The following is a 57,671-nucleotide window of genomic DNA, read 5'->3' as shown; positions in this document are numbered from 1 at the left end:
TTGAAACCGCTGACATCGCGGCGCTGACCACCGCCGGCGTCGTGGCCCTGACCACCGCCCAGGTCGCTGCACTGACCACGGCGCAGGTCGCGGCACTCAAGTCGACCCAGGTCGCGGCCCTGGAAACCGCCGACGTGGCCGCCTTGACCACGGCTCAAGTGGTGGCCCTGAGCACCGCCCAAGTGGCTGCGCTGACCACCGCGCAAGTGGCGGCCTTGACCACCACGCAAGTAGCGGCTATCGAAACCGCTGACATTGCTGCCTTGCCAGCGGCCAGCGTCGCGGCCCTGACCACCGCGCAGACTGCTGCCCTGACCACCGCCCAGGTAGTGGCCCTGACCACGGCCCAGGTGGCTGCGCTGAAACCGGCGCAAGTGGCTGCCCTGACCACCACGCAAGTGGCGGCCATGCAGACCGTCGATGTCGCCGCGCTGACCACCGCCAGCGTCGTGGCCCTGACCACCGCCCAGGTGGCGGCGCTGACCACGGCCCAAGTCGCCGCGCTGACCACGGCCCAGATCGCGGCCATGGAAACCGCTGACGTGGCGGCCCTCACTACCGCCCAGGTGGTGGCACTGACCACGGCCCAAGTCGCCGCGCTGAAACCGGCCCAAGTGGCAGCATTGACCACCACGCAAGTGGCGGCCATCGAAACTGCCGATATCGGTGCGTTGACCACCGCCAGCGTCGTGGCCCTGACCACCGCACAGGTGGCTGCGTTGACCACCGCCCAGGTGGCTGCCCTGAAGGCGACCCAGATCAGCGCCCTGGAAACCGCTGACGTGGCGGCCCTCACCACCGCTCAGGTGGTGGCGTTGACCACTGCCCAGGTGGCGGCCCTGACCACCGCGCAAGTGGCTGCGCTGACCACCACGCAAGTGGCGGCCATCGAAACCGCTGACATCGCCGCATTGACCACCGCCGGCGTCGCGGCCCTGACTACCGCGCAGGCCGCTGCCCTGACCACTGCCCAGGTAGTGGCCTTGACCACCGCCCAGGTGGCCGCGCTGAAGCCGGCCCAAGTGGCTGCCCTGACCACCACGCAAGTGGCGGCCATGGAAACCGCGGATGTCGCCGCACTGACCACCGCCAGCGTCGTGGCCCTGACCACTGCCCAGGTGGCGGCGTTGACCACGGCCCAGGTCGCCGCGCTGACCACGGTCCAGATCGCGGCCATGGAAACCGCTGACGTGGCGGCACTCACTACCGCTCAGGTAGTGGCTCTGACCACGGCCCAAGTCGCCGCGCTGAAACCGGCCCAAGTGGCAGCATTGACCACCACGCAAGTGGCGGCCATTGAAACTGCCGATATCGGTGCGCTGACCACCGCCAGCGTCGTGGCCCTGACTACCGCTCAAGTGGCGGCGTTGACCACGGCCCAGGTGGCGGCCCTGAAGGCGACCCAGGTCGCAGCTCTGGAAACCGCTGACGTGGCGGCCCTCACCACCGCTCAGGTGGTGGCGTTGACCACGGCACAAGTGGCTGCGCTGACCACCGCCCAAGTGGCTGCGTTGACTACCACGCAAGTGGCGGCCATCGAAACCGCTGACATCGCCGCATTGACCACCGCCGGCGTCGCGGCCCTGACCACTGCGCAGGCCGCTGCCCTGACCACCGCCCAGGTGGTGGCGCTGACCACGGCCCAGGTGGCCGCGCTGAAGCCGGCCCAGGTGGCTGCGCTGACCACCACGCAAGTGGCGGCCATGGAAACCGCGGATGTCGCCGCACTGACCACCGCCAGCGTCGTGGCCCTGACTACCGCCCAGGTGGCGGCGTTGACCACCGCCCAGGTGGCGGCCTTGAAGGCGACCCAGGTCGCGGCCATGGAAACCGCTGACGTGGCGGCCTTGACCACCGCCCAGGTGGTGGCACTGACCACGGCACAAGTCGCCGCGCTGACCACCGCGCAAGTGGCGGCATTGACCACCACGCAAGTGGCGGCCATCGAAACTGCCGATATCGGCGCGCTGACTTCTGCTCAACTGGTAGCGTTGACCACTGCCCAGGTCGCTGCACTGACCACGGCTCAAGTGGCGGCCCTGAAGGCGACCCAGATCAGCGCCCTGGAAACCGCTGATGTGGCGGCACTCACCACCGCCCAGGTGGTGGCATTGACCACGGCCCAAGTGGCTGCGCTGACCACCGCGCAAGTGGCGGCCTTGACCACCACGCAAGTGGCGGCTATCGAAACCGCTGACATCGCTGCTTTGCCGGCGACCAGCATCGCGGCGCTGACCACCGCGCAGACCGCTGCCCTGACCACAGCTCAGGTAGTGGCCCTGACCACCGCCCAGGTGGCCGCGCTGAAACCGGCCCAGGTGGCTGCCCTGACCACCACGCAAGTGGCGGCCATGGAAACCGCTGACATCGCGGCGCTGACCACCGCCAGCGTCGTGGCCCTGACCACTGCCCAGGTGGCGGCGTTGACCACCGCCCAGGTGGCGGCCCTGAAGGCGACCCAGGTCGCGGCCATGGAAACCGCTGACGTGGCGGCCCTGACCACCGCCCAGGTGGTGGCACTGAGCACGGCACAAGTCGCCGCGCTGACCACCGCGCAAGTGGCGGCATTGACCACCACGCAAGTGGCGGCCATCGAAACCGCTGACATCGCCGCATTGACCACCGCCGGCGTCGCGGCCCTGACTACCGCGCAGGCCGCTGCCCTGACCACTGCCCAGGTAGTGGCCTTGACCACCGCCCAGGTGGCCGCGCTGAAACCGGCCCAGGTGGCTGCCCTGACCACCACGCAAGTGGCGGCCATGGAAACCGCGGATGTCGCCGCACTGACCACCGCCAGCGTCGTGGCCCTGACCACCGCCCAGGTCGCTGCAATGACCACGGCCCAGGTTGCCGCGCTGACCACGGCCCAGATCGCGGCCATGGAAACCGCTGACGTGGCGGCCCTCACTACCGCTCAGGTAGTGGCATTGACCACGGCCCAAGTCGCCGCGCTGAAACCGGCCCAAGTGGCTGCGCTGACCACCACGCAAGTGGCGGCCATGGAAACTGCCGATATCGGTGCGCTGACCACCGCCAGTGTCGTGGCCCTGACCACCGCCCAGGTCGCTGCACTGACCACGGCTCAGGTGGCAGCTCTGAAGGCGACCCAGATCAGCGCCCTGGAAACCGCTGACGTGGCGGCCTTGACCACCGCCCAGGTGGTGGCGCTGACCACGGCACAAGTCGCTGCGCTGACTACCGCCCAAGTGGCTGCGCTGACCACCACGCAAGTGGCGGCCATCGAAACCGCTGACATCGCCGCATTGACCACCGCCAGCATCGCGGCCCTGACTACCGCGCAGGCCGCTGCCCTGACCACCGCCCAGGTGGTGGCGCTGACCACGGCACAGGTGGCCGCGCTGAAGCCGGCTCAAGTGGCTGCCCTGACCACCACGCAAGTGGCGGCCATGGAAACCGCGGATATCGGTGCGCTGACCACCGCCGGCGTCGTGGCCCTGACTACCGCCCAGGTGGCGGCGTTGACCACCGCCCAGGTGGCGGCCTTGAAGGCGACCCAGGTCGCGGCCATGGAAACCGCTGATGTGGCGGCCCTCACCACCGCCCAGGTGGTGGCACTGAGCACGGCACAGGTCGCCGCGCTGACCACCGCGCAAGTGGCGGCATTGACCACCACGCAAGTGGCGGCCATCGAAACTGCCGACATCGGTGCGCTGACCTCTGCCCAACTGGTAGCGTTGACCACGGCCCAGGTCGCTGCACTGACCACGGCCGAGGTGGCGGCCCTGAAGGCGACCCAGATCAGTGCTCTGCAGACTGTCGATGTCGCTGCGCTGACCACCGCCCAGGTGGTGGCGTTGACCACGGCCCAGGTGGCGGCCTTGACCACCGCGCAAGCGGCGGCCCTGACCACCACGCAAGTGGCGGCACTTGAAACCGCGGACATTGCCGCGCTGACAGTGAGCGACACTGCAAGCCTGACCACCGCGCAGACGGCTGCCCTGACCACCGCCCAGGTGGTGGCCCTGACCACCGCCCAGGTGGCGGGCCTGACCACTGCCCAGGTCGCAGCCCTGACCACCACGCAAGTGGCGGCCATCGAGACTGCGGATATCGGTGCGCTGACTTCAGCCCAACTGGTAGCGTTGACCACTGCCCAGGTGGCGGCCCTGACCACGGCGCAGATCGCGGCCCTCAAGCCGACCCAGATCAGCGCCCTGGAAACCGCCGATATAGCGGCCCTGACCACCGCGCAGATCGTGGCGATCGAAACCACCGACATGGCGGCGTTGACCACGGCGCAAGTCGCGGCCCTGACCACGGCGCAAGCCATAGTCCTGACCACGGCGCAACTGTCGCACCTGTCGATGGCCCAGGTTGATTCGTTCACCACGGCGCAACTGCAGGCAATGAGCGCCACCCAGATCGACGCGCTGGCCCTGTCCACGCCGCTGGTCCTGGACCTCAACGGCGATGGCGTACAGACCACTCACCTGAGCAATGGCGTCAAGTTCGACCTCAATGCCGACGGCCACAAGGAAACCACCGGCTGGACCGCTGGCGGTGACGGCCTGCTGGCGCTTGACCTCAATGGCGATGGCCAGGTCAACGATGGCTCCGAGCTGTTCGGTTCCTCGTTCCGTCTGCCGGACGGTTCGTTGGCCAAGGACGGCTTCGAGGCCCTCGTCAGCCTGGACAGCAACCATGACGGCGCGGTCAACGGGGCGGACCAGCTGTTCTCGGCGCTGCAAGTCTGGGTCGATGGGAACAACGATGGCGTCAGTGAGAAGGGCGAGATGCACACCCTCAAGGAGCTGGGCATCACCCAGTTCAACCTGGATGTGGCCAAGACCGCCGAGCTCAACCATGGCAACCTGATCGGTCTCGACAGCAGCTTCGAAACCAGCGATGGCCAGAGCCATACGATCGCCGACGTCTGGTTCCGCACCGACGCCAATGGCAATCAGTCCCTGGACCTGACCAAGCTGGATTCGCCGGCAGTCGAAGCTCACTCCCTGGGTGCAATCGATCTGGCGGCCGATGGCGGCAAGGCCAGCGTACTGACCGTCGATGCCGAGGCTGTCGCCAAGCTCGGCCAGGCTGGCCAGGTGGATGTGGCCAGCGGTGCCGCAGCACCGGTGCAGATGATCGTCAACGGTGACCACAACGACACGGTCAACATCACTGGCGACAGTGGCCAGTGGCAGGCGGCGGGGACCACCACGGTCGATGGCGCCAGCTACAACGTGTTCAACGACGGCGACGTCCAGTTGTTGGTCGCAACCGACGTGCAGACTTGGATTCACTGAGTTTCAGTGGTAAACCTTGACTGATCCGATACCGGGCTCGAAAGAGCTCGGTATTTTTTTATTGGAAGAGAACTTCGCGCAAATGCTTAGACAGAATCTTGAGAGCCCGAACCTCGATGTCGTGCTGGCCGCAGCCCTGCAGCTGGCCGAGGGTATCGCTCTGGAACCGATGAAGTTGCTCGAAACCGCAGACCGACTCAATGGCGCACAGCGCGTCAACGATGTCGCGACGCTCTACCAGCGCTGGTTGCAACACTGCCATTCGTCGGTCAATTACATTATCCAGTTCAACCTGGGGGCCACGCTGTCGCAACTGGGGCAGATCGAGGCCGCAGAGGCCGCCTATCGCGCCGCCATTGCCCAGAACCCGGAATTCGCCCAGGCGTGGTTCAACCTGGGGACGCTGCTGGAGCGTCAGAACAAACCGCAGGAGGCCCTGGCCATCTGGCAGTCGATGCTCGATGACCGCATGGTCGACGCCACGCAAAGCCGCGAGCTGTACCTGATGACCTGCAACAACCTGGGCCGCCTTTTCGAGGAAACCCGGCAGTTGCAGAAATCCGAAGCCATCCTGCGCACCAGCCTGGATGCCGACCCGAATCAACCCAAGGTGATTCAGCACTGGGTGCACTTGCGCCAGAAGCAATGCGTGTGGCCGGTCTATGAGCCACCGGCAGGCTTGACCCGTGGCGATCTGCTCAAGGCGTCTTCGCCCCTGGCACTGCTCGCCGGCAGCGATGACCCCGGTCTGCAACTGGCCGCCGCGGTGCACTTCGTCAAGGAACGGGTCAATGTACGGGTACCCGCCCTGGCTTCGGCTCAAGGCTATGGCCACCAGAAGTTGCGCATCGGCTTCCTGTCTTCGGACTTCTGCCTGCACGCGGTGTCGTTGCTGACGGTGGAGCTGTTCGAGCTGATCGATCGGCAGCGCTTCGAGGTGTACGGTTTTTGCTGGAGCCGCGAAGACGGCTCGGCCTTGCGAGAGCGGGTCAGGCAGGCCATGGATCACTTCGTGCGCATCGACGCCATGGATGACGCCGCTGCCGCGCAATGCATCCGCAACCATGAGATCGACATCCTCATCGACCTGCACGGGCTGACGTCCGGGGCCCGGCCGGACATTCCGGCATACCGCCCGGCTGCGGTGCAGATGACCTACCTGGGCTTTCCCGGGTCGACCGGCCTGCCGGGCATCGATTATGTGATCGCCGATCGCTATCTGATCCCCGACAGCGAGAAGGCGTACTACAGTGAAACACCGCTGTACCTGGCGCAGATCTACCAGTGCAGCGACCGCCAGCGCCCCGTTGCGGCGTTGCCGACCCGCGCCGAGTGCGGCTTGCCGCAAGAGCGTTTCGTGTTTTGCTCGTTCAACAACAACTACAAGTTCAACGAAGAAGTGTTCGACTGCTGGATGCGGATCCTGCAGCGCGCCCCCGACAGTGTGTTGTGGCTGCTGGCCGACAACCAGTGGGCCCAGGAAAACCTCTGCGCCAGGGCCGAGGCGCATGGCGTGGATCCGGCACGATTGCTGTTCGCCCCGCGGGTTGCACCGGAGCAATACCTGGCCCGCTACAGTGCCGCGGATCTGTTTCTCGACGCGTATCCGTTCAATGCCGGGACCACGGCCAACGATGCCCTGTGGATGGGGCTGCCGGTACTGACCCGCTCTGGCCGTACTTTTGCCTCGCGCATGGCCGGCAGCCTGCTGACTGCGCTGGACCTGCCGGAGCTGATCACCACCACGCTGGCCGAGTACGAAGAGCGTGCCGTCGAACTGGCGACCCGGGCGGACCTGTTGCCCGGCTTGCGTGAGCGTCTGCACCGGGGCCGCGAACACTCGGCGCTGTTCGACACACCACGCTTCGTCAGGGATTTCGAGGACGCGATCAGCAGTGTGGCGCCTGGCCGGGTCTGATGCTGTCGCTGTCCTCTGTAGGAGCGAGCTCGCGATGGACTTGAGAGCGCCGCGTTCAGTCAGTAAACACGCGTTATCGTTTACGACCATCGCGAGCAAGCTCGCTCCTACAGTTAATCAGTCGATCAGTCGATCAGTAGGTCAGAACAACCCCTGGACCTTTTCCAGCTCATTGCGGGTCATCTGGCCGGTGCGGGTGTGCAGGTTGACGTAGCTTTGCAGCATCGCCAGCTTGGTATCGAGCAGGTCACGCTTGGAGGAGAACAGGCGCTGTTGGGCATCGAGGATGTCGACCGTCGAGCGCACGCCGGCCTCATAGCCTTTTTCCGCGGACTTCAGGGCAGTCTGGCTGGAGCGCACGGCCGTCACCAGGGCCTTGATCTTCTCGAAGCCCGCCACCACCCCCAGGTAGTTGAGCTCGAGGTCCTCGTTCATTTGCTGGAGCTGGACCTCATACCCGGATCGGGCACTCTCCAGGGCAGCGCGGGCCTTTTCCGAAGAAGCGCTGACCCCGCCGCCCTGGTACAGCGGGATATCGATGACGACGCCCACGTAGTATGTCGACTGGCGCTGGGACGTTTCGTTGATGTCGCTCTGGCCAACCTGCGCCAGTCGGCCGCTCAGCGCCACGGTCGGGTAGTGCCCGGCCTTCTGCTGGTTGAGGTTGGCTTCGGCCACTTTGATCGAAGCACGGCTGATGCCCAGTGCCGACGCGGCCTGGTCGGCCTTGATCAGCCAGTAGTCGAGGTCCTGCTCGGGGGTAAGCAAGGCGGCGGCCGGTGCCTGCTCCTGCATCTGCGGGATCTCGCTGACGGTAATCCCGGCGCGGCCCGCCAGCTTGCGCAGGGCCGCACGATGCTGGGCCTGCAACTGGATTTCCTGGGCACGGATGGAATCGAGCCGGGCTTGCGCTTCTTCAAGGTCGGTGATGCTGCCTTCACCGGCTTCGAACAGGCGCCGGGATTGCTTGGCCAGTTCTTCGACCGAGGCTTTCTGCTGGATCGTCAGCTTGAGTTCGTTTTCCACCTGGGCGAGATCGAAATAGGCCTGAACCACGCGATCGAACAGCTGCTGGTCGGCGCCTTCGTGCTGGACTTCGCCCAACTGCCCACGCGCCTTGGCCTGCTCGTAGGAGGCCCAGCGACCTTTGTCGAACAGCGGCTGGATAACCGACAGGGCAACGCTGTCGGAAGTGTATTGATCGTTCTGGTTATTGGCGCGGGACTGCTTTTCGAACTCTCCGCCCTTGCCGTAGCGCGAGTTGATGGCGACCTGCGGCAGCAAGCCGCTGCGGCCGATGGCCTCTTCCTGGCGCGATGCCTCGAAGTCATGGTTGGCAACCTGGTAGGTCGCATCGTTGAGTCGCGATGCGTCGTAAAGGGCGACCAGTGACAACGGCGCTTCAGCCGCCAGCAGCCGGCACGAGCAGAACACGGAGAGTAGCAAGGCGATGCGTACGGACACGGTCATTCTTCCTTGAAAGCCCCGGCCATACGCTCGGTCACCGGCTGCATCAAGTAATTGGCAAGCGTGCGTTCGCCGGTCTTGACCAGTACTTCGGCCTGCATGCCTGGCTTGACATCCAGGCCCAGCTCGCGCAGATGGATGATCGCCTCGGGGCTGACCGAGACCTCCACCGAAAAGTAGGGCGAACCGGTGTGTTCGTCGATCAACTGGTCGGCCGACACCGTGAGCACCTTGCCGACGATCACCGGGGTGTGGACCCGTTGCAACGAACCGAAACGCAGATCGACCGGCAGCTCCGGCTTGAGCCGGTCGGCCATCATCGGCGGGAATTGCGCCTTGACCACCCAGCTGGAGCCTTGCGGGACAATGTCCATCAAGCGCTGGCCCGCGGGTGCGACGCCGCCGACGGTGTGCACGGTCATGCCCATCACCTGGCCGGCGACGGGCGCAACGATGGCGGCACTGTTGACTTCGAATTCCAATGACTTGATCTGGTCGATCAGGCTTGAGGTCTGCGCCACGACCTGGGTCAATTGCGACTCGGCGTCGCTGCGAAAGACCTGCCCCTGTTGCAACGCCTTGAGCTCGCTTTCATTGATCGCCTGGCGCGTGCGGCCGATATCGGAAACGCTCGAAGCCAATTGGGCGCCCAGCTGCGCCGCACTGCTTTCCGCTTCGAACAGCCGGTTGCGTGGCAGATAACCTTCACGGGCCAGTTCCCGCAGCCCCTTGAGCGCCTGCTCCTGGAATTGCAGTTGTACGGCGTGGTTGCGCTTGATCTCTTCGAAGCCCTGGAGCTGTTCTTTGAGCGAGGCTATTTCGTGCCGGCTGATTTGCATGCGGCTGGCCAGTTCGGCACGGCGGGTGGCGAACAGATAGCCTTGCAGCTCCATCGCCGCGACGGCGCGCGGGTCACCGGCACGGGCCAGCAAGGCCTCGGACCACTGTACCGTGTCGCGGTTAAGGCGTTCGGCCGTCAGCCTGTCCTCGACGGCGCGGGCGCCGAGCCACTGGCCCAGGGCGACATCCAGTTGCGACTTGGCCTGGACGGTGTTGAGCTGCATCACCACTTGCCCCTGCTGCACCCGGTCGCCTTCACGTACCAGGATGCTGTCGATCGTGCCGCCATTGCGCGACTGCACGGTCTTGCGCTCGCCGGAAACCACCACGGTGCCGCTACCGACCACGCCGCGGTCAAGCGGTGCCAGGCAGGCCCAGAGCAGGAACCCGCCCAGGCTCAGGAGCAAAAACCACACGCCGATCCTGGCAATGCCCGCAGCATCCGCATCGGGCTTGTTCTCGGGGGTCGAAATGTCGCTCGAACTGGGTTGCATTGACGCCTCAGGCTTCTTGATTGCGGGGTTCGACGGCTTTTGCCGGTGTCGCAGGCACCAGGGTCTTGAGCACCTGGTCACGCGGGCCGAACAGGGTTTGTACGCCGTCCTTGAGGAACAACAGCTTGTCGACCGCGCCGAGAATGCTCGGCCTGTGGGTGACCAGCACCACGGTGCAGCCTTCGGCCTTGAGCTTGCGCACGGCCTGCACCAGCGCCGCTTCACCGGCATCGTCGAGGTTGGAGTTGGGCTCGTCGAGCACCACCAGCGCCGGTTGGCCATACAACGCGCGGGCCAGGCCGATGCGCTGCTTCTGGCCGCCGGACAACCCCAGTCCGCCAGTCCCGAGCAGGGTGTCATAGCCTTTGGGGAAGTGCAGGATCATCTCGTTGATCCCGGCCAGTTGCGCCGCTGCGATGACCTTGCCTGGGTCCACCTCGCCGAAGCGCGCGATGTTTTCGGCGATGCTGCCATCGAACAGCTCAATGTCCTGGGGCAGGTAACCCAGGTGCGGGCCGAGGGCCGCACGCGACCACTGGCCGATCTCGGCACTGTCCAGGCGTACCGAGCCCTGCCTGGCGGTCCAGATGCCGACCATGGCGCGCGCCAGGGAGGACTTGCCTGATGCGCTCGGACCGATGATCGCCAAGACTTCGCCCTTGGCCAGGCTGATGGTCACGCCATTGACTGCGGGCTTGTGCATGCCCGGCGGGGTGATCACCAGGCGGTCGATGCTCAGGGCCCCGGTCGGTGCCGGCAGGGGCATGCCTGGCGCGGCCTTGGGGAATTCGTTGAGCAGGCGGTTCAAGCGTTCGTAGCTGCTCTTGGCGTTCCCCATCTGCTTCCACGAACCGATCAGCGCTTCGGCCGGCGCCATGGCTCGTCCCAGCAATACCGACACGGCGATCATCACCCCGGCGGAAATCTGGTTCTCGATCACCAGGATGGCGCCCAGGCCAAGGGCCAGCGATTGCCAGGTCATGCGCACAAAGCGTGAAAGCGCAGCGATCCGCGAGCTGCGGTCACTGGCCTCGCCCTGCTCGGTAATGACCCGCTGCTGTACGTTGAACCAGCGCTGGCGCAAGGGCGCGAGCATGCCCATCGCCTGAATCACTTCGGCGTTCTGCAAGGTGCTGTTCACGTAGCTGGAAGACGCCACGGACAAACGGTTGGCTTCACTCATGCTTTTGCGGGTGGTCAGCTCGTTCCAGACGCCCAGCCCGGCAAGGATCAGCGAGCCGATGACCGTGAACACCCCAAGCCAGGGATGGAACAGGAACGTCGCGATGACATAGATCGGCAGCCACGGCGCATCGAAGATGGCAATCAGCGCCGGACCGGTGACGAACTGCCGAATGCTGTTCAAATCGCTCAGGACCTGGGCCGGGTTGGCGCTGTGCTCCTTCAGGCTGCGCTCGAAGGCCGCATCGAATACCCGCTCGCCCAACTGAGTGTCCAGGCCGGCGCTCATCTTGATCATCACCTGGCCGCGCACCCACTCCAGCACACAGCCGAGGGCGAAGAACCCGAGCAGGATCAGGCTCAGCATCAACAGCGTGGTTTCATTGCGGCTGGTCAGGACGCGGTCGAAAACCTGCATCATGTAGATGGACGGGACCAGCATCAGCAGGTTGATCACCCCGCTGAACAGTGCCAACACGCCGAACAGTCGACGATAACGTAGCAGCGCGGCATCAATATCTCGCTGGGGATCTAGGAAGAGTCGCATAAAGTCCGAAAGATGAAAAAAACATTGGGAAAGACGACGGTTATGTTGATGCCCGGGTGCATTGCGCGGCGGCGATGCTAGCACTTTGCCCCTTGTTAATGAACAGCTTGAAGCCAGTCGGCACCTCTATTCCATCGGCTTGAAGGAGGCGATCTTGAGTGGGTTTTCGATGAGCCGACGAGCAGTCACCAGGCCGGCTCGATGCGGGCATGGGCAAGCCCGCTTCATGCGCTGAGCAAGTCGCCTCTGGAGCGCGTCGAATCGCCCCGGATTCTCCAGGCACCTTGAAAAATCACTGCGTAATGCTTCCCAAGTACCCGTTCATAAAGCGTTCCTCAGGGATTGCAGGTGGGCGACCTGACGGCTGAATTCAACACTTGAAAGCCGTTGGTTCGGACGCGGGCTCATGGCCTGGCTGATAGCGCGTGTGGGTTGGCCGGTCAGGTGTGCTAGCAGCAACCATTGTTCGTCGACGGCGAGTAGTTCAAAGCCGGGATGTCGACGTCGCACGCGCCGCAGGATGTCCTGCTGCAAGGCTTGCAACAGGCCGGCCTGACCGTTGCGGCGCAGCAGGAAGTCGGCACTGGCGCGCAGGTGCTCTTGCAGTTGCCGGCGTGCTTTCGGTGCCGGTTCCAGCAACGGCCCCTGACGCACGCCAAAGTGCCAGAAACCCAGGCCGATCAAGGCGAACAACGCGACCAGCGCCTGGGGGAAGTCACGCAGCAGCAAGGTCGGCAGGCTGTCGTGATCGGTGTTGAAGATCAGCGTCACGCGGGTGTCGGCGGTCAGGTACCAGAGCAGCCAGGCGTTGTCGTACTGTTCGATGGCCGGGGTTTTCCACAGGTCGGCATCAGTGACCACGATGATCGAGCCGAGTCCGTAATCGAGTTGCATCATGTGCGTCGCCCTGGCGCTGTTGGCCCAGGCCTGGGCGAGGTTTTTCGGGTCTTCGAGATGGAAGGCGGTATCGAAACCGGTATAGGCCGGGGCGTCTTCGTCTTCCAGATAGAGCTTGGTCAGTTGCGGGTAAGGATCTTCACCGATATCCGGTGGCGGCTCCTTGAGGTCTTTGCTCAATAATTGGCGCAGTTGTACCCGGTCAAGCAGCAGGTCATTGCTGTGGCCGAGTTTTTCATCCCACAACGACTCGGCGACGAACAACAGCCGCCCGCCGCCCCGGGTCCAGTTCATCACCTGGTCGATCTGCCGTGGCGTCATGTTGTAGCGGTCCCCGAGCAACAACAGGCTGTGTCGATGTGGATCGAGGCTGGGGAGGATGTCCAGGCCGTTGGCGTGATCGACGCTCAGGCCTTGTCGGCGCAGGAACAGTTGCGCCGCCAGATAAGGGTCGGCCCTGGCTTCGGGAGAAGGGCCGTGGTCGATTTCGACTTGATAGGGGGTTGCCTTGAGATACAGATAAATACCCAGCGGCGCCACCAGCACGGCGAGCAGTGCAATGGCGATCGTGCCCCGGCGCCGACTCAACGGAGCGCTTCCGGGTCGAACAACACGCGCCAGCCGTCACACAGTTCCTGTCGCACCTGTTCGGGGGGCAGGCGGTGACCGTAGGCCATGCCTTGCCAGTGCCCGGTCAGGTTTTTGCTGTAGGCCAGCAAGGCTGGTTGCTGTAATTGCTCGATGCGCTGCAGCACCTGTCCTTCGGTGTCGGCGGCCTCGAGCGCGATGTTGAAATCGTGCGAGAGGCGGCTGAGCAGGGCGCGATAGAGCAAGCCGAGGGCTTCGCGCGGATGGCTCTGCCAGAGGCTTTCGGCGCGGGTGGCAATGTCGGCGGGCAAGGACTCGGGCTTGAGGTCCAGGCCAAACGCCTGCTGCGGCAAGGGGCGCACGGCTTTGGCGCCGGGGGGCGGTCGCCGGCTGACGAACGCCTGCACCCAGTCGCGATAGCGCCAGATCAACAGGCCGACAGCACCGATGACGATGCCCCACAGCGCGATTTCAATCAGGTTCGCCAAGGCTCTGAAGTGCTGTCCCTCAAACAGCTTCAACAGGGACTTCAACCATTGCGGTGTCTGCCCGTCGCCCGACGCTTGCGCGCCCGGCGGGTCTTCGCTGAAGCGATAGCGTGTCACCGCTTCCCGGTTCTTGAAGGGTGGCTGTTCGAGGATCGTCTTGATGCCGTCCCTGGCGACCTGAGTGTTCAGGGGCTGGTCCAGCAGCCGTGGGCTGTCGGGTGAAATGGTCGGTTCGGCGGCCCACACGCTGTGTGCAGGTGCCATCAGCCACATCACGGCGATCAACAGCACGCTGCTTGCGCTGATCAGACGCTGGCGCATCCGGCGGAACACCAGTTCGATATCCCAGGCTTCCAGCACGGTGCGCCGGTTCAAATAAAGGCTGAAACCGCAGGCGACATAGATCGGCTCCCAGACCACCAGCACCAGTGCATAAAACAGGTTGGTCAGGTGTTCCAGCCAGCGCCAGTCCTGGGTGGCCGCAGAAATCAGCGACTGCCAGCTCCAGTCCAGCGCGACCTGTTGTGGCAGCAGCAGATAGAACAACACCATCAAGCCGATCCACAGCGCGCCTTCCAGGTGCGCGCCGATGATCGTCAGCCAGCGTGCGGCGCCGGCGTCCCGCTGCAACAGCACCTCCAAACGCTGCTGGCGCTGTTGTCCGTCGAGGCCTTCGAGTTGCGCCACCGGCATCACGAAACTGCGCTGCAGACTCAGGCGTCGCCAGGTCAGGCTGGCCAGCAATTGCCCTTTGAGTAGCCGCGGCCATTGCCGCAGGGCCTGCTTGAGCGTGGGTGTTTCGCCAAACATGGCTTTGGACAGGATGTACAAGGGCAGGCGGTCGAATGCCGGTTTCAACCACCAGAAAATCAACACGGCGAGAGAGGGTGAGTCCCAGAGCCCCCAACTGAGCAACGCGAACACCGGCAACGTGAGCAACGCCCAACTGGTCATCAGCAGGCGTCGGTGGCGCTGGCTCAGGAGCACGCCGAGGTCCATGGCTTCCCAGGTCGAGCGAGGGCGAATGACCACGCTGGCGTCATTCAGGCGCATGGCGGCGACGTCCGGCGAATACGAGATAAACCACCACCAGCAACCAGAGCGCCGCGCCCACCAGGTACTTGGTCTGGGGCGACGGGCGAGTCATCGATGACCAGTAGGCTTCGATAAACGCCGCGATCAACAGGAACAGCATGACCCCGCAAATCAGCAGCACGCTCTTGCGCGCCGCCAATCGCAAGGACTCGGCGCGGGGCAGGCGTCCCGGGGCGACCAACGCCCAACCCAGCTTCAGACCGGCGGCGCCTGCCAGGGCGATGGCGCTGAGTTCGAAAGCGCCATGGCCGATCACGAATGACCAGAAGGTCTGCCCGTAGCCGACGTAGGTCAGGTGCCCGGCCACCGCACCGATCATCAGGCCGTTGTAGATCAGGAAGAACACGCTGCCCAGGCCGAACAGCAAGCCGCTGGCGAAGGTCTGAAAGGCAATGCCGATGTTGTGCATGATGTAGTAACCGAACATCACCCAGTCTTCACTGGCGGCCCGTTCCGCCGTGCGCCCGAGGTGACCGGCAACGGGGTCGTACATGCTTTGCATTTCGCTGACCTGTTCGGCGGGGATCAGGTTGTAGATCAGGTCCGGGAACAGGTACACCAGCAGCGCGAAACCGGCCAGGCTGACAAAGAACATCAGGCTGGCGGCGAGCACGAAGCGCCACTGTTCGCGCACCAGGCGCGGGAAATCCGCGAGGATGAAAGCCAGCGCATTGGCCCCCAGGCGGCTGCGGTGACGGTAAAGCTGTTGATGCCCGCGCAGCACCTGTTGCTGCAGCGAGTCGATCAGAAAACTGCTGTAGCCACGCTCCCGTGCCAGCGCCAGGTGTTGGCACAGGCGTCGGTAGTCCTTCGGGAAACTGCCGGTGTCGGTGACCTTGCCGCCCCGTTCCAATTGTTCGAGCAGCCCGCAGAAACGGTCCCACTCGGCTTTGTGCCGACGTTCGAAAAGGCTTTGTTTCATGTCGGCCCCAACAAGCCGCGGGCGATGCCGTTGAGTTCGGTCACCGCCTGTGCGGCCGGGACGTGCAAGGGTTGGGCGAGAATGGAGGCCAGTTCATCGGCCCGCGCCCGGGAGAGTTCGCCCTGGCGCTCGGCAAACCCGAGGATGGCCCGTTGTTCGCTGAGCGTCAGGGCAAATGCCGTGCGACGGGGCTGGGCTTCGGGGAGTTCGGGGCGGGTGTGCGAGTGTTCGCGGTAGATCACCAGGGTCCCGGCGGCGATATCGCCAAGGCGCTTGAAGTGGGGGTGTTGCAGGCAGATGATGGCCCCGAGGAAGTAACCGAATGGCAACAGGTCGACAACGCGCAGCAGGTTGCGCAGCAGCGACGCGGACCAGCCGACCGGGGTGCCATCGTCGTGCACCACCCGCAGTCCCATCCATTGCTTGCCCGGCGAGCGGCCCTGGTTGAGCACCTCGAACAGCACCATGTACCACCAGCTCACCCCGAACAGCAGGATCGACCCGAGCCCGGCGCCCAATTTGCCGAGCATCGCCAGCGCAATGAACAGCACACCGAGGACCAGGCCGCGCAAAGCAAGATCGATGGCGAACGCCAGTGCACGAACCATCAACCCGGCCGGGCGCAGCGGCAGGTCGACGCCCTCCGGCGTTTCGACCTGGTACCGCGTATCCAGTGGCGGTGACAGCGGCGCATTCCCTGGCAGTGCTGTGGTCTCGAGCATGGGCAACCTGATGATGAGGCCTGGATCGGGATTGTGTATCCATTCGATGCTAGCAGCCTATTCGAGGGGCGGGGGCGCAGGGAAACGACATAACCCTGTATTGCATGGCGAGCCGCGCAAGCTGCTTGAATGACAGACTACTGGCCGGGGCGGGAGGTGAACGCCTAGACTTTGCCGATCTTCAGTTCAGGAATCGCCCGTGACCTCCATCTTCTGGTACGACTACGAAACCACTGGCATCAATCCCCGTTGCGACCGTCCGTTGCAAATGGCCGGCCTGCGCACCGACTTCGATCTCAATGAAATCGACGAGCCGGTCAATCTTTACTGCCAGCCCAGCGACGACATCCTGCCGCATCCGGCCGCTTGTGCGATCACGGGAATCACGCCCGGGCAACTGCAGGCGCAGGGCTTGAGCGAAGCCGATTTCATGACACGGGTGCATGCCCAGCTCGCGGCACCGGGTACCTGTGGCGCGGGGTACAACACGCTGCGTTTCGATGACGAGATGACCCGCTACAGCCTGTACCGAAACTTTTTCGATCCTTATGCGCGGGAATGGCAGGGCGGCAACAGCCGCTGGGACCTGATCGATGTGGTACGCGCCGCTTATGCCTTGCGCCCCGATGGCCTGCAATGGCCGACGGACGACGAAGGGCGGGTCACGCTCAAACTCGAGCGCCTGACCGCGGCCAACGGCATCGATCACGGCAATGCCCACGAGGCGTTGTCGGACGTTCGCGCGACGATTGCCCTGGCGCGCCTCATTCGGGAAAAACAGCCAAAGCTCTACGCCTGGCTGTTTCAACTGCGCAGCAAGCAAAAAGTCATGGACCAGATACGCCTGCTGCAACCGCTGGTGCATGTGTCCGGGCGCTTTTCGGCGGCGCGCAGCTATGTGGGGGTGGTGTTGCCGCTGGCCTGGCACCCACGCAACAAGAACGCCCTGATCGTCTGTGACCTGCACCTCGATCCCCAGGGCCTGCTCGACCTGGACGCCGAAAGTTTGCGTCAGCGCTTGTATACCCGCCACGACGAACTGGCCGAGGGGGAGTTGCCGGTGCCGTTGAAGTTGATTCACATCAACAAGTGCCCGGTAGTGGCTCCGTTGTCGGTACTTCGCCAGGAGGATCAGCAGCGCCTGGGTCTGGACATGGCGCTGTATCAGCAGCGGGTGTTGCGGCTAAATGACGCGCGGAAAGTTTGGCTGGATAAAGTCCTGGCGATTTATGCCCGCGAAGATTTTTCCCAGAGCCAGGATCCGGAGCAACAGTTATACGATGGATTCATCGGTGATCGGGACCGGCGTTTGTGCGAGCAAGTCAGAACCGTTGACCCAAAGCAGTTGGCACAAGAGCAGTGGCCTTTCGATGACGAACGCTTGCCGGAATTATTGTTTCGATATCGCGCACGCAACTTTCCCGATACGTTGAATGCCGAGGAGCAAGAGCGCTGGCGAATATTCTGTCAGAAGCGTTTGTCAGACCCCGGATGGGGGGCGCCAAATACCCTCGAAAGTTTTGTAGAGGCCGCGGCCCAATTGAGCGTTAGTGCCTCTGCGTTTCAGCAGGGGGTGCTCGGTGAGTGGCAGGATTATGTCGAGGGACTGCGTCAGCGTTTGCATCTTTGAATTCGAACCTGCCGGTGCTTAAAAGCCGCGCATAAAAAAACGCCAGCATTTGCTGGCGTTCTTTTTTTGTCACGGATCCATCTGCGACAAGCTCTGAGGCTTAGCCCAGCAGGGTAGCCCAGCCTTCTACCACGTCGCCGCCCCACTTGGCTTTCCACTCTTTCAGAGTCTTGTGGTTGCCACCTTTGGTTTCGATGACTTCGCCGTTGTGCGGGTTTTTGTATTGTTTAACTTTGCGAGCACGCTTGGTGCCGGTAGTTTTCACTGCACCGCCGCGTGGTGCCTTGGTTTTCGACTCTGGATCCAACAGCGCGATGATGTCACGCAGGGACTTGGAGTATTCACCCATCAAGGTGCGCAGTTTGCCTTCGAATTCCAGCTCGGTTTGCAGTTTGTCGTCTTGGGACAGGTTCTTCAAACGGGCTTGCAGCTCTTTGATAGCTTCTTCGGTGGCGCGATATTCGTTGATCAAGGACATGGGAACTACCTTATGTTGTACGCTGGATGGCAGGTGACAGTGCGGCAATAATAGTCACGGTGTTTCATCAAGTAAACATTTAAGGCAACTTTATTTAATTTAGTTGCCCTGTCTTGGGCGCACATTGGTAATGCCGTTATTAGTGTGATCCAGGTCCGTCGGATATACATAATTTAACAATTGTCCGGCACCGCTAGAGCATCCGGACGAACCGGCACGGGTGTTGCCCCTCCAGCCGCATCGACCTTCCGGCAGAGTGAATCGTCAACAATACTGCAGTTTTGCTGCGCAATCGCTAGAATGGCGGCCTTTGCGAAGTTCTGGAGTTTCCCCCTCATGCGCACTTTTCGTCTGGTGATTTCTTGCCCGGACCGTGTTGGCATCGTTGCCAAAGTCAGTAACTTTCTGGCATCACACAACGGTTGGATCACTGAAGCGAGCCATCACTCGGACAATCTCAGTGGCTGGTTCTTCATGCGTCACGAAATCCGTGCCGACTCCCTGCCATTTGGTATCGAAGCGTTGCGCGAAGCCTTTGCCCCGATCGCCGAAGAGTTCTCGATGGACTGGCGCATCACCGATACCGAACAAAAGAAGCGTGTCGTGCTGATGGCCAGTCGCGAGTCGCACTGTCTGGCCGACTTGCTGCATCGCTGGCACAGCGATGAACTGGACTGCGAAATTTCCTGCGTGATTTCCAACCATGATGACTTGCGCAGCATGGTGGAGTGGCACGGCATTCCGTATTACCACGTCCCGGTCAATCCGCAGGACAAGCAGCCGGCTTTCGCCGAGGTGTCGCGCCTGGTCAAGCAGCACGACGCCGAAGTGGTGGTGCTGGCCCGCTACATGCAGATCCTGCCGCCCGAGTTGTGCAGCGAATATGCGCACAAGGTGATCAACATTCACCACAGCTTCCTGCCGTCGTTCGTCGGTGCCAAGCCGTACCACCAGGCCTCCCTGCGCGGTGTGAAGCTGATCGGCGCGACCTGCCACTATGTGACCGAAGAGCTGGATGCCGGCCCGATCATCGAGCAGGACGTGGTGCGTGTCAGCCACAGCGACAGCATCGAAGACATGGTGCGTTTCGGCCGCGATGTCGAGAAGATGGTGCTGGCCCGTGGACTGCGTTATCACCTGGAAGACCGGGTGCTGGTGCACGGCAACAAAACCGTCGTCTTCTGATAGACGCACGACGCGGTTGAAATTCGAAGGGCCTGGGCGTTCAATCGCTCCAGGCCCTTCGCCGTTTCTGCACCGAGGACATGACCATGGCCGATCCACTGGACAAAGCCACATCCAAGGCTCCCGCCACGCTCGGCGAGGGTTGCCTGAGCCGCTACGACCCGGATGACATGGGGCCTGAAGACGGTACGGAGTTTCCGGGGGCAGCCGAGTTGTGGGAGCAACTGCAGCAGGAGTCTGACGAATTGAAAGGATCGCAGCCTGCGGCAACTCCTACATGACACGCATTCTCCCTGTAGGAGCTGCCGCAGGCTGCGATCTTTTCAGGCCTGCCTGATTTTCATCAATTTCATCAACAGCGGCCGCCCCAGCATCAGCAAAAACACCGGCCCACCCACCAGCAAGTAGAAGTAATACGTCACCGCCCGCCAGATCAGAATCGCCGCGGCCGCCGTGGACTTCCCGACCATGGGTGCCAATAGCGCCGCCGACGTCAGCTCCGCCGCCCCGGCTCCACCCGGCAGAAGGCTGAATTGCCCGGCACTGAGCGCCAGCATCTGGATCAGAAAACTCCAGGCCCACTGCAAATCCGCGCCGAGCCCGCGCAGCGCCAGATAGAGCACGCTGTAGCGCAGGAGCCAATGCACACAGGTCAGGACGAATACCTTGATCAAGGTCTGCACGGGCAATTTCAGCGTGTCGGTAAACGCCGTCAGAAATTGCAGGAGTTTGCGCGCCCAACGCATTCGCGTGGCTGCCTTGACATTGACTCGGGCGAGCCATCGGCCGCTCAGGCGAATCAACGAGCGGTGATAGCGGGCGACCATGGCGCAGGTGATCAAACCGCCGAACAGCGAGACAGCGCTGACCATCAGCATCCATTCCATGCGCTGGCTGAGGTGCTGGAACAGGGCGTAAACAAGAATCCCGCTCAAGGCGCAGAGGAAAAACAGCAAGTCGCTCAGTTGGTCCATGGCAAACACGGCACTGCCCCTGGCCGGGCGCACGCCGTGACGCGCCAGCAGCGCCATGATCGTCAGCGGCCCGCCGCTGCCGCCGGGCGTGGCGCAGTAGGCAAATTCGGCGGCCATCACCACGCCAAGGCTCCTGAGCCGGCCGACCTTGTGGCATTGATCCCCCAGTAGCAGGCGCAAACGCAGGGTGTTTACGCCCCAGCACAGCAGGATCATGCCGAACATGATCAACAGCCACGGCAGCGGAAAAGCGCTCAGCCGGGAGCCGATTTCGCTGCCGCCCAACAGCAGTGGAATCAGCACTGCTGCGAGCAGGCCGACGAGCAATAGCAGGGCGCGACTCATGCGGCACAGCCCATTCGGTTGTTTTGCAGCGCCAGCCACTGGGACTTGGTCATCGGAACGCGTCCTTTATCGAGCAGGCGCTCAAGGGTTCGAAGCCAGTATCGGTGCGAGAACTCGTGGCGCATGTCCACCGGGTGCAAGCCCAGGCGAATCACCGGTGCGTGCTCCCAGCGTTGTTCACGGCGGTCGTTGACAAGCTTCGATACACCCCGGCGCCAGGCACTGCGCGCACTCCAGACCAGCCCCGGCGCCTCGATCGCGGTGAAATCCGGTAAACGGTATAGATGCTGCGAGTCGCTGGTGTAACTCAGCGGCAGTTGGCGCAATGCCTGGCGAGTGCCCTGGCTCATCAACCAGGCCGGGGCGACGAACCCTTCCAGCGGCCAGTCATGCCGGTGGAACATCTCGATGCCCGAACGCAGGCGGGCGAGGGCGTCTTCCTGTGACAAACGATAAAACTCGCCTTCTTGGGTGTAGACCCGACGCATGAACCAGTCGCGGGGATTGAGGGTCATCGGCCCCTCGTCGCAATGGAAATAGCCATGCAGTGCCAGTTCGTCGCCCCGGGCGACCCTGGCACTGAGCTGGTGGCAAAACCGCGGATGGGCGTCCAGATTGTTGTGTTTGTGGTAATCCGGAATCACCAGCCAGGTGATCGGCACGTCCCCCAAGGCGTCGACGGCTTTGACGAACGGTTGGTAATCGGCCCAGGTGGGTGGTGCCACGTCGTGCAGTACCAGCAGTAAAGCGGGCCTGTTCATGGGCTCAACCATTGGCTGTCAGCGGCCATTGGCTGCCGAGCACGGCGTGGTAGTGGCACAGCAAACTGGTGACCACCGTGTCCCAGGCGTAATGTCGTTCGACATGTAACCGCGCTTGGCGGCCCAGCGCTACGCTGCCCGAGCCGAACAGTTCTCGAACAGCGGTGGCCATCGCGGCTGGATCGTTCGGCGCGCAGAGCCGGCCGCAGTCCTCGGTGACGATTTCCTCGAAAGCCCCGGCCGCCACGGCCACCACCGGAATACCGCTGGCCATGGCTTCGAGTATCACCAGACCGAAGGTTTCCTGATCGCCCGCGTGGAGCAATGCGTCGGCGCTGGCCATCAGGCGGGCCACCTGCGGCGCCGGGCAGAACTCGTCGATCACCGTCACATTGGACGGCACGGCCGTCGGCATCGATGAGCCAACCAGCAGCAGGTGATAGCGTCGGCCCAGGCGTTTCATGCAGTCGAGCAGCACTGGCAGGTTTTTTTCCTTGGAGCCGCGCCCGGCGAAGATCAGCAGCCGGGTGTTGTCGTCCAGGCCCAGTTCGGCCCGCAGCCCGGGGTCTCTGGCATCGGGACTGAAGGTTTGCAGGTCGACGCCCAAGGGTTGCACGAACACATTCCTGACCCCAAGCCCGGTGAGTTTGTCGGCCATGACCCGACTGGGCGCCAGCACCCGGTCGAAGTTGCCGTAGAGCTTGCTGACATAAGCCTCGACGTTGTTGGTCACCCAGTTGCCCATGCGGTTGCTGACCAGCAGCGGCAGGTCCGAGTGGTAGAAACCTATGACCGGTACATCGAGTTGCCGCCGTGCATCCAGCGCTGCCCAGGCGGTGAGGTAGGGATCGCCGACCTCGATCAGGTCAGGTTGCAAAACCTGCAGGACATTGCGCCAGGGCGCGAGACGTAGCGGGAAGCGATAGCCTTTGCCGAAGGGCAGGGCAGGGGCCGGAACGGTGAAGATGCCATCCTGTTCGCTCAAGGACGATCCGGGGATCAGCAAACTGTGGCGAATGCCCGGCTTGATGCCCAGGCGACGGTGCTTTGCATCCAGATAAGTGCGCACGCCGCCACTGGCAGGGGCGTAGAACATGGTGATGTCAGCGATATGCACGATGAACGATCCTCCGGTCCCGGTACTCCCTTGGTTGACCTTTATGAAGGATAGATGTTCGGTTGGGGTTGTGCGGGTGGGGTGTCAGCGGGTTTTGTAGTGTTTGACAGGCCGCCTTCGCGGGCAAGCCCGCTCCCACATTTGACCTGGTCGATCGCAGATCGCTGTGGGAGCGGGCTTGCCCGCGAAGGGGCCCGCAAGAGCGCCTCAGATCCGGAAACTGCCCACCAACTGCTTCAACCGCGCCGCCTGCTGCTCAAGGTCCGAGCACGCGCGCAAGGTCGATTGCAGGTTTTCCACGCCTTCCTGGTTCAGCGTGTTGATCTCGGTGATGTCGACGTTGATCGACTCCACCACGGCGGTCTGTTCTTCGGTCGCGGTGGCCACCGACTGGTTCATGCCGTCGATTTCCCCGATACGCAAGGTCACGCTGTTCAGACGTTCGCCGGCGAGGTTGGCGATTTCCACACTGTCCTGGCTGTGGCGTTGACTGTCGCTCATGGTGCTCACCGATTCCCGGGCACCGACTTGCAGTTCCTCGATCATGGTTTGCACCTGTTGCGCCGATTCCTGCGTGCGGTGTGCCAGGTTGCGCACCTCGTCCGCCACCACGGCAAAACCTCGACCGGCTTCACCGGCGCGGGCGGCTTCGATCGCGGCATTGAGTGCCAGCAAGTTGGTTTGCTGGGAAATGCTGGTGATCACTTCGAGAATCTGCCCGATGTTCACCGTTTTGCTGTTCAGCGATTCGATGTTGGTGCTCGAGGCGCTGAGCATGCTCGACAGTTGATTCATCGCCACGATGCTGCGGTCCACCACTTGCTGGCCGTCTTCGGCCAGGCTGCGGGCATCGCTGGCCTGACTCGAGGCCTGAGCGGCGTTGCGGGCGATTTCCTGGGCGGCGGCGCCGAGCTGGTTAATGGCGGCCGCGACACTGCTGGTGCGCGAGGCTTGCTGGTCGGAGTTGAACATCGACGAGTTGGAAGCCGCGACCACGCGCAACGCCACTTCGTTGACTTGGCCGGTGGCCGAGGACACTTCGCGGATCGAGCCGTGAATGCGCTCGACGAAACGATTGAACGCGGTGCCGAGGGTGCCGAATTCGTCATTGTTCTGGATGGTCAGGCGTTTGGTCAGGTCACCTTCGCCGTCGGCGATGTCGGCCATGGCTCGGGTCATGACGTGCAACGGCTGGATCAGGATGCGAATCAACATGCCGAGCAGGGCGATGATGATGGCCACGGCAATGATGGTTGCAACCACAGCCGAGGTGCGGAACTCGCTGAGCATCGAGTAGGCTTTTTCCTTGTCGACCGACAGACCGATGTACCAGTTGACCGAAGGCAAGCCCTTGATCGGGGTAAAGCTGACGATGCGGGTCTTGCCGTCGACGTCCACTTCGCTGAAGCCGTTGCCGATGCGCGGGGTATCTTTCGGATACGCCTCGCTCAGGGACTTCATCACCAGCGCTTTGTCCGGGTGAACCAGGATCTTGCCGTCGGCGCTGACCAGAAACGCGTAGCCCATGCCATCAAAGTCGCGGGCGCTGAGGGTCGCGATCAGGGTTTGCAGGCTCAGGTCGCCACCCACCACGCCGACGCTCTGTCCGGCTTTTTTCGAAGCCGTGGCCATCGAGATGATCAGTTGACCGGTTGCCGCATCGATGTAGGGTTCGGTCAGGGTCGGCGTGCTGCTGTTTTCGGCGCCTTTGTACCAGGGGCGAACACGCGGATCGAAACCGTCGGGCATCTTCGCGTCCGGACGAATGGTGAAGTGCCCGGTGGCATCACCCAGGTAGGACGCCATGAAAGTCGACGTCAGGGTTTTCTGCTCAAGCAGGCTGGCGACATTGGCTTGTTCGGGGTTGATGGCGATGTTTTGCGAGAGGTTCTCGATCAGCAAAATACGCCCGGCCAGCCAGGTCTGGATGTTGTTGGCGGTGACGTCACCCATCTCGTTGAGGTAGTTGTTGAGGTCCTCGCGGATCGCATTGCGCTGCAAATAGTCGTTGTACAGCGTGAATGAGGCGAAGGCGGCAATAACAATGAGGGCGGCGGCAAGCAGGATTTTATGGCTGAAACGCAGATTTTTGTTCATGGCTTGGGGTTCCGCTAAGGTCTTAATGTCCAGCGCGTGCTTTTATAAAGGGACGCACGACGGGCAAGGTTGAAAGCAATTGAATTTTCCGACTCTCCTTAGGGAAATTTCCTACCAGATCGTGTCTGACTGCTTTGTCGTTATCTCTATCGGCCGTGTAGGACCAAAGATTAATCATGGGTGACCAAATGCCTGACTCACTGCAACTCGTAATCGGCGCCGACCTCAAGGGGCAGCCGATTGCCCAGGCCATGCGCCTGGCCAATCGCCACGGTTTGATCGCGGGCGCGACCGGCACCGGAAAAACCGTGACGTTGCAACGAATGGCCGAAGCGTTCAGCGATGCCGGCGTGGCGGTGTTCGCCGCCGACATCAAGGGAGACCTGTGCGGCCTCGGTGCCGCGGGCAACCCCCAGGGCAAGGTCGCCGAGCGGATTGCCGGGATGCCGTGGCTCAACCACAAGCCTCAGGCTTATCCGGTGACGTTGTGGGACGTACAGGGTCAGTCCGGTCATCCTTTACGCACAACCTTGAGTGAAATGGGGCCGCTGCTGTTGGGCAGCCTGCTGGAACTGACCGACAGTCAGCAGTCGGCGCTGTACGCGGCGTTCAAGGTGGCGGACCGCGAAGGCCTGTTGTTGCTCGATCTCAAGGATCTGAAGGCGTTGCTCAATCACCTGCGGGACCACCCCGAGTTGCTGGGCGACGATGCGGCATTGATGACCACCGGCTCCAGCCAGGCGCTGCTGCGACGGCTGGCGACTCTGGAGCAACAGGGCGCCGAAGCCTTGTTCGGCGAGCCGGCGCTGCAACTCGAAGACATCCTCCAGCCCACCGCCGATGGCCGCGGGCGCATCCATTTGCTGGATGCCAGCCGTCTGGTGCATGAAGCGCCGAAAGTCTACGCGATGTTCCTGCTGTGGCTGCTGGCCGAGCTGTTCGAGCAACTGCCGGAGCGTGGCGATGCCGACAAACCCTTGCTGGCGCTGTTCTTCGACGAGGCCCACTTGTTGTTCAACGGCACGCCCCAGGCATTGCGTGATCGTCTGGAACAAGTCGTGAGGCTGATTCGTTCAAAAGGCGTAGGCGTGTATTTCGTCACCCAGTCGCCGGGTGACCTGCCGGATGATGTGCTGGCTCAGTTGGGCTTGCGCATCCAGCACGGTCTGCGTGCGTTTACCGCGAAGGAGCAAAAGTCCCTGCGCGCAGTGGCCGAAGGTTTCCGGCCGAATCCGGCGTTCGATACGTTGTCGGTGTTGACCGAACTCGGGATCGGCGAAGCGCTGGTCGGCACGCTGCAGGAAAAAGGCACCCCGGAAATGGTCCAGCGTGTGCTGGTCGCGCCGCCGCAATCGCGGATCGGGCCTTTGACCGGTGCCGAGCGTACGGCGTTGATTGCCGGTTCGCCGTTGCAGGGGCGTTATGACAAGCCGATTGACCGCGAATCGGCCTATGAAGTGCTGATGGGGCGCAAGGGCCTGGCGCCCGAGCCCGAAGCGGAGCAGGGCAAACAGGAACCGAGTTTCACCGAACAGGCCGGCGAATTCCTCGGTACGGCAGCAGGCAAGGCGCTGAAATCGGCGATGCAACAGGCGGCGAACCAGCTTGGCCGACAGTTGGTGCGCGGCTTGATGGGCTCATTGCTGGGCGGCAGCAAACGCCGCTAGTAGAGCAAAGGATCGGTGTAGGAGCTGCCGAAGGCTGCGATCTTTAAACTTTGGTCTTGGCGTGCGCCGCCAGTCGCTCCAGCGCTGCCCGCAGATTCGGGTCGCTGATCCCGTCGGCCGTGGCCTGGATGGTCGCGGCCGCATTGTCCGACAGATCCATGGTGTGCCCGGCCGCGCCCCGCTGGACGGTCGGTGGCTGCACCTTGAACAGGATTCGCGTCAGGTTGGCAAACTCGTCGAACAGTTGCAGTTGCCGCTGCAGGCGCTTCTGCTGGTAGCGCAGGCGGGTTGCCCAATGACCGTCGGTGACAATCAGCAACAAACTGCCTTCGCGCCAGGACGCCACGTGGCAATGCTCGCGAGCGGCGGGTTGCAATTGGCTTTCGAGCAAACGTTGCAAATGGCCCAGGCGTTGAGCGTGGCCGAGAATGGCTTTCAGCGGCTTGGCTTCGCGTAATAGAACGGCGGGTACTTTGGCCGTAAGTGGGCGAAATGCCATGATCAGACACCTGAAGTAACAGAGGCGCCATGGTAGCAGAAAGCGCCGGATGCACCCGCCCATTGCTTTTGTGGGTGCTTTACCCATTAAATCAACAACTAACTTCTGCCTTGAACGGCTTGAAGTTGAGCAAAACGCCCCTATTTTAAGTGAGCCCCGTCAAAGCGCTGTGCCAGCATCGTGGAATATCGCCACTTTCCTCACCACCGTTTCCGGGTAGAATGCTCGTTCGCATGCGGCCATGAGGGCTGCACGGGCGACTCACGGGGCCGCCCTCCATCCCTTTAGTGTGGAAGATCCTGCCGATATGTTTGCGCCTTTGTTAAAGAAACTTTTTGGAAGCAAGAACGAGCGTGAAGTCAAACGCATGCTCAAGACGGTGCAACTCGTCAATGCCTTCGAAGAGCAAATGGTGGCCCTTTCGGACGATCAATTGCGTGCCAAGACCAGCGAGTTCAAGGCCCGCATCGCCAAAGGGGAATCCCTCGACAAGCTCCTGCCAGAAGCCTTTGCGGTCGCCCGCGAAGCCGGCAAGCGTGTCATGGGCATGCGCCACTTCGATGTCCAGCTGATCGGCGGCATGACCTTGCATGAAGGCATGATCGCGGAAATGCGTACCGGTGAAGGCAAGACCCTGGTGGCAACACTGGGCGTTTACCTCAACGCGCTGTCCGGCAACGGCGTGCACGTTGTGACGGTGAACGACTACCTGGCCCGCCGTGACGCCAACTGGATGCGCCCGCTTTATGAATTCCTCGGCCTGACGGTCGGGGTTGTCACGCCGTTCCAGCCGCCGGAAGAGAAGCGTGCTGCCTACGCCGCCGACATCACCTACGGCACCAACAACGAATTCGGGTTCGATTACCTGCGCGACAACATGGCGTTCAGCATGGAAGAAAAATTCCAGCGCGAACTCAATTTTGCCGTGATCGACGAAGTCGACTCCATCCTCATCGACGAAGCCCGTACGCCGCTGATCATCTCCGGCCAGGCCGAGGACAGCTCCAAGCTGTACATCGAGGTCAACAAGCTGATCCCGCAGCTCAAGCTGCACGTTGAAGAAGTCGAAGGCGAAGTGACCCAGGCCGGTCACTACACCGTCGACGAGAAGACCCGTCAGGTCGAACTCAACGAAGCCGGTCACCAGTACGTCGAAGAAACGCTGACCCGCATCGGCCTGCTGGCTGAGGGCGAAAGCCTGTACTCGGCGCACAACCTGAGCCTGCTGACTCACGTCTACGCCGGCCTGCGCGCGCACAAGCTGTTCCATCGCAACGTCGAATACATCGTGCAGGACGGTCAGGTCGTACTGGTCGACGAACACACCGGCCGTACCATGCCGGGTCGCCGTTTGTCCGAAGGCCTGCACCAGGCCATCGAAGCCAAGGAAAACCTGAACATCCAGGCCGAAAGCCAGACACTGGCGTCGACCACCTTCCAGAACTACTTCCGTCTGTACAACAAACTGTCCGGCATGACCGGTACGGCCGACACCGAAGCGTTCGAGTTCCACCAGATCTATGGCCTGCAGGTCATGGTGATTCCGCCGAACAAGCCGCTGGCGCGTAAAGACTACAACGACCTGGTGTTCCTGACCGCTGACGAGAAATACGCGGCAATCGTGGCCGACATCAAGGAAAGCATGGCCGCAGGTCGTCCGGTGCTGGTGGGTACCGCCACCATCGAAACCTCCGAGCACATGTCCAACCTGCTCGTGAAGGAAGGCATCGAACACAAGGTCCTGAACGCCAAGTTCCACGAAAAGGAAGCCGAGATCATTGCCCAGGCCGGTCGCCCGGGTGCACTGACCATCGCCACCAACATGGCCGGTCGTGGTACCGACATCCTGTTGGGCGGTAACTGGGAAGTGGAGGTGGCTTCCCTGGAAAACCCGACCCCTGAGCAGATTGCCCAGATCAAGGCCGACTGGCAGAAGCGTCACCAGCAAGTGCTCGAATCGGGTGGTTTGCAGGTGATTGCGTCCGAGCGTCACGAATCGCGCCGTATCGACAACCAGCTGCGTGGTCGTGCCGGTCGTCAGGGCGACGCCGGTTCCAGCCGTTTCTACCTGTCGCTGGAAGACAGCCTGATGCGCATCTTCGCCTCTGACCGGGTGAAGAACTTCATGAAGGCCCTGGGCATGCAGCCTGGCGAAGCGATCGAGCACCGCATGGTGACCAACGCCATTGAAAAGGCCCAGCGCAAGGTTGAAGGTCGCAACTTCGACATCCGCAAGCAACTGCTCGAGTTCGACGACGTCAACAACGAACAGCGTAAAGTGATCTATCACATGCGTAACACGTTGCTGGCCGCCGACAACATCGGCGAGACCATCGCCGACTTCCGTCAGGACGTGCTCAACGCCACCGTCAGCGCACACATTCCTCCGCAATCGCTGCCTGAGCAGTGGGACGTGGCCGGTCTGGAAGCTGCGTTGCAGAGCGACTTCGGTGTGACACTGCCGATCCAGCAATGGCTCGACGAAGACGATCACCTGTACGAGGAAACCCTGCGCGAGAAGCTCATGAACGAGCTCATCGCGGCGTACAACGAGAAAGAAGACCAGGCGGGCGCCGAAGCGCTGCGCACCTTCGAGAAGCAAATCGTTCTGCGCGTTCTGGACGACCTGTGGAAAGACCACCTGTCGACCATGGACCACCTGCGTCACGGTATCCACTTGCGTGGTTATGCCCAGAAGAACCCGAAACAGGAATACAAGCGCGAGTCGTTCACCCTGTTCTCCGAGCTGCTGGACTCGATCAAGCGCGACTCGATCCGTGTGCTGTCCCACGTTCAGGTTCGCCGCGAAGATCCAATCGAGGAAGAGCAGCGCCTGCGCCAGGAAGCCGAGGCATTGGCCGCTCGCATGCAGTTCCTGCATGAAGAAGCTCCAGGCCTGGAGCAACCGGAAGTGCTGGGCGAAGAGGTCGATGTGGCGCTCGCCGCTGCCCCGGTTCGCAGCGAGCACAAGCTGGGTCGCAATGAGCTGTGCTACTGCGGTTCGGGCAAGAAGTTCAAGCATTGCCACGGGCAGATCCAGTAAAACCCGTTTCAATCGCTGAAATACCCGCGCCGCGACCGGCTTCTGCCGTCGCGGCGTTTTACCATTCGAACCACCGTCTTGCTGAAACGGTGCTGACATCATTTATAAAGGAGCGCATTCATGGCTGTTGGTCTTGGTCCTTTGCCAACGTTGCACCCGGTTGCCGGTTTTGAACTCGGTATCGCCTCGGCTGGCATCAAGCGCCCAGGGCGCAAGGATGTTGTGGTCATGCGCTGTGTTGAAGGCTCCACGGTGGCCGGCGTTTTCACCCTGAACGCCTTTTGCGCCGCCCCGGTGATCCTGGCCAGGCAACGCGTACAAGGCCCTGTGCGTTACCTGCTGACCAACACCGGCAATGCCAACGCCGGTACCGGCGAGCCAGGCCTGGCCGCCGCCGAGCGCACTTGCGCCAAGCTGGCTGAGCTGACCGGTGTCGATGCCAGCCAGGTGCTGCCGTACTCCACCGGTGTGATCGGCGAACCGTTGCCTGTGGAGAAAATCGAGGGTGCGCTGCAAGCGGCTCTCGACGACTTGTCGATCCACAACTGGGAAGCTGCCGCCACCGGCATCATGACCACCGACACCCTGCCCAAAGGTGCCAGCCGTCAGTTCCAGCACGACGGTGTGACCGTCACCGTGACCGGCATCAGCAAAGGCGCCGGCATGATTCGCCCGAACATGGCGACCATGCTCGGCTACATCGCGACCGACGCCAAAGTCTCCCGCGATGTGTTGCAAAACCTGATGCTCGATGGCGCCAACAAGTCGTTCAACCGCATCACCATCGATGGCGATACGTCGACCAACGACTGCTGCATGCTGATCGCCACCGGTCAGGCTGCGCTGCCGGAAATCACCCGCGCCGAGGGCGAGCTGTTCGCCAAGTTGAAGCAGGCGGTGTTCGAAGTGTGCATGGACGTGGCCCAGGCCATCGTTCGCGACGGCGAAGGCGCGACCAAGTTCGTGACCGTTGAAGTCAACGGCGGCGGCAATCACCAGGAATGCCTGGATGTCGGCTACACCGTGGCTCACTCGCCGCTGATCAAGACGGCATTATTTGCTTCCGATCCGAACTGGGGCCGTATCCTGGCCGCCGTTGGCCGTGCCGGCGTGCCGAACCTGGACGTCAGCAAGATCGACGTGTTCCTCGGTGACGTGTGCATTGCCAGCCGTGGCGCGCGCGCCGCGACCTACACCGAAGCCCAGGGCGCGGCGGTGATGCAGCAGGAAGAAATCACCATTCGTATCGAGTTGGGTCGTGGCGATTGCAGCGAAACCATCTGGACCACCGACCTGTCCCACGAGTACGTGAAGATCAACGCCGAGTACCGTACTTAAGACCGAGTCGACCCGATCGCGGGCAAGCCCGCTCCCACAGGTTCAGTGGCGTACACAAAGGTTGTGTTCAGCGCGGTCACTGTGGGAGCGGGCTTGCCCGCGATGACGGATGACCAGACGCTAGAGATTTTGGCCTGTCCCCCCCATCAAAAGGTCCCGAACATGAGCCTGCACCTGATCATCGGCGACAAACTGCATTCCTCCTGGTCCCTGCGCGGCGCTCTGGCCCTCGATCTGGCTGGCGCCTCCTACACCGAAGAACTGATCAAGCTGAACCAGCCGGACACCCGCGAGCGCCTGCTCAAGCATTCGCCGACCGCCAAGGTCCCGCTGCTGAAGACCGAACACGGCACCATCGCCGACTCCCTGGCGATTGCCGAATATCTGGCAGAACGGTTCCCCGACGCGAACCTGTGGCCCAAAGACATCGCCGCCCGTGCCCAGGCGCGTTCGGCGTGCGCACAGATGCACAGCGGCTTTTTCGCCATGCGCGGCAACATGCCGTTCGACCTGAGCCATGACGCCCCTTTGTCACCGGTTCCGGCTGACGTTCAGGGCGACATCGAACGCATGGCTGCGTTGTGGGCCGAGTGCCGTGCTGCCGCGACCGAGAGCGGTCCGTACCTGTTTGGCCGCCTCACGTTGGCCGACGCGTTCTTTGCGCCCATCGCCGTGCGTCTGCGCACTTATCGGGTGAAACTGTCCGCGGCTGACGAAGCCTATGTTGAAACCCTCTACCAATGGCCGGCGTTCAAGGCCTGGCAGAAGGCCGGACTGGAGGAGTTGGAAAAGTGAAGCGAGTCCATGTCGCCGCCGCCGTCATCCGCGATGGCAGCGGCCAGATCCTGATCGCCCGCCGTGCCGATTCACAGCATCAGGGTGGCCTGTGGGAGTTTCCCGGGGGCAAGGTCGAGGCCGACGAGTCGGTCGAAACTGCACTGGCCCGCGAACTCCATGAAGAGTTGGGCATCGTGGTCGAAGCGGCGCGCCCGCTGATCAAGGTCCGGCACGATTACCCGGACAAGCAGGTATTGCTGGATGTCTGGGAAGTCTCGGCGTTTAGCGGCGAGCCCCACGGCGCCGAAGGCCAACCCCTGACCTGGGTGTCGCCCCGGGATCTGTCGGGTTACGAGTTTCCAGCGGCCAATCGGCCGATCGTCGCGGCGGCCCGATTGCCGTCGCAGTACCTGATTACCCCGGAAGACCTGGAAACCCCGGCATTGCTGCGTGGCATCCAGAAGGCCATTGCCGGTGGCATCAAGCTGATCCAGCTGCGCGCACCGAACGGTTACGATCCCAAGTATCGCGACCTGGCTGTCGATGCGGTGGGCCTGTGCGCCGGCAAGGCACAATTGATGATCAAGGGGCCGTTCGAATGGTTGGGTGATTTCCCGTCCGCGGGTTGGCACATCACTTCGGCGCAGTTGCGCAAATACGCAGCGGCTGGCCGACCGCTACCGGCTTCGCGCTGGCTGGCGGCCTCGTGCCATAACGCTGAAGAACTGGCGCTGGCTGAACAGATGGGGGTGGATTTCGTGACCCTGTCGCCGGTTCAACCCACTCTGACTCACCCAGGTGCCGAGCCGTTGGGTTGGGAACAGGCGTCGAGCTTGATCGAGGGGTTCAGCAAGCCGGTGTTCCTGCTGGGTGGCGTTGGCCCGGCCGAGGTCGAGAAAGCCTGGGCGGCGGGTGCGCAGGGTGTGGCAGGGATTCGGGCGTTTTGGCCTGAGGGTTAATTCTCTAGCGAGCCTACAGGCCCCTTCGCGGGCAAGCCCGCTCCCACAGTGTTCAAGGTGAAACACAGATTGTGTGAGCACTAGCAATCCCTGTGGGAGCGGGCTTGCCCGCGAAGGGGCCCTGACAGGCGCTGATTAAGCTTCAGGCTTCGCCGCAGGCTGCCAAAGAATCTCCGCCACGCCCTGACGCTTGGCAATCAGCCGCGCCACCACAAACAACAAATCCGACAACCGATTGATGTACGCCAGGCCAACCCCGGCCAACGGCTCAATCGCATTCAAATGCTGACACCGCCGCTCGGCACTGCGGGCCAGGCTTCGGCAGACATGGGCCTGGGCAATCAACGCTGAACCGCCGGGCAAGATGAAGTTTTCCAGTGGTCCCAACTCTTCATTCCACACATCGATTGCCGCTTCCAGGCGCTCGATTTCCGCTGCATTCAAGGCCTGATACACCGGCATTGCCAGCTCACCGCCCAGATCGAACAATCGATGCTGGCAAGGCGCCAAAACCTCGATCACTTCCTGCAAACCTGCAACAGTATCCGTTTGTGCCGCCAACCCGGCCAGCAACACGCCCACCTGACTGTTGAGCGTATCGACTTCGCCAATGGCCTCGATCCGCGGGTGATCCTTGGGGACGCGACGGCCATCGCCCAGCCCGGTCTCGCCTTTGTCGCCAGTGCGGGTGTAAATCTTCGACAAACGAAAGCCCATGGTTACCTCGATAGCAGATTGAGTTCTTGCGCGACAGGTGGCGTGCTCGCCAGGGGCAGGCGCAAGGTGAAGCAAGTGCCTTGGCCCAGGGTCGATTGCACTTCCATCTGCCCCTTGTGGTTATTGGTGATGATGAAGTACGACACCGACAGCCCAAGTCCGGTGCCCTGGCCGATTTCCTTTGTGGTGAAGAAGGGTTCGAAGGTGCGTTTGCGCACGCTTTCACTCATGCCGATGCCGTTGTCCTCGACCTGGATTTCCGCCCACGGCGGGTTCAGCCGGGTGCGCAGAATGATCCGCCCCGGCTCGCTGTCGTCCTCGCGCTGGTGAATGGCTTGCGCAGCGTTTTTCAGCAGGTTGAGCAGTACTTGCTCCAGTTCGTTGGCGGTGCCGGGGACCGGGCCCAGCGCCGGGTCGAACTGACGAATGATGGCCTGGCCCTTGAAGTCGAAGCCGATCGCCAGGTCGAAATCGTTGCCGGCGATTTCCACCGCCTGGTCAATCAGGGCGGGCAGATCGCACGGGGCCATCTGGCGGGTGCTGCGACGGCTGAAACTGAGCATGTGGGTGACGATTTTGGCGGCCCGGGCACCGGCCTGCTGGATGCCGTCGAGCAACTGTGGCACTTCGCGGATTTTCAGATACTGATTGACCGTATCCAGTTCGATGCCGGCCTGTTCGGCTACTTCAAGGTTCTTCGGCAGGTCGGGGGACAGGCGTCGGCGAATGTTTTGCACGTTGTGCAGGATCGCACCCAGCGGGTTGTTGATTTCGTGAGCCATGCCGGCGGCAAGACCGCCTACCGACAGCATTTTCTCCGACTGCACCATCATTTCTTCCAGGGACAGGCGCTGGGTGATGTCGTCGATCCGGATCACTACGCCACGCCCGGCACCGCCCATCAGCGGATAGAAAGTCAGGGCATAGTGGCGGGGCTCGTCGTCCTTGAGCCAGGTGACACGTTCGATTTTGGCCACCGTATGCTGCTCGACCGTTTCCTTGAGTTGCGGCAAAAACGGCTTGAGCGGTTCGAAGGCGAGGAAGATGGGCTGGTTCAGGGCTTCATCGAGGCGTGTGCCGGACAGGGCACTCGCTTCCTGGTTCCATTGAGTCACGTAGAGCTGTTCGTCGAGGGCGATCAGCGCCGACGGCATGGAGTCGATGATGCTGTTGAGGTAGTTCTGGAAGCCGGTGAGCTTTTTCTCGATCTTGCTGCGCACCTGGACTTCGAGCTCCAGTTTGCGGTTGGTATGACGGGTTTCTTCCGCCAGGCCCTGGGCCTGGTCGTAAGCGGCCTGGGAGTCGTCCCGAGCCCGCTTGAGTTGCTGCTCCCTGGCCTCGATCCGCGAGAGCATGGTGTTGAACGCCTCGGCGAGGCTGCCGATTTCATCGTGGTTTCCGCGTGAAGCGCGCAGTGCGTAGTTTTCTTCACGGGTGACCTGCCGCGACAACTCTTCGAGCTGGTGGATCGGCCGGGTGATCAGGCGCTTGATCTGGCGGGCAATGATCAGCCACAGCAGTACGCTGAAGATCAGAATCCCCAGGCTGGCCGTCAGGGTCCCGGTGTAGAACGCCACTGGCAGTTCACTGCTGGCAACCAACAGCAAATGTCCCGGTGCCGAGCCGGGGCGGGGCAGGGTGATGACTTGATTGGTGCGAAACTCGGTGGCCTGCCAGTCTTCGATATGCCGGAAACGCTTGGGCAGCTCCAGATTGTCGCCATGCTGCAGTTGCGCCAATCGCTCACCCTGTCCGTCATACAGGGCTGCCGCGCGCAATGGCGAATAGCTGTTGAGTTCATTCAGCAGGCGCTCGGCGCTTTGCGGTGACGCCAGGGCTTCGGAGGCCAGGCTCGGGTTGGATACCAGTCGGCCGATGGTCTGCAGAGCCTGGGGTGCCATGCTTTCCTGGGAGATGTAGTACGCGGCGCTGATAAAGGTCAGGTTGGCAACCAGCAGGACGGTGACCATCAGTACCAGCAGGGCGGCCAGCAGTTTCTGGCCGACGGGCAGGTTTTCAAGGCGCTGGCGCAATGGCATCGGATTCATCGCAGACAAGGAACAAGTGGCCAGCGTAGCCGCTGCTCAGTCGCTGGGCAATCCAAGGCTTTGCAGGCGAGCGATCAACCTTGCCTGAAGTTGATTGAGGTGAGGCAGGTTCAGTTGATGTCGTCCGGCCACTTTGCAGGCGTAGCCCAGCAGGTAGCTGATTTCCGTGCGGCGCTGGCTCGTGACGTCCTGATACATCGACGAGTAGTTGGCCGCGGTGGCGTGAATCACTCGCTCCACTTCCTGCTGCAGGTTTTCAGCCGCCGCCGGCTGACCGCAACGCTCAAGCAACTCCACCAGTTCACCGCACAGGGTGGCCACTTCGCACTGATGCTGCTGCAAACCGCCGTTGCGGCAATCGTGCAGCACCGTCAGCGGGTTGATCGCGCAGTTGAGGGCCAGCTTGCGCCACAGCCTGGTCAGAATATCGGTGCTCCACTCGTGAGGGATGCCGGCAGCGCTCAAGTCATCGAGCCAGATCGGCGCGACCGGATGGCTCGCATCCCCCAGCCAGGTGAAGCCATGGCCAGCAAACACCACGCGCCAATCGCCATCGCGGAAGGCGCCTTCGGTGCTCGAGGCATAGATGCAGCGTGCCTGGGGAACCTGTGCGGCCACCGCGTCCTGACTGCCCAGGCCATTTTGCAGCAGGATCAGTTCGGCGTCGGGGGCCAGGCGTGACGTCAGTCGGGCCACCGCGCTTTCGGTATCGTAGGCCTTGCACGCCACCAGCAGGCGGTTGATCGGCTCGCTGCTGTCCGCTGTTTCGGCGGGTACGGCGTAGTGTTGCGCCTGGCCGTGTTCCACCAGTGTCAATCCGCCTGCAGCCTCATAGGCCTGCAGTCTCGCGGTGTCCCGCAGGATAAGCCTGACCGGCACGCCAGCCCGGGCCAGGCGTGTCGCCCATAAAGTGCCGAGGCTGCCGGCGCCGAGTACATGCCAGGTGGTGGACATCAGCTTTTTGCTCTGTTTAAGGCGTGCATCGGCAGCTCACAGTGAATGATGGGAAAGACCCGTTATAATCAGCGCGGATTTTAACCGCAAGCCAGGCGCGCTCCATCGGTGCGCCTTTAAATTTGGAGAGATTACATGCCGTCGTTCGACGTGGTATCCGAACTGGACAAACACGAAGTCACCAACGCGGTCGAGAACGCCGTCAAGGAACTCGATCGTCGTTATGACCTGAAAGGCAAAGGCAGCTTCGAGTTCAAGGAAAAAGACCTGACCGTCAACCTGACCGCAGAAGCGGATTTCCAGCTCGAAGCGATGATTGAGATCCTCAAGCTGGCTCTGGTCAAGCGCAAAATCGACGTGCAGTGCCTCGAAGTCAAGGATGCCTTCGCGTCGGGCAAGCTGATGAAGCAGGAAGCTGTCCTCAAGGAAGGCATCGACAAGGAGCTGGCGAAGAAAATCGTTGCTCACGTCAAAGATGCCAAGCTCAAGGTCCAGGCGGCCATTCAGGGCGAGCAGGTTCGTATTACCGGCAAGAAGCGTGATGACCTGCAAGAAGCCATTGCTGTGCTGCGGGCCAAGGAGTTCGGTATGCCGCTGCAGTTCAACAACTTCCGCGACTGACCTTGAAAGCGGGAACCTCCTGGCGTTTGTGACGTCGGAGGCCCAAGCAACGGCAGAAACGATTGAATCCGTCGCGGTTCGATCTTTCTGCCGCTTTTTTTTACGCATGCCGCATAGCCGGAAAACAGGAGAAAGTAGATGGATTTAAGCGCTGAGGTAGACAACCTGGTCAAGGTATCCCAAACCTGGATCCCGATGATCATGGAATACGGCAGTCGCGTACTGCTGGCGGTCATCACCCTGGCCATCGGCTGGTGGCTGATCAACAAAGTGACGAAAAAGCTCGGCGGACTGATTGCGTTGCGCAATGCCGACCTGGCGCTGCAGGGCTTTATCAGCAGCCTAGCGAACATCATCCTCAAGATCCTGCTGGTCGTCAGCGTGGCTTCGATGATCGGTGTGGAAACCACTTCGTTTGTGGCTGCGATTGGTGCGGCGGGCCTGGCCATTGGCCTGGCTTTGCAGGGCAGCCTGGCGAACTTCGCCGGTGGCGTGTTGATTTTGCTGTTCCGCCCGTTTCGTATCGGCGACTGGATCGAGGCTCAGGGGGTTGCCGGTACCGTCGACAGCATCCAGATTTTCCATACCGTACTGCGCACCGGTGACAACAAGACCATCATCGTGCCCAACGGAAATCTGTCGAACGGCATTATTACCAACACCAATCGCCAGCCGACCCGCAAAGTGGTGTTTGATGTGGGCGTCGATTATGAAGCGGACTTGCAGAAAGCCCGGCAAGTGTTGCTGGAGTTGGCCAAGGATCCGCGTGTATTGACTGACCCGGAACCTCAGGCAGTCATTTCGACATTGGGTGACAGTTCTATCACTGTTTCCCTGCGTGTCTGGGTGAAGACAGCGGATTATTGGGATGTGATGTTCATGTTCAATGAACTGTCCCGTGATCGCCTGAGAGAGGCCGGCATCGATATTCCATTTCCACAGCGGGTTATTCGCGTGGTTCAGGAGTCCGCAGTGCAGTGATAGACCTTGCCATACATGCCTGACTTTTCGGTCAGGCATGTATGGCGATTGTTCAATAATTGAACAATTTGCACGGACAACAAAAAAGGCCCATCCGAAGATGGGCCTTTTGTTTTGTTACCGCAAACTAACTGGATGCGATTACAAAACCGACAGCGGGTAGTCGACGATGAAACGGAACTCTTTCACGTCGCCTTCACCTTCGTCAGCGTTAGCGAAGTGCCATGCTTGACGAATACGGAAGGAGAGGTCTTTTGCCGGGCCAGACTGAACAACGTACTTGGCTTCGAAGTTGGTCTCGTTGTGCTTGCCGTCTTCGCCATACAGGCCAGCGTAAGGGCTGCCAACTGGAGTTTTGGTGCCGTCGATGTCCCAGCCTTTAACGTAACGGGTCATGAAGCTCAGACCTGGAACGCCGTACTCAGCCATTTTCAGGTCATAACGAACCTGGGCAGACTTCTCGCCTGGGGCGTTGAAGTCAGAGTACTGGATGGAGTTGGCGAGGAAGATCGAGTCGCCGCCGCGGTTGTTCTTGCCCACACCGATGTAGTCGAACGGAGTGTCACCGTTAACCTTCTGGAAGGCGAGGGTGATGGTGTGTGCTTTCATGAACGAGAAAGCGGCTGCCAGGGAGTAAGCAGTGTTGCTGATCTCGCCGGCTTTGGCATCACCAGTGTCTTTGGTGTTGTAGATGTTACCGTCCAGGTTCAGCGACTCGTCGCCGCCCAGCGGGATGGTGTAGTTCAGGTTGGCGTAGTACTGGTTCCAGATGTCTTCCAGCTTGGCGCCGTACAGCGATGCCGACAGGTTGTCGGTAATGCCGTATTTGCCACCGAAGTAGTCGATGGAGTTGGCTTCTACGCCAGCGTAGGTTGCAAACAGGCCGCCGTCACGAGCGTTGCGGTCCTGGCTGGTCGCCGAGTAGAAGTGACCGGCTTCGAGGTCAAGGTCTTTGACTTCGCTGCTTTGCAGTTGGATACCGCTGGCAGTTTGAGGAAGGATACGGGAACCGCCAACAGCGAACACTGGAGCAGTGCTTGGCTGCATGTCGCCGACTTTCAGCTCGGTTTTCGATACGCGGAACTTAACAGCGCCGCCGGCTTTGCCCTGGCTGTTGTTAACTTCGCCATCGGCGTCGCGGCTCATGTTACCGGTGCCGCCGGTGCCATCACCGCCGTCCAGTTTGATTGCCAGGTAACCGAAAGCGTCAACGCCAACACCGATCAGGCCTTGGGTGTAACCGGAGCTGAAATTGCCCCAGATGCCTTGGGTCCAGTCTTTCTGGTCGGTAGCGCCATCTTTGCGGTCACGGTTGAAGTAGTAGTTGCGAACCAGCAAGTTCAGAGAGCTGTCTTCAACAATACCTTTGGCTTCAGCCTGGTCACTTACGAAAGGGGCGGCCGTAGCCAATTGGGTACTGGCTGCTGCTGCAACTGCCAGTGCGATCATGCTCCACTTCATCACGCGCATCGTGATTTGCTCCTTTGGTTTTAGAAGAGTACTGCCGTCCCACCTGTTTTATTATCTGGGCGGCTCTTTCTTTTTGTGTCGGCGCAAACTTATATCACGCCGACAATGTTGGCGATACTTGCGTATCTAACCTTTCGCCTTCTTTACGACCATGTCGCAAACAGCGAGGTAGATGTCGCAAATTTCGAGCTCCGACGCAACCGGGCTGACAACTTTAATGCTGTTTTCTGAGCCTTGGTGTCGGTAAAAAGAGTCCTGGTGAAACGTTTGAATCTCCATCGGGCTACCTTGCCACTGTCTTTTTTGCCTGAATGCCCCCCACTTCCAGCGGGTGTCACTCAGGTGATGTTGGGTATGTATGCAACAAACGTGCACAAAGCCATATTTTCTTGCGGTTTTTTCAAATTGACCCTCTGGCGCTGTAAAAACCTCATGAAACCGGGGGGTTCAAGCGCCTTTGGTTTGGGCTTGACGCTTTGCTTCGCATCATGTTGCACCCTTTTGGTCGACTGCCTGACAACCAAAAATGTTACCGGTTCACCCCGCCAGTGAGTAAATGGCGGATGTCGAAGCGTTCAGCGTAGACCCACTGTGCGGTTTTGGTGCAAAAAAATTTTAATCCTGTGCTGGATTCACTCCTGTTGATCAGGTGTCTGGCGCGAACTCTTCGTTGTTAATCAGTCATTTCGGCGCTTTTTTCGGTTGGCCGGTTCTGTAGTGGTGCGCGGTGTCGAAAATTGTCTCATTCGGGGGCGGGCTGTCAGCTTTTCGCTGGCACTCTTGGCGTCTGTGCAAGGTTCGCCGTGAAGCGTGCGCCGTTCACAGGTATGCTGCCGTCCGGTCGCTTGGTGCGCCGCTCCTCTGGATGGACGCTAAGCTGAAAATGATGACCCGGCGGGAGTACGCGCAGTGTTTGCTTTAGATCCACGACTTCAACAAGACACGTTACCGATCGGGGACTTTCCGCTCTGCCGGTTGCTGTTGTCCAACGACTCGAACTATCCCTGGTTCATCCTGGTACCTCGTCGTGAGGCTATCAGCGAGATATTTCAGTTGGATGTCGCAGACCAGCGACAGCTTTGGCAGGAGACGACGACGCTTTCGCAAGTGCTCAAGGACTCGTTCGATGCGGACAAGTTGAATGTTGCGGCGCTGGGCAATGTCGTCAGCCAGTTGCACATGCACGTGATTGTGCGCAAACACGAAGATGCCGCCTGGCCAGCACCCGTTTGGGGTAGGCATCCGGCAAAGCCCTACAGTTCGGAGCAGATTGCCGCCATTCGCGAGCGTTTGCGCCTGATATTGACCGATGACTTTACGTTTCTGGAGGGCTGAATCATGAGCCTGGAAGAACGCGTTACCGATCTTGAAAGCCGCCTGGCCTTTCAGGATGACACCATCCAGGCATTGAATGATGTGCTGGTTACGCAGCAGCGGGTGGTCGAGCGTCTTCAACTGCAAATGGCTGCGTTGCTCAAGCGGCAGGAGGAAATGGTCGGCCAGTTCGAATCGTTCGAAGAGGAAGCGCCGCCACCGCACTACTAATCGATGTGCAGTAAGTAACGTGCAGGCATGAAAAAACCGCGGACAGCCAGGCTGTGCGCGGTTTTTTTCAGCCTTGAATCAGCGACGCGGCAGCGCGGCGATCACATCTTCGGCTTGCAGGCCCTTGTCACGATTCATGACGGAGAACTCCACGCGCTGGCCTTCTACCAGGACGCGGTGGCCTTCACCGCGAATGGCCCGGAAGTGGACGAAGATATCGTCGCCGGAATCGCGGGAGATGAAGCCGAAGCCTTTGGACGTGTTGAACCACTTGACGGTGCCGGTATCGCGGTTGCTCATGTCGTAGCTTGGCGAGGCGGCGACCGGTGACGATTTGTAGAAGCTGATGCCCAGGTGCAGGGCAACAGCGATCAGGGCTGCGACCAGGCTGAACAGAACGGCAGGTTGACCGGCGATGACAGGCATCGGCGCGATCAGCGTCAGAGTCTGCAGTACTACCGCCAGAGCCAGCAGGACACTGACCAGGTTTTGCAGTTGGTGGCGCGGACCTTTGTTCCAGTAAGGGATGACAGGTGCAAGCGTGAGATTGAGCAGGCCGAAAAAGGCCAGGTACAGCGCATCAGGTTGTTGCAGGTAAGGCAAGGCTTCAGGGTGCAGGCTAGGGATGAAGGACAGCAGCAAGGCTGCTGCGCCTATCAACAGATGGACGATTTTCAACATTTTGATTAACTCACGTTAAGACAGCTCACAAGGAAGAGCTGATGGCGCACGGTTCGCTTCAAGAAAATAAAGAGGCGTTGGACACGTGCCCGGTATCAGCCTATGCGCCGTGCCCGGAAAAATAGGCACTGGCGACACGTCGTCTATTTAACAGCAAAGCCGCAGGCTACTCAAATCAGGGCGTCCGACGGCTCTTTGGCGGTGATTTGCCGCAGGTTGCCCGAAGTTACGGGGCTGCGGTAAAGGCAAGTGACTTGCTGGTCGCGTATGCAGGTGCATGAAAAATGGAGTGACTACTTGGCGCTCTTCTTTCCTACGTCATTCCATAGGGTGTTTCTGAAGGGGGCTTCGTTTCGCTGCGTGGGAAAACGTCTGGCGTAGGACGATCTCCGGGGTCTGCCAACAGTTGTTGGCTTATCCTACGTCGAGGGTCATAAAGTCGGCTGGAAAATACCTTTGCACCTGCGTTTTTATAAGCCGACACACAGTTGCGCTTTAAGAAACCAGGATGGCAAAGGAGTGTCAGCGTTATGGTTTATGAAAGGCAAGAAGAGGGGCGATACGGTTCGCACAGGGATGTAAGGGTTGATCCGTTTGTTCGCGAATTCGATATGGGGTTGGCCCAGCCCTTGTCCCGCTCCGTACGTTTGAATGGCTTCGCAACCTGTTTGCGGCTCGAGCAGGTTTATTGGGATATTTTGGGAGCAATGGCCCGGGCCAACGGTTGTTCGGTCAGTAGCCTGTTATCCCATGTGGATCGCGAAGTTCACTTGCGTCATGGCGGAGTAAGGAATTTCAGTGGATTGGTGCGGGTCGTCTGTGTCGTACACAGCCTCAAGGAAGGGGGTTGCATCGTCACTGCCTAGTCTGGGCGGTGAAAACGGCAGAGTGTCGGTCTGTGCAGTCTTACGGCTGCACAGGCCGCATTTAATGGATATAATCCCGCTCTTTGCCGCGAAACCCCAGCGTGTGCGGTAGCAATCTGATCGCCGAGACAACCTCCATGCCGATGTACGATTATCAATGTGCTTCCTGTGGTCATCAGTTGGAAGCCATTCAAAAGATCAGCGATGCACCGCTGGTCGACTGCCCTGCCTGTCAGGCGCCAGAGCTTAAGAAAATGCTGTCCATGCCGGGCTTTCGCCTTAGCGGCACGGGTTGGTACGAAACCGATTTCAAGACCGGTTCCAAGAAGAACCTGGCCGGCGGCGACAAAGCTGACTAAGGTCCTGAACCTGAATTGAACGACACACGCGAGCTCTTGCATCACCCGGTGACTTTTTAAAGGCGGGGCTGCTGTAGGATCTCCAACCGAATTTCGAATTACGAGAAGTGAAACCACGACCATGATGCGCAGCCATTATTGCGGCCAACTGAACGAAAGCCTGGACGGCCAGGAAATTACCCTTTGCGGATGGGTTCACCGTCGCCGTGACCACGGTGGGGTGATTTTCCTCGATATCCGTGATCGTGATGGTCTGGCCCAGGTCGTGTTCGATCCGGACCGCGCTGAAACCTTCGCCGCGGCCGATCGCGTGCGCAGCGAGTACGTCGTGAAGATCACCGGCAAGGTTCGCCTGCGTCCGGCCGGTGCGACCAACGCCAACATGGCGTCGGGCATGATCGAAGTCCTCGGCTACGAACTGGAAGTGCTGAACGAATCGGAAACCCCGCCGTTCCCGCTGAATGAGTTCTCCGACGTCGGTGAAGAAACCCGCCTGCGCTATCGTTTCCTCGACCTGCGTCGCCCGGAAATGGCCGAGAAGCTGCGTCTGCGTTCGCGCATGACCACCAGCATCCGTCGCTTCCTGGACGAGAACGGGTTCCTCGACGTAGAAACGCCGATCCTGACCCGTGCTACCCCGGAAGGCGCGCGCGACTACCTGGTGCCGAGCCGTACGCATGCCGGTTCGTTCTTCGCCTTGCCGCAATCGCCGCAACTGTTCAAGCAACTGCTGATGGTGGCCGGCTTCGACCGTTACTACCAGATCGCCAAGTGCTTCCGCGACGAAGACCTGCGGGCCGACCGCCAGCCGGAATTCACCCAGATCGACATCGAGACCAGTTTCCTCGATGAAAAAGAGATCATGGGCCTGACCGAGCAAATGATCCGCAACCTGTTCAAGGAAGTGCTGGGCCTGGAGTTCGGTGAGTTCCCGCACATGACCTTCGAAGAAGCCATGCGCCGCTACGGTTCCGACAAGCCAGACCTGCGTAACCCGCTGGAACTGGTTGACGTGGCCGACCAGCTCAAGGAAGTCGACTTCAAGGTGTTCAGCGGCCCGGCCAATGACCCGAAATGCCGCATTGCCGCCCTGCGCGTGCCTGGCGGCGCGAGCATGCCGCGCAAGCAGATCGACGACTACACCAAGTTTGTCGGCATCTACGGTGCCAAGGGCCTGGCGTACATCAAGGTCAACGAGCGCGCGAATGGCGTTGACGGTCTGCAATCGCCGATCGTGAAGAACATCCCTGAAGCCAACCTCAACGTGATCCTGGATCGTGTTGGTGCAGTCGACGGCGACATCGTGTTCTTCGGTGCCGACAAGGCCAAGATCGTCAGCGAAGCGTTGGGCGCACTGCGCATCAAGCTCGGTCACGACCTGAGCCTGCTGACCTGCGAATGGGCTCCGATGTGGGTCGTTGACTTCCCGATGTTCGAAGAGAACGACGACGGCAGCTTCAGCGCCTTGCACCACCCGTTCACCGCGCCGAAGTGTTCCCCGGCGGAGTTGGAAGCCAACCCGGCGGGCGCTCTGTCCCGTGCCTATGACATGGTGTTGAACGGCACCGAGCTGGGTGGCGGTTCGATCCGTATCCACCGCAAAGAGATGCAACAAGCGGTCTTCCGTCTGCTGGGCATCAACGAAGTGGAACAGGAAGAGAAATTCGGCTTCCTGCTCGACGCCCTGAAATATGGCGCACCGCCGCACGGTGGCCTGGCCTTCGGTCTGGACCGTCTGGTGATGCTGATGACCGGCGCCCAGTCGATCCGTGAAGTGATCGCCTTCCCGAAAACCCAGAGCGCGGCCGATGTCATGACCCAGGCGCCGGGCCAGGTGGATGCCAAGGCATTGCGCGAGTTGCACATTCGTCTGCGTGAAACGCCTAAGGCCGAGTAAGGCTGACCCGAAGGGCGCATCTGCGGATGCGCCCTTTCTTTATAGGCAAAGCTGTTCAAGATTTTTGTTTGCCGGCCGGCGCAATACAGCGCAGCGGGCAATGTTTCAAAGAGAATTCGGAGCGAGTTATGGCAGGTCATTCCAAGTGGGCGAACATCAAGCACCGCAAAGAACGTCAGGATGCCAAGAGGGGCAAGATCTTCACCAAGTGGATTCGTGAGCTGACCGTCGCTGCCCGTCAGGGTGGTGGTGATCCAGGCTCCAATCCGCGTCTGCGCCTGGCCCTGGACAAGGCCCTGGGTGCCAACATGAGCCGTGACATCATCGATCGTGCCATCGCCCGCGGTACCGGCGCTGCCGATACCGACGACGTGGTCGAGCTGACCTACGAAGGTTACGGTCCGGGCGGCGTGGCGGTGATGGTCGAATGCATGACCGACAACCGTAATCGCACTGCCGCCGCTGTTCGTCACGCGTTCAGCAAGTGCGGCGGCAACCTCGGGACTGACGGTTCGGTGGCCTATCTGTTCGAACGCAAGGGGCAGATCTCCTTCGCTGCCGGCGTTGACGAAGACGCGCTGATGGAAGCGGCCATGGAAGCCGACGCCGATGACGTGGTGACCAACGAAGACGGTTCGATCGACGTGTTCACCTCGTTTGCCGGGTTCTATTCCGTGCGTAACGCACTGGAAGCGGCGGGTTTCAAGGGTGACGACGCGGAAATCGTCATGCTGCCGACCACCAGCGCCGAACTCGATCTGGAAGGCGCCGAGAAGGTCCTCAAGCTGATCGACATGCTCGAAGACCTGGATGACGTGCAAAACGTCTACTCCAACGCGGAAATCCCGGAGTCGGTGGCCGCGCAGCTCGGTTGATGTACCGATAAAGATCGCCGCCCTGTAGGAGCTGCCGCAGGCTGCGATCTTTTGATCTTCGCTTCTAAAATCAAAAGATCGCAGCCTTCGGCAGCTCCTACACGGTTATCCTCAGGCAACCGCGAATTCCTTTTGCAGGCGTTATGACTTTAATTCTTGGTATCGACCCCGGTTCGCGCATCACCGGTTACGGTGTGGTGCGTGATACCGGCCGTGGCTGCGAGTACGTCGCCTCCGGTTGTATCCGCACCGGTGCCGGCGAGCTGGCTGAGCGATTGCAGATTGTCTATCGCGGGGTGCGGGAGATCATTCAGACTTACCATCCGGTGACCATGGGGATCGAAAAGGTGTTCATGGCCCGTAACGCCGATTCCGCCCTGAAACTGGGGCAGGCCCGTGGCGCGGCGATCGTGGCGGGTGCCGAGGAAAGCCTGGAAATTGCCGAATACAGCGCAACCCAGGTCAAGCAGGCAGTGGTCGGTACCGGCTCGGCCAACAAGGAGCAGGTGCAGATGATGGTCATGCACATGCTCAAGCTGACCAGCAAGCCGCAGATCGATGCTTCGGACGCCCTGGCCATTGCCATCTGTCATGCTCATACCCGCTCCAGTCTGCTGCCCCATGGTCTCGGGGCGGCACGCAGTCGTGGCGGGCGCCTGCGTCTCTGATAGCATCAACAATCATTTTCATGGGGGGAGGGCGTTTCGCCTGGGTTGTCGGCGCTACTCCCTTGCTCCATCAGTCGCTGGCCCAGAGCTGGCCAACGCTCAAGGATTTGTAACGTGATTGGACGTTTGCGCGGCACCCTGGCTGAGAAGCAGCCTCCACACTTGATTCTGGATGTAAACGGCCTGGGTTATGAACTCGAAGTGCCGATGACGACCCTCTATCGCTTGCCGTCGGTCGGTGAGCCGCTGACGTTGCACACTCATCTGGTCGTGCGTGAAGACGCACAGTTACTCTATGGTTTCGTCGGCAAGCGTGAGCGCGACTTTTTCCGCGAATTGATCCGTCTCAACGGCGTCGGGCCGAAACTGGCGCTGGCCTTGATGTCGAGCCTGGAAGTCGACGAGCTGGTTCGTTGTGTTCAGTCCCAGGACACTTCGGCGCTGACCAAGGTGCCAGGTGTGGGCAAGAAAACGGCCGAGCGTTTGCTGGTGGAACTCAAGGATCGCTTCAAGGCCTGGGAAACCGTACCGGCCATGTTCGCCCTGGTGCCGAACCAGCCGGATGGACCGGCCCCGGTGAACACTGCCGAGACTGACGCGGTCAGCGCCCTGATTTCCCTGGGCTACAAGCCGCAGGAAGCGAGCAAGGCGGTGTCTGCGATCAAGGAGAAAGGTTTGAGCAGTGAAGACATGATCCGTCGCGCCTTGAAGGGAATGATCTAAGTGATTGAAGCTGATCGTCTGATCGCTGCCACGCACAGTCCGCGTGAGCGCGAAGAAGTCCAGGACCGTGCCATTCGCCCGGTCAGCCTGGCGGAATACATTGGCCAGCCGACCGTTCGCGAGCAGATGGAGTTGTTCATTCAGGCGGCTCGCGGTCGTAACGAGTCCCTGGACCACACGCTGATCTTCGGGCCGCCGGGCCTGGGCAAGACCACCCTCGCCAACATCATCGCCCAGGAAATGGGGGTGTCGATCAAGAGCACTTCAGGCCCGGTGCTGGAGCGTCCGGGTGATCTCGCCGCGCTGTTGACCAACCTTGAGCCTCACGATGTGCTGTTCATCGACGAAATCCATCGCCTGTCGCCCATCGTTGAAGAAGTGCTGTACCCGGCCATGGAGGACTTCCAGCTCGACATCATGATTGGCGAGGGCCCGGCTGCGCGTTCGATCAAGCTCGATCTGCCGCCGTTTACCCTGGTCGGCGCAACGACACGGGCTGGCATGCTGACCAACCCGTTGCGTGACCGTTTCGGCATCGTTCAGCGTCTTGAGTTCTACAATAACGCCGACTTGTCGACGATCGTGAGTCGTTCGGCGAGCATCCTTGGTTTGCCGCTGGACCCGGAAGGCGCCTTCGAAATTGCCCGCCGTGCCCGTGGCACGCCCCGGATTGCCAACCGACTGTTGCGCCGGGTGCGTGATTTCGCCGAGGTTCGCGCCAAGGGGCATATCACCAAGCCGATTGCCGACCTGGCGCTGAACCTGCTGGACGTCGACGAACGCGGCTTCGATCACCAGGACCGGCGTCTGTTGCTGACCATGATCGAGAAGTTCGATGGCGGGCCGGTCGGGGTCGACAGTCTGGCCGCCGCCATCAGCGAAGAGCGTCACACCATTGAAGACGTGCTTGAGCCTTACCTGATCCAGCAGGGTTACATCATGCGCACGCCAAGGGGGCGAGTGGTGACGCGGCATGCCTATCTGCATTTCGGTTTAAACATTCCGTCACGATTGGGCGAAATGCCCGTGGCAGACGAGTTCCTCGGTGCCAGTGACGATTAATTAACGTTGCGTGCTGATTTTTTCGGGCAATGTAGGGTCCCAGCACCGTACTTTCGCAAGAAAGCCGCAGATCAATGAAAAACAGTTGCCTGGCCGGATTGGCAACCTGAGGAGTAAGCACTAGAGTATGCGCGCGCAAAACGGGCTTGAGCCTTTCGCACATCGTTGTCGCGTTTATTACGAGGACACCGATGCGGGCGGCATCGTGTATTACGTCAATTACCTCAAGTTTATGGAACGGGCTCGAACCGAGCGGCTGCGAGATCTGGGCTTTGCCCAATCACAGCTGGCAGGGGAGGACCTGTTGTTCGTCGTGCATTCCAGCGAAGCGCGCTATCACGCGCCGGCGCGACTGGACGACGAACTGCTGGTAAGCGCTGAAGTAATCGAATTGAACCGTGCCAGCCTGCGCTTCAAGCAGCAGGTCAGGCGGGCAACGGATAATGTGCTGCTCTGTGAAGGGCAGTTTCTGGTGGCCTGTGTGCGCACTGAAAGTTTGAAACCCCGGGCCATTCCCGAAGCTCTACGAGCGGCCTTTGCCGACGTGAGCGGCGCGGGTACACACTCAAAGCAGGAGATAAAGCGTGGAAGCTAACGTCGTCGACCATTCCTCCATGTGGAGCCTGGTCAGCAATGCCAGTATCGTGGTGCAACTGGTAATGCTGACCCTGGTAGCCGCATCGGTGACCTCGTGGATCATGATCTTTCAGCGCAGCAACTTGCTGCGCGCCGGTCGACGTGCCCTGGAGAGCTTTGAAGAGCGCTTCTGGTCGGGTATCGACCTGTCCAAACTGTACCGTCAGGCCGGCAGCAACCCGGACCCCGATTCGGGTGTCGAGCAAATCTTCCGTGCCGGTTTCAAGGAATTCTCCCGCCTGCGCCAGCAGCCAGGCGTTGACCCGGAAGCGGTCATGGAAGGCGTGGCCCGTGCCATGCGTGTTGCGATTTCCCGCGAAGAAGAAAAGCTCGAGCAGAGCCTGCCCTTTCTCGCCACCGTCGGTTCCGTCAGCCCCTACATCGGTCTGTTCGGTACCGTCTGGGGGATCATGAACTCCTTCCGTGGCCTGGCCACCGCCCAGCAAGCGACCCTGGCCACTGTGGCCCCGGGTATCGCCGAAGCACTGATCGCCACGGCCATCGGTCTGTTCGCGGCCATTCCAGCCGTTATCGCTTACAACCGTTTTGCTGCGCGCAGCGAAACCCTGCTGGGCCGCTACTACACCTTCGCCGACGAGTTCCAGGCGATCCTGCACCGCAAAGTGCACACCAGCGAAGAATAAGCAGGTAATTTCCAATGGCTTTAATCGCTCGAGCTCGCAAAAAGCGCAAGCCGGTCGCCGAGATGAACGTGGTGCCCTACATCGACGTGATGTTGGTGCTGCTGGTCATCTTCATGGTGACCGCGCCGATGCTCAATCAGGGCGTGAAAGTTGATCTGCCCAAGGTTTCCAGCGAAGCCTTGCCGCAGGACAACAACACCCAGGTCCTGACCATTTCCATCAAATCCGACAAGACCTACTACTGGAACCTTGGCAGCGAAGTCGACACGGACAAGCAGCAGGACCGGGCCATGACGTTGCCGCAGATGACTGACGCCGTGACCAAGATCATTCGCGTCGGCAATGAAAACGGCAAGCACACCCAGGTCTTCATTCGCGGCGACAAATCCGTCGATTACGGTTCCGTCATGGGGGCCATGGGCGGGTTGCAGAAAGCCGGGGTCGGTAATGTTGGCTTGATTACCGAGGCGCCCTGATGCAGCAACAGCGAGAGCCGTCCGCCTCGGAAAGCTACTTCTGGCCTAGTGTCTGGGCGATTGGCTTGCACGTGCTGGTGTTCGGCATGTTGTTCGTCAGTTTTGCCTTTACCCCGGAGCTGCCGCCGGCCAAGCCGATTGTCCAGGCGACCTTGTACCAGCTGAAATCGAAAAGTCGGGCGACCACCCAGACCAATCAGAAGATTGCCGGTGAGGCGCAGAAATCTGCTGCGCGTCAGACCGAAGTCGAGCAGATGGAGCAGAAAAAGGTCGAGCAGGAAGCGGTGAAGGCTGCGGAACAAAAGAAAGAAGAGGCGGCTCAAAAGGCCGAGGAAGCCAAGAAGGCCGACGAAGCGAAGAAAGCGGACGAGGCGAAAAAGGCTGATGAAGCCAAGAAAGCCGACGACGCGAAGAAAGCCGCGGAAGCCAAGAAGGCAGAAGAGAAACAATTGGCTGATATAGCCAAGAAGAAAGCTGAAGAAGAAGCCAAGAAGGCTGCTGAAGAAGAGGCCAAGAAAGCGGCCGCTGAAGAAGCCAAGAAAAAGATCGTCGAAGACGCGAAGAAGAAAGCCGCGGAAGACGCCAAGAAGAAAGCCGAGGCTGAAGAGGCGAAGAAGAAAGTCGCCGAGGAAGCGAAGAAGAAAGCTGCTGCCGATGCTGCGAAGAAGAAATCGCAGGACGCGGCGCGTAAATCCGCCGAAGACAAAAAGGCTCAGGCCCTGGCAGATTTGCTTTCCGACACGCCGCAGCGTCAGCAGGCCTTGGCCGATGAGCAGGGTGACGAAGTCGCCGGCAGTTTCGATGACCTGATTCGTGCGCGTGCAGCGGAAGGCTGGGCTCGTCCACCTTCGGCACGCAAAGGCATGACGGTCGTGTTGCAGATCGGCATGTTGCCGGACGGTACGGTGACTTCGGTCAGTGTGTCCAAGTCCAGTGGCGACGGTCCGTTTGACGCCTCGGCTGTTGCAGCAGTGAAGAATATTGGACGTTTGACAGAAATGCAGGGAATGAAGCCGAGTGATTTCGCTCCGTATCGTTCATTCAAGATGACATTCACACCTGAGGATCTAGCCTTGTGAGAAACCTTCTTCGAGGAATGCTGGTCGTTATCTGCTGCATGGCAGGGATGGCGATGGCAGATGAGAAAAACATTCTGGTTACCAGCGGCAGCGATCGGGCGACCCCGATCGCCGTTGTACCGTTCGGCTTCCAGGGCGGTAGCGTGCTGCCGGACGACATGGCGGAAATCATCGGTAACGACCTGCGCAACTCGGGTTACTACTCGCCGATTCCAAAGCAGAACATGATCAGCCAGCCGAGCCAGGCCGGCGAAATCATCTTCCGTGACTTCAAGGCACTGGGTGCCCAGTACGTCATGGTCGGCAGCATCGTTCCGGCGGGCGGTCGCCTGCAGGTGCAATATGCACTGTTCAACGTAGCCACCGAGCAGCAAGTGCTGACCGGCAGCGTGTCGGGCGGTGTCGATCAGTTGCGCGACATGGCGCACTACATCTCTGACCAGTCGTTCGAAAAACTCACGGGTATCAAGGGTGCCTTCTCGACTCGCCTGCTGTACGTAACGGCCGAGCGTTTCTCCGAGAACAACACTCGCTACACCCTGCAGCGTTCGGACTACGACGGTGCCCGCGCCGTGACCCTGTTGCAATCGCGTGAGCCGATCCTGTCGCCGCGTTTCGCACCGGATGGCAAGCGCATCGCTTATGTCTCCTTCGAGCAGAAGCGTCCGCGTATCTTCATGCAGAACATCGACACCGGTCGCCGTGAGCAGATCACCAACTTCGAAGGCCTGAACGGTGCACCTGCGTGGTCGCCGGATGGCAATCGCCTGGCGTTCGTGCTGTCCAAGGACGGCAACCCGGACATCTATGTGATGAACCTCGGCTCGCGTCAGATCAGCCGCGTCACCAATGGTCCTGGCATCAACACCGAACCGTTCTGGGGCAAGGATGGCTCGACCATCTACTTCACTTCCGACCGTGGCGGCAAACCGCAGATCTACAAGACCAGCGCCGGTGGCGGCGGTGCCGAACGCGTGACTTTCGTCGGCAACTACAACGCCAACCCTAAATTGTCGGCTGATGAAAAGACGCTTGTCATGATTCACCGTCAGGATGGTTTCACCAATTTCAAGGTGGCGGCCCAGGATTTGCAGCGCGGTAGTGTAAAAATCCTCACTGATAGCACTCTGGACGAGTCGCCTACTGTCGCGCCCAACGGCACCATGGTAATCTACGCCACCCGCCAGCAGGGCCGGGGAGTCTTGATGCTCGTGTCCATCAATGGACGCGTAAGGCTCCCGCTTCCTACCGCACAAGGCGAAGTCAGAGAACCTTCCTGGTCCCCTTACCTGAACTGACGCGGCGCTATACGTTTTACTTAACACACTGGGGTTCATTAGGAGTTTCACGATGGAAATGCTGAAGTTTGGTAAATTTGCTGCGCTGGCACTGGCCATGGCTGTAGCTGTAGGTTGCTCGTCCAAAGGCGGCGACAATGCCGGTGAAGGCGCGGTAGATCCAAACGCTGGTTACGGCGCAAACACTGGTGCAGTTGACGGCTCCCTGAGCGAAGAAGCTGCACTGCGCGCTATCACCACTTTCTACTTCGAATACGACAGCTCGGACCTGAAGCCAGAAGCCATGCGCGCTCTGGACGTTCACGCCAAAGACCTGAAAGCAAACGGCGCTCGCGTTGTTCTGGAAGGCAACACCGACGAACGTGGTACTCGTGAGTACAACATGGCACTGGGCGAGCGTCGTGCGAAAGCCGTTCAGCGTTACCTGGTACTGCAAGGTGTTTCCCCAGCTCAGCTGGAACTGGTTTCCTACGGCGAAGAGCGTCCAGTTGCTACCGGCAACGACGAGCAGTCCTGGGCTCAAAACCGTCGCGTCGAACTGCGTAAGTAATTCGTCATGCGAACGTGCCGTCGTGCTGTAACTGTTCTGGCTCTCAGCCTCGCGCCGCTTGCGGCGTGGGCTGCGGTTCCTGTGGTCGATAATGACTCCGGCTATAACAATAGCGGGAGCAGTTATCCGCCTGCAGGTTACGGTACGAACGGCGCCTATGCCGGGGGAGGGGTTTCGACCCCTGTCTCGGCACAGGGTCAGCTGTTCAACCAACTGCAACAAATGCAGGAACAGATCTCGCGCCAACAGGGTGTGATCGAAGAACTGCAAAATGATGTAGCGCGCATGAAGCAGGAAAACCTGGAGCGATACCAGGATCTTGATCGGCGCATAGGAACCGGCGTTGCACCAGCCGCGACTCCTGAAAATTCTTCAACCGGTGGTGAATCGAACACCCCCGGTGCAGCCGCAGGTGCTTCAGCTGGCGCAGCCGCCGCTCAAGCACCTGCCGCGGGTAGCGAGCCGGCAGATCCGGCGAAGGAAAAGCTCTATTACGATGCTGCCTTCGACCTGATCAAGGCCAAGGATTTCGACAAGGCCAGCCAGGCTTTCGCCGCATTCCTGCGCAAATACCCGAACAGTCAGTACGCGGGCAATGCCCAGTACTGGCTGGGCGAAGTGAACCTGGCCAAAGGCGATCTGCAAGGTGCAGGTCAGGCATTTGCCAAGGTTTCGCAGCTGTATCCCAAGCACGCCAAGGTGCCTGATTCGCTGTACAAGCTCGCTGATGTAGAGCGCCGTCTCGGTCATACCGACCGGGTCAAGGGCATTCTGCAGCAGGTCGTGTCCCAGTATCCGGGCACTTCCGCTGCTCAGCTGGCGCAGCGTGATCTGCAGAAAATGTAAGGCGGCTTGAGCCGTTTCAAAGAAACCCGCGCTTGTCGCGGGTTTTTTCGTTAGAATTCACCCCCTTTTTCTGAAACACGCTTTTTGGGATCTGCGCATTGCCGGGGTTCCTTGAAGTGCCTGACGGAGGCGGACAGCCTGTTTAGCTGTTACGCCCGTGGCGACTATGCAAGACACATTGAGAATCACCGAAGTTTTCTACTCGTTGCAGGGTGAAACTCGGACTGCCGGCCTGCCCACGGTTTTTGTGCGCCTGACCGGTTGTCCGTTGCGTTGCCAATACTGCGACAGCGCCTACGCGTTCACCGGCGGAACCATTCGCACCCTCGACGATATCCTCGAGCAGGTCGCCGGTTTCCGCCCGCGTTATGTCTGTGTCACGGGGGGCGAGCCCCTGGCGCAACCCAACGCCATTCCCTTGCTCAAGCGCTTGTGCGACGCCGGTTACGAAGTGTCACTGGAAACCAGTGGCTCTATCGATATCTCGCCGGTAGATTCCCGGGTCAGTCGCGTTGTCGACCTGAAAACCCCGGGTTCGAAGGAAGCGCACCGCAATCGCTACGAAAACATCGAGCTGCTCACGCCCAACGATCAGGTGAAATTTGTCATCTGTTCGCGGGAGGACTATGACTGGTCCGTTTCCAAACTGATCCAGTACGGTCTGGACCAGCGCGCCGGCGAAGTCCTGTTCTCGCCAAGCCACCATGATCTCAATGCCCGGGACCTGGCGGACTGGGTGGTGGCGGATAACCTGCCAGTGCGTTTGCAATTGCAGCTGCATAAATATCTATGGAATGACGAGCCGGGGCGCTGAAATGACTGAACAACTCAACACTGCTGAAAAACGTGCGGTCATCCTGCTGTCCGGTGGCCTGGACTCGGCGACCGTGGTAGCCATGGCGCGCGCCGAAGGCTACAGCTGCTACACCATGAGCTTCGACTACGGTCAGCGCTCTCACGCCGAACTGCACGCCGCCGAGCGCGTGGCGCGGGATCTGGGTGTGGTCGAGCACAAGGTGATCGGCCTGAACCTGAACGGCATGGGCGGCTCGGCGCTGACCGACAGCAGCATCGATATTCCGGAAGAGCTGGGTGAGGGCATTCCTGTCACCTACGTGCCTGCGCGTAACACGGTGTTCCTGTCCCTGGCCCTGGGCTGGGCTGAAGTGCTCGGTGCGCGGGATATCTTCATCGGCGTCAATGCGGTGGATTACTCCGGTTACCCGGACTGCCGTCCCGAGTTCATCGAGTCGTTCGAGCGCATGGCCAACCTGGCAACCAAAGCCGGCGTGGAAGGCAATGGCTTCCGCATTCAGGCACCGCTGCAAAACCTCAGCAAGGCGCAGATCGTCCAGGCGGGCGTGAAGCTTGGCGTGAACTACGGGCTGACCGTTTCCTGCTATCAGGCCGACGATGATGGTCGTGCGTGCGGCAAATGCGACAGCTGCCGACTGCGCGCCGAAGGCTTTGCGGCGGCCGGAATCAGCGATCCAACACCTTATTTTTGATTTTTTTCAAAATAGGTGTTGAATAGTCCTTAAAAATCAGTATTATACGCGCCACCACACAGCGGGTCGTTAGCTCAGTTGGTAGAGCAGTTGGCTTTTAACCAATTGGTCGTAGGTTCGAATCCCACACGACCCACCATTTTTAGCAGTTTTAAAAGTCTGGAAGGCCCACGCAAGTGAGGATTTCCGGATTTTTTTTTGCCTGCGATTCAAGCCCGCCTCGCTCCGGGCTGCTGCGCAAGGCGCAGATCAGAATCATCTTTTGCATCTGTCGGATATTCTGTAGCCTTGCGCAGCTTCAACGCTGTCCGTGCCTGATGAATACTCACTTTCCCGGCGGTACCCTGAAGGGTCCGGAGCCGGGTGTATACTCGACTTTCGCGCGAATGCGCCTGCAGGTCTTGCGAACATGACGCAAATATCCGAACGCCTTCTGGTTCAAGCCCACCTCGACGCCAAACAGCCCAAACCGCTGACCGCCGATGAAGAGGCTTACTACCGTGCCGCCATCGCTGCCGAGCTCAAGGCTCAGGACGCGGTGCTGGTGGCCCACTTCTATTGCGACCCTGTCATTCAGGCGCTGGCCGAAGAGACGGGTGGCTGTGTCTCCGACTCGCTGGAGATGGCCCGCTTCGGCAATGCCCATCCGGCCAAGACCGTGGTCGTCGCCGGCGTGAAGTTCATGGGGGAGACTGCCAAGATCCTCAATCCGGAAAAACGCGTGTTGATGCCGACCCTCGAAGCGACCTGTTCGCTCGACCTGGGGTGCCCGGTGGACGAGTTTTCCGCGTTCTGCGATCAACACCCGGAGCGTACGGTTGTGGTGTACGCCAACACTTCCGCTGCGGTAAAAGCCCGCGCGGATTGGGTGGTGACTTCAAGCTGTGCGCTGGAAATCGTCGAAAGCCTGATGGACAACGGCGAGACCATCATCTGGGGGCCGGACAAGCACCTGGGGACCTACATCCAGCGCCAGACCGGTGCCGACATGCTGCTGTGGGACGGCGCCTGCATCGTTCACGAAGAGTTCAAGTCCAAGCAGCTTGAAGACATGAAGGCGCTGTACCCGGATGCGGCGATCCTGGTGCACCCGGAGTCGCCGACTTCGGTGATTGAACTGGCCGACGCCGTGGGCTCCACCAGTCAGTTGATCGCGGCGGCACAGAGCCTGCCGAACAAGACGCTGATCGTTGCCACCGACCGCGGCATCTTCTACAAGATGCAGCAGCTGTGCCCGGACAAGGTCTTTATCGAAGCCCCGACGGCGGGTAACGGCGCGGCGTGCCGCAGTTGTGCACATTGCCCGTGGATGGCCATGAACACGCTTGAGCGGACGCTCAAGGCGTTGAAAGAAGGCGCGAACGAGATCTTTGTCGATCCGGCGCTGATCCCGCAGGCGATTCGACCGCTCAAGCGGATGCTGGATTTCACCCAGGCGGCGCGGATGAAGCTGGCCGGTAACGCTTAAAAGCCGGAAAGCAAAAGATCGCAGCCTTCGGCAGCTCCTACAGGGTGTAAACAAAACCCTGTAGGAGCTGCCGAAGGCTGCGATCTTTTTTGTGAGTGTTACTTGGTCTTCTTCGGAATCCGCACCAGTTCGGTATTCGAATAGATGTCATGCCAGCTACGTTGCTGTTTGTCGAACAGCGACCAGAAAAACCCAAGGCCAACACACAGCAAGGACGCGATCGACACCACAAAGCGCAACAGTGCCTGCCACAGGCTGATGGATGAGCCGTCGGCGTTCTGTACGCGAATGCACCAGACCTGCATGCCCAGGGTCTGACCCGACCAGGTCCAGAATTTGGCGAAGAAGCCGAACAGTACGAACAGCAGGACGGTGGAGAGCAGGGGATCGCCGTCCAGCGCG

At 60.8% G+C, this 57,671-nt stretch carries 50 protein-coding genes, 1 tRNA gene and 1 pseudogene (2 of these 52 running past the window's edge); 32 read left to right on the top strand and 20 right to left on the bottom strand.

The window, feature by feature from the left end; translation table 11 throughout:
- Together ACEN83_RS24480 and ACEN83_RS24475 are read left to right on the top strand one after the other, a co-directional pair.
- Positions 1-5,267 carry the 3' portion of an SPM autocatalytic domain-containing protein gene (locus ACEN83_RS24480; RefSeq protein ID WP_495578659.1) on the top strand. 2,155 nt of this gene lie to the left of the window's left edge, so only the last 5,267 of its 7,422 coding nucleotides appear in the window; its start codon lies off the left edge, out of view; its stop codon occupies positions 5,265-5,267.
- An 82-nt stretch (positions 5,268-5,349) separates the two neighbouring features.
- Positions 5,350-7,185 carry an O-linked N-acetylglucosamine transferase, SPINDLY family protein gene (locus ACEN83_RS24475; RefSeq protein ID WP_495578658.1) on the top strand — a complete coding sequence of 612 codons (1,836 nt, stop codon included), beginning with the start codon at positions 5,350-5,352 and terminating at the stop codon, positions 7,183-7,185.
- Positions 7,186-7,326: 141 nt separating this feature from the next.
- On the opposite strand, the gene ACEN83_RS24470 is transcribed toward ACEN83_RS24475, so the two are convergent.
- From ACEN83_RS24470 to ACEN83_RS24440, 7 genes are all read right to left on the bottom strand, one after another.
- Positions 7,327-8,655 carry a TolC family outer membrane protein gene (locus ACEN83_RS24470; RefSeq protein WP_007977375.1) on the bottom strand — a complete coding sequence of 443 codons (1,329 nt, stop codon included), beginning with the start codon at positions 8,653-8,655 and terminating at the stop codon, positions 7,327-7,329.
- The gene (locus ACEN83_RS24465; protein WP_218477925.1) at positions 8,652-9,986 is read right to left on the bottom strand and encodes an HlyD family type I secretion periplasmic adaptor subunit; all 1,335 of its coding nucleotides are present in this window, start codon (positions 9,984-9,986) and stop codon (positions 8,652-8,654) included. The genes ACEN83_RS24470 and ACEN83_RS24465 overlap by 4 nt, the downstream gene beginning before the upstream one ends.
- A gap of 7 nt (positions 9,987-9,993) precedes the next feature.
- The gene (locus ACEN83_RS24460) at positions 9,994-11,715 is read right to left on the bottom strand and encodes a type I secretion system permease/ATPase (RefSeq protein WP_007977373.1); all 1,722 of its coding nucleotides are present in this window, start codon (positions 11,713-11,715) and stop codon (positions 9,994-9,996) included.
- 321 nt (positions 11,716-12,036) lie between these two features.
- Positions 12,037-13,200 (bottom strand): DUF4350 domain-containing protein, encoded by a 1,164-nt coding sequence (locus tag ACEN83_RS24455; protein ID WP_495578657.1) that lies wholly within the window; start codon positions 13,198-13,200, stop codon positions 12,037-12,039.
- The gene (locus tag ACEN83_RS24450) at positions 13,197-14,741 is read right to left on the bottom strand and encodes a DUF4129 domain-containing protein (RefSeq protein ID WP_495578656.1); all 1,545 of its coding nucleotides are present in this window, start codon (positions 14,739-14,741) and stop codon (positions 13,197-13,199) included. Before ACEN83_RS24450 ends, ACEN83_RS24455 begins: the two co-directional genes overlap by 4 nt.
- Entirely contained in the window at positions 14,728-15,705 is a 978-nt protein-coding gene (locus ACEN83_RS24445; protein ID WP_495578655.1) for a stage II sporulation protein M, read from the bottom strand. The genes ACEN83_RS24450 and ACEN83_RS24445 overlap by 14 nt, the downstream gene beginning before the upstream one ends.
- Positions 15,702-16,427, bottom strand: a complete 726-nt coding sequence (locus ACEN83_RS24440; RefSeq protein ID WP_495578654.1) for an RDD family protein — start codon at positions 16,425-16,427, stop codon at positions 15,702-15,704. Before ACEN83_RS24440 ends, ACEN83_RS24445 begins: the two co-directional genes overlap by 4 nt.
- Positions 16,428-16,626: 199 nt before the next feature.
- Here ACEN83_RS24440 and sbcB point away from each other — a divergent pair, with 199 nt between their 5' ends.
- Positions 16,627-18,057, top strand: coding sequence for an exodeoxyribonuclease I (gene sbcB, locus ACEN83_RS24435; RefSeq protein WP_116583392.1), 1,431 nt, complete (start codon positions 16,627-16,629; stop codon positions 18,055-18,057).
- 100 nt (positions 18,058-18,157) lie between these two features.
- On the opposite strand, the gene mvaT is transcribed toward sbcB, so the two are convergent.
- A complete protein-coding gene (gene mvaT, locus ACEN83_RS24430) occupies positions 18,158-18,535 on the bottom strand; it encodes a histone-like nucleoid-structuring protein MvaT (protein WP_007933316.1) in 378 nt (125 codons plus the stop codon).
- 336 nt (positions 18,536-18,871) lie between these two features.
- Here mvaT and purU point away from each other — a divergent pair, with 336 nt between their 5' ends.
- A complete protein-coding gene (gene purU / locus ACEN83_RS24425) occupies positions 18,872-19,720 on the top strand; it encodes a formyltetrahydrofolate deformylase (protein ID WP_007977367.1) in 849 nt (282 codons plus the stop codon).
- Positions 19,721-19,806: 86 nt separating this feature from the next.
- Positions 19,807-20,001 (top strand): hypothetical protein, encoded by a 195-nt coding sequence (locus ACEN83_RS24420; RefSeq protein WP_495578653.1) that lies wholly within the window; start codon positions 19,807-19,809, stop codon positions 19,999-20,001.
- Positions 20,002-20,043: 42 nt separating this feature from the next.
- On the opposite strand, the gene gpgF is transcribed toward ACEN83_RS24420, so the two are convergent.
- The 5 genes and pseudogenes from gpgF to ACEN83_RS24395 all read right to left on the bottom strand — a co-directional run.
- A complete protein-coding gene (gene gpgF, locus ACEN83_RS24415) occupies positions 20,044-21,039 on the bottom strand; it encodes a glucosaminyl phosphatidylglycerol flippase (protein ID WP_116583390.1) in 996 nt (331 codons plus the stop codon).
- Entirely contained in the window at positions 21,036-21,812 is a 777-nt protein-coding gene (gpgD, locus tag ACEN83_RS24410) for an N-acetylglucosaminyl phosphatidylglycerol deacetylase (RefSeq protein WP_495578652.1), read from the bottom strand. The genes gpgF and gpgD overlap by 4 nt, the downstream gene beginning before the upstream one ends.
- Complete coding sequence (gene gpgS, locus ACEN83_RS24405) at positions 21,805-22,917, bottom strand: N-acetylglucosaminyl phosphatidylglycerol synthase (protein ID WP_495578651.1); 1,113 nt, start codon at positions 22,915-22,917, stop codon at positions 21,805-21,807. The genes gpgD and gpgS overlap by 8 nt, the downstream gene beginning before the upstream one ends.
- Positions 22,918-23,124: 207 nt before the next feature.
- Positions 23,125-23,889: a methyl-accepting chemotaxis protein gene (locus tag ACEN83_RS24400; protein WP_428608872.1), complete on the bottom strand. Its 765-nt coding sequence runs from the start codon at positions 23,887-23,889 to the stop codon at positions 23,125-23,127.
- Between the two features lie 93 nt (positions 23,890-23,982).
- Positions 23,983-25,014: pseudogene (locus ACEN83_RS24395) on the bottom strand (HAMP domain-containing protein); the annotation flags it as partial.
- A gap of 188 nt (positions 25,015-25,202) precedes the next feature.
- Between ACEN83_RS24395 and ACEN83_RS24390 the strand changes: the two are divergent.
- Complete coding sequence (locus ACEN83_RS24390) at positions 25,203-26,681, top strand: helicase HerA-like domain-containing protein (protein ID WP_495580909.1); 1,479 nt, start codon at positions 25,203-25,205, stop codon at positions 26,679-26,681.
- A gap of 43 nt (positions 26,682-26,724) precedes the next feature.
- On the opposite strand, the gene ACEN83_RS24385 is transcribed toward ACEN83_RS24390, so the two are convergent.
- Positions 26,725-27,180, bottom strand: a complete 456-nt coding sequence (locus tag ACEN83_RS24385) for a DUF721 domain-containing protein (RefSeq protein WP_495578650.1) — start codon at positions 27,178-27,180, stop codon at positions 26,725-26,727.
- A gap of 307 nt (positions 27,181-27,487) precedes the next feature.
- Between ACEN83_RS24385 and secA the strand changes: the two genes are divergently transcribed.
- The 4 genes from secA to ACEN83_RS24365 all read left to right on the top strand — a co-directional run bounded on the left by secA (position 27,488) and on the right by ACEN83_RS24365 (position 33,297).
- Complete coding sequence (gene secA, locus ACEN83_RS24380) at positions 27,488-30,223, top strand: preprotein translocase subunit SecA (protein WP_218482135.1); 2,736 nt, start codon at positions 27,488-27,490, stop codon at positions 30,221-30,223.
- Between the two features lie 120 nt (positions 30,224-30,343).
- The gene (gene argJ / locus ACEN83_RS24375) at positions 30,344-31,561 is read left to right on the top strand and encodes a bifunctional glutamate N-acetyltransferase/amino-acid acetyltransferase ArgJ (RefSeq protein WP_495578649.1); all 1,218 of its coding nucleotides are present in this window, start codon (positions 30,344-30,346) and stop codon (positions 31,559-31,561) included.
- A gap of 162 nt (positions 31,562-31,723) precedes the next feature.
- Positions 31,724-32,356, top strand: a complete 633-nt coding sequence (locus ACEN83_RS24370; RefSeq protein ID WP_495578648.1) for a glutathione S-transferase family protein — start codon at positions 31,724-31,726, stop codon at positions 32,354-32,356.
- Positions 32,353-33,297, top strand: coding sequence for a Nudix family hydrolase (locus tag ACEN83_RS24365; RefSeq protein WP_495578647.1), 945 nt, complete (start codon positions 32,353-32,355; stop codon positions 33,295-33,297). The genes ACEN83_RS24370 and ACEN83_RS24365 overlap by 4 nt, the downstream gene beginning before the upstream one ends.
- 135 nt (positions 33,298-33,432) lie before the next feature.
- Here ACEN83_RS24365 and ACEN83_RS24360 read toward each other — a convergent pair whose 3' ends face one another.
- From ACEN83_RS24360 to ACEN83_RS24350, 3 genes are read right to left on the bottom strand one after another with little or no spacing between them, the layout of a single operon-like run.
- Positions 33,433-34,014, bottom strand: coding sequence for a cob(I)yrinic acid a,c-diamide adenosyltransferase (locus ACEN83_RS24360; RefSeq protein ID WP_495578646.1), 582 nt, complete (start codon positions 34,012-34,014; stop codon positions 33,433-33,435).
- A 2-nt stretch (positions 34,015-34,016) separates the two neighbouring features.
- Positions 34,017-36,053, bottom strand: coding sequence for a sensor histidine kinase (locus tag ACEN83_RS24355; RefSeq protein ID WP_116582965.1), 2,037 nt, complete (start codon positions 36,051-36,053; stop codon positions 34,017-34,019).
- A 45-nt stretch (positions 36,054-36,098) separates the two neighbouring features.
- Positions 36,099-37,016 (bottom strand): putative 2-dehydropantoate 2-reductase, encoded by a 918-nt coding sequence (locus tag ACEN83_RS24350; RefSeq protein WP_495578645.1) that lies wholly within the window; start codon positions 37,014-37,016, stop codon positions 36,099-36,101.
- Between the two features lie 135 nt (positions 37,017-37,151).
- On the opposite strand from ACEN83_RS24350, the gene ACEN83_RS24345 reads away from it, so the two are divergent.
- Both ACEN83_RS24345 and ACEN83_RS24340 read left to right on the top strand, forming a co-directional pair.
- A complete protein-coding gene (locus ACEN83_RS24345) occupies positions 37,152-37,637 on the top strand; it encodes a YajQ family cyclic di-GMP-binding protein (protein WP_007977344.1) in 486 nt (161 codons plus the stop codon).
- A gap of 138 nt (positions 37,638-37,775) precedes the next feature.
- Positions 37,776-38,618 carry a mechanosensitive ion channel family protein gene (locus tag ACEN83_RS24340; RefSeq protein ID WP_007977343.1) on the top strand — a complete coding sequence of 281 codons (843 nt, stop codon included), beginning with the start codon at positions 37,776-37,778 and terminating at the stop codon, positions 38,616-38,618.
- 141 nt (positions 38,619-38,759) lie between these two features.
- Here the strand turns inward: ACEN83_RS24340 and ACEN83_RS24335 are convergent, their stop codons facing one another.
- The gene (locus ACEN83_RS24335) at positions 38,760-40,088 is read right to left on the bottom strand and encodes an OprD family porin (RefSeq protein ID WP_495578644.1); all 1,329 of its coding nucleotides are present in this window, start codon (positions 40,086-40,088) and stop codon (positions 38,760-38,762) included.
- A gap of 909 nt (positions 40,089-40,997) precedes the next feature.
- Here ACEN83_RS24335 and ACEN83_RS24330 point away from each other — a divergent pair.
- Positions 40,998-41,423, top strand: a complete 426-nt coding sequence (locus tag ACEN83_RS24330) for an HIT domain-containing protein (RefSeq protein WP_007977340.1) — start codon at positions 40,998-41,000, stop codon at positions 41,421-41,423.
- 3 nt (positions 41,424-41,426) lie between these two features.
- Positions 41,427-41,633, top strand: coding sequence for a SlyX family protein (locus ACEN83_RS24325; RefSeq protein ID WP_495578643.1), 207 nt, complete (start codon positions 41,427-41,429; stop codon positions 41,631-41,633).
- A 78-nt stretch (positions 41,634-41,711) separates the two neighbouring features.
- Here the strand turns inward: ACEN83_RS24325 and ACEN83_RS24320 are convergent, their stop codons facing one another.
- Positions 41,712-42,314, bottom strand: a complete 603-nt coding sequence (locus tag ACEN83_RS24320; protein ID WP_095965394.1) for a cold-shock protein — start codon at positions 42,312-42,314, stop codon at positions 41,712-41,714.
- A 530-nt stretch (positions 42,315-42,844) separates the two neighbouring features.
- Here ACEN83_RS24320 and ACEN83_RS24315 point away from each other — a divergent pair.
- The 18 genes from ACEN83_RS24315 (at position 42,845) to nadA (ending at position 57,269) form a co-directional block, all read left to right on the top strand.
- Complete coding sequence (locus ACEN83_RS24315) at positions 42,845-43,180, top strand: ribbon-helix-helix domain-containing protein (RefSeq protein WP_495578642.1); 336 nt, start codon at positions 42,845-42,847, stop codon at positions 43,178-43,180.
- A gap of 137 nt (positions 43,181-43,317) precedes the next feature.
- Complete coding sequence (locus tag ACEN83_RS24310; RefSeq protein WP_007977333.1) at positions 43,318-43,539, top strand: FmdB family zinc ribbon protein; 222 nt, start codon at positions 43,318-43,320, stop codon at positions 43,537-43,539.
- A gap of 121 nt (positions 43,540-43,660) precedes the next feature.
- On the top strand, positions 43,661-45,436 hold the full coding sequence (gene aspS / locus ACEN83_RS24305) for an aspartate--tRNA ligase (RefSeq protein WP_007977331.1): 1,776 nt from the start codon (positions 43,661-43,663) through the stop codon (positions 45,434-45,436).
- A 128-nt stretch (positions 45,437-45,564) separates the two neighbouring features.
- Complete coding sequence (locus ACEN83_RS24300) at positions 45,565-46,311, top strand: YebC/PmpR family DNA-binding transcriptional regulator (protein WP_007977329.1); 747 nt, start codon at positions 45,565-45,567, stop codon at positions 46,309-46,311.
- 143 nt (positions 46,312-46,454) lie between these two features.
- Positions 46,455-46,979: a crossover junction endodeoxyribonuclease RuvC gene (gene ruvC / locus ACEN83_RS24295; protein WP_095965392.1), complete on the top strand. Its 525-nt coding sequence runs from the start codon at positions 46,455-46,457 to the stop codon at positions 46,977-46,979.
- Between the two features lie 114 nt (positions 46,980-47,093).
- A complete protein-coding gene (gene ruvA / locus ACEN83_RS24290; RefSeq protein WP_116582961.1) occupies positions 47,094-47,702 on the top strand; it encodes a Holliday junction branch migration protein RuvA in 609 nt (202 codons plus the stop codon).
- A complete protein-coding gene (ruvB, locus tag ACEN83_RS24285; protein ID WP_015096600.1) occupies positions 47,703-48,764 on the top strand; it encodes a Holliday junction branch migration DNA helicase RuvB in 1,062 nt (353 codons plus the stop codon). It begins immediately after the preceding gene.
- A 127-nt stretch (positions 48,765-48,891) separates the two neighbouring features.
- Entirely contained in the window at positions 48,892-49,359 is a 468-nt protein-coding gene (ybgC, locus tag ACEN83_RS24280; protein WP_007990726.1) for a tol-pal system-associated acyl-CoA thioesterase, read from the top strand.
- A complete protein-coding gene (gene tolQ, locus ACEN83_RS24275; RefSeq protein WP_007995636.1) occupies positions 49,349-50,044 on the top strand; it encodes a protein TolQ in 696 nt (231 codons plus the stop codon). Before ybgC ends, tolQ begins: the two co-directional genes overlap by 11 nt.
- Before the next feature lie 23 nt (positions 50,045-50,067).
- Positions 50,068-50,520 (top strand): protein TolR, encoded by a 453-nt coding sequence (gene tolR / locus ACEN83_RS24270; RefSeq protein WP_162130292.1) that lies wholly within the window; start codon positions 50,068-50,070, stop codon positions 50,518-50,520.
- Positions 50,520-51,599, top strand: a complete 1,080-nt coding sequence (gene tolA, locus ACEN83_RS24265; protein ID WP_007977318.1) for a cell envelope integrity protein TolA — start codon at positions 50,520-50,522, stop codon at positions 51,597-51,599. Before tolR ends, tolA begins: the two co-directional genes overlap by 1 nt.
- 17 nt (positions 51,600-51,616) lie before the next feature.
- A complete protein-coding gene (gene tolB, locus ACEN83_RS24260; protein WP_162831820.1) occupies positions 51,617-52,897 on the top strand; it encodes a Tol-Pal system beta propeller repeat protein TolB in 1,281 nt (426 codons plus the stop codon).
- 52 nt (positions 52,898-52,949) lie between these two features.
- Positions 52,950-53,447: a peptidoglycan-associated lipoprotein Pal gene (pal, locus tag ACEN83_RS24255; RefSeq protein ID WP_003178634.1), complete on the top strand. Its 498-nt coding sequence runs from the start codon at positions 52,950-52,952 to the stop codon at positions 53,445-53,447.
- Between the two features lie 6 nt (positions 53,448-53,453).
- Positions 53,454-54,293 (top strand): tol-pal system protein YbgF, encoded by an 840-nt coding sequence (gene ybgF / locus ACEN83_RS24250; protein WP_495578641.1) that lies wholly within the window; start codon positions 53,454-53,456, stop codon positions 54,291-54,293.
- Positions 54,294-54,459: 166 nt separating this feature from the next.
- Positions 54,460-55,107 (top strand): 7-carboxy-7-deazaguanine synthase QueE, encoded by a 648-nt coding sequence (gene queE, locus ACEN83_RS24245; protein ID WP_007977310.1) that lies wholly within the window; start codon positions 54,460-54,462, stop codon positions 55,105-55,107.
- A 1-nt stretch (position 55,108) separates the two neighbouring features.
- Positions 55,109-55,801, top strand: coding sequence for a 7-cyano-7-deazaguanine synthase QueC (queC, locus tag ACEN83_RS24240; RefSeq protein WP_102698370.1), 693 nt, complete (start codon positions 55,109-55,111; stop codon positions 55,799-55,801).
- 63 nt (positions 55,802-55,864) lie between these two features.
- Positions 55,865-55,940 (top strand) — tRNA-Lys (locus ACEN83_RS24235).
- Between the two features lie 270 nt (positions 55,941-56,210).
- The gene (gene nadA, locus ACEN83_RS24230; RefSeq protein WP_007995624.1) at positions 56,211-57,269 is read left to right on the top strand and encodes a quinolinate synthase NadA; all 1,059 of its coding nucleotides are present in this window, start codon (positions 56,211-56,213) and stop codon (positions 57,267-57,269) included.
- A gap of 98 nt (positions 57,270-57,367) precedes the next feature.
- Here the strand turns inward: nadA and ACEN83_RS24225 are convergent, their stop codons facing one another.
- Positions 57,368-57,671, bottom strand: partial view of an RDD family protein gene (locus tag ACEN83_RS24225; protein WP_116582958.1) — the 3' portion only. It continues 185 nt past the right edge of the window; the window shows 304 of its 489 coding nt (coding positions 186-489); its start codon lies beyond the right edge, outside the window; its stop codon occupies positions 57,368-57,370.

This window comes from Pseudomonas sp. Pseusp49, from assembly GCF_059491875.1.
Note: the sequence above shows the minus strand (reverse complement) of the source record. Positions and strands in the feature narration are given on the sequence as shown.

What these genes read in the sequence shown, in the direction of transcription:
- ACEN83_RS24475 (WP_495578658.1), top strand. Translation starts at nt 5,350, where the DNA reads ATGCTTAGACAGAATCTTGAGAGCCCGAACCTCGATGTCGTGCTGGCC.
- ACEN83_RS24470 (WP_007977375.1), bottom strand. Translation starts at nt 8,655, where the DNA reads ATGACCGTGTCCGTACGCATCGCCTTGCTACTCTCCGTGTTCTGCTCG.
- ACEN83_RS24465 (WP_218477925.1), bottom strand. Translation starts at nt 9,986, where the DNA reads ATGCAACCCAGTTCGAGCGACATTTCGACCCCCGAGAACAAGCCCGAT.
- ACEN83_RS24460 (WP_007977373.1), bottom strand. Translation starts at nt 11,715, where the DNA reads ATGCGACTCTTCCTAGATCCCCAGCGAGATATTGATGCCGCGCTGCTA.
- ACEN83_RS24450 (WP_495578656.1), bottom strand. Translation starts at nt 14,741, where the DNA reads ATGCGCCTGAATGACGCCAGCGTGGTCATTCGCCCTCGCTCGACCTGG.
- ACEN83_RS24445 (WP_495578655.1), bottom strand. Translation starts at nt 15,705, where the DNA reads ATGAAACAAAGCCTTTTCGAACGTCGGCACAAAGCCGAGTGGGACCGT.
- ACEN83_RS24440 (WP_495578654.1), bottom strand. Translation starts at nt 16,427, where the DNA reads ATGCTCGAGACCACAGCACTGCCAGGGAATGCGCCGCTGTCACCGCCA.
- mvaT (WP_007933316.1), bottom strand. Translation starts at nt 18,535, where the DNA reads ATGTCCTTGATCAACGAATATCGCGCCACCGAAGAAGCTATCAAAGAG.
- purU (WP_007977367.1), top strand. Translation starts at nt 18,872, where the DNA reads ATGCGCACTTTTCGTCTGGTGATTTCTTGCCCGGACCGTGTTGGCATC.
- ACEN83_RS24420 (WP_495578653.1), top strand. Translation starts at nt 19,807, where the DNA reads ATGGCCGATCCACTGGACAAAGCCACATCCAAGGCTCCCGCCACGCTC.
- gpgF (WP_116583390.1), bottom strand. Translation starts at nt 21,039, where the DNA reads ATGAGTCGCGCCCTGCTATTGCTCGTCGGCCTGCTCGCAGCAGTGCTG.
- gpgD (WP_495578652.1), bottom strand. Translation starts at nt 21,812, where the DNA reads ATGGTTGAGCCCATGAACAGGCCCGCTTTACTGCTGGTACTGCACGAC.
- ACEN83_RS24400 (WP_428608872.1), bottom strand. Translation starts at nt 23,889, where the DNA reads ATGTTCAACTCCGACCAGCAAGCCTCGCGCACCAGCAGTGTCGCGGCC.
- ACEN83_RS24390 (WP_495580909.1), top strand. Translation starts at nt 25,203, where the DNA reads ATGCCTGACTCACTGCAACTCGTAATCGGCGCCGACCTCAAGGGGCAG.
- ACEN83_RS24385 (WP_495578650.1), bottom strand. Translation starts at nt 27,180, where the DNA reads ATGGCATTTCGCCCACTTACGGCCAAAGTACCCGCCGTTCTATTACGC.
- secA (WP_218482135.1), top strand. Translation starts at nt 27,488, where the DNA reads ATGTTTGCGCCTTTGTTAAAGAAACTTTTTGGAAGCAAGAACGAGCGT.
- argJ (WP_495578649.1), top strand. Translation starts at nt 30,344, where the DNA reads ATGGCTGTTGGTCTTGGTCCTTTGCCAACGTTGCACCCGGTTGCCGGT.
- ACEN83_RS24370 (WP_495578648.1), top strand. Translation starts at nt 31,724, where the DNA reads ATGAGCCTGCACCTGATCATCGGCGACAAACTGCATTCCTCCTGGTCC.
- ACEN83_RS24360 (WP_495578646.1), bottom strand. Translation starts at nt 34,014, where the DNA reads ATGGGCTTTCGTTTGTCGAAGATTTACACCCGCACTGGCGACAAAGGC.
- ACEN83_RS24355 (WP_116582965.1), bottom strand. Translation starts at nt 36,053, where the DNA reads ATGCCATTGCGCCAGCGCCTTGAAAACCTGCCCGTCGGCCAGAAACTG.
- ACEN83_RS24350 (WP_495578645.1), bottom strand. Translation starts at nt 37,016, where the DNA reads ATGTCCACCACCTGGCATGTACTCGGCGCCGGCAGCCTCGGCACTTTA.
- ACEN83_RS24345 (WP_007977344.1), top strand. Translation starts at nt 37,152, where the DNA reads ATGCCGTCGTTCGACGTGGTATCCGAACTGGACAAACACGAAGTCACC.
- ACEN83_RS24340 (WP_007977343.1), top strand. Translation starts at nt 37,776, where the DNA reads ATGGATTTAAGCGCTGAGGTAGACAACCTGGTCAAGGTATCCCAAACC.
- ACEN83_RS24335 (WP_495578644.1), bottom strand. Translation starts at nt 40,088, where the DNA reads ATGCGCGTGATGAAGTGGAGCATGATCGCACTGGCAGTTGCAGCAGCA.
- ACEN83_RS24325 (WP_495578643.1), top strand. Translation starts at nt 41,427, where the DNA reads ATGAGCCTGGAAGAACGCGTTACCGATCTTGAAAGCCGCCTGGCCTTT.
- ACEN83_RS24320 (WP_095965394.1), bottom strand. Translation starts at nt 42,314, where the DNA reads ATGTTGAAAATCGTCCATCTGTTGATAGGCGCAGCAGCCTTGCTGCTG.
- ACEN83_RS24315 (WP_495578642.1), top strand. Translation starts at nt 42,845, where the DNA reads ATGGTTTATGAAAGGCAAGAAGAGGGGCGATACGGTTCGCACAGGGAT.
- ACEN83_RS24310 (WP_007977333.1), top strand. Translation starts at nt 43,318, where the DNA reads ATGCCGATGTACGATTATCAATGTGCTTCCTGTGGTCATCAGTTGGAA.
- aspS (WP_007977331.1), top strand. Translation starts at nt 43,661, where the DNA reads ATGATGCGCAGCCATTATTGCGGCCAACTGAACGAAAGCCTGGACGGC.
- ACEN83_RS24300 (WP_007977329.1), top strand. Translation starts at nt 45,565, where the DNA reads ATGGCAGGTCATTCCAAGTGGGCGAACATCAAGCACCGCAAAGAACGT.
- ruvC (WP_095965392.1), top strand. Translation starts at nt 46,455, where the DNA reads ATGACTTTAATTCTTGGTATCGACCCCGGTTCGCGCATCACCGGTTAC.
- ybgC (WP_007990726.1), top strand. Translation starts at nt 48,892, where the DNA reads ATGCGCGCGCAAAACGGGCTTGAGCCTTTCGCACATCGTTGTCGCGTT.
- tolA (WP_007977318.1), top strand. Translation starts at nt 50,520, where the DNA reads ATGCAGCAACAGCGAGAGCCGTCCGCCTCGGAAAGCTACTTCTGGCCT.
- tolB (WP_162831820.1), top strand. Translation starts at nt 51,617, where the DNA reads ATGCTGGTCGTTATCTGCTGCATGGCAGGGATGGCGATGGCAGATGAG.
- pal (WP_003178634.1), top strand. Translation starts at nt 52,950, where the DNA reads ATGGAAATGCTGAAGTTTGGTAAATTTGCTGCGCTGGCACTGGCCATG.
- ybgF (WP_495578641.1), top strand. Translation starts at nt 53,454, where the DNA reads ATGCGAACGTGCCGTCGTGCTGTAACTGTTCTGGCTCTCAGCCTCGCG.
- queE (WP_007977310.1), top strand. Translation starts at nt 54,460, where the DNA reads ATGCAAGACACATTGAGAATCACCGAAGTTTTCTACTCGTTGCAGGGT.
- queC (WP_102698370.1), top strand. Translation starts at nt 55,109, where the DNA reads ATGACTGAACAACTCAACACTGCTGAAAAACGTGCGGTCATCCTGCTG.
- nadA (WP_007995624.1), top strand. Translation starts at nt 56,211, where the DNA reads ATGACGCAAATATCCGAACGCCTTCTGGTTCAAGCCCACCTCGACGCC.